We start from the raw sequence: 57,671 nt of genomic DNA on the forward strand, positions 1-57,671 counted from the left end.
ACAGCAGTATCAATCTCAGCTCCATCAAGTTCAAGAGGAATCACAGCAGTATCAATCTCAGCTCCATCAAGTTCAAGGGGAATTACAGCAGTATCAATCTCAGCTCCTTCAAGTTCAAGGGGAATTACAGCAGTATCAATCTCAGCTCCTTCAAGTTCAAGGGGAATTGCAGCGATCGCAGTTCCAGCAATATGCCGTTAGCGATACAGGTGTCCAACCGAGCCAGATGCCATACACACTTCTAGTGTGGGATGCCTGGTATGCTTACCAAAACGGGGATGTAACCAAGATGCAAAAGTGCTTGCAGGAGTCCTTGAAGTGTACGCCTTTGTCAAAGACAGAAACACTGATGAACTGGCTAGAGAGTTTTGTCAAATTCTCCTCAGAGAAAGATCATCAACTCGATACCTACGCACTCACCAACTCAGAAGAGTGGAAGCAATTGATGCGGTGGACAGTTGCAGTTAAGCCACTTCGTAAAACTAAAGCTCTCTCACACTCCTTATAATTTGACCAGATTAACTAAAATAAGCGTAGAAGTAAACCAGCTCATCATCCTTGCGAAAATGGGTCTCGATATTGATTAAGAGCACCCTCAAAATTAAGTAAAGAATTCGGGAAAAAAGGACACAAATTATGGCAATGTGTAATCTAGGAAATCTCTCCAAATTAGAAGAAATAAAAGCTAACATTGAGAGTTCAAAGTCTCGTTTAAATGAACTCAAGTCAAATTTAGTAAAACCTTTGAATAATATTCCTTTAGTTAGTATTTGTATCCCTACTTACAATGGAGAGGATTATATTTCTGAAGCTCTGTCGAGTGCATTATTGCAAACATACCCTAATATAGAACTAATTATTTCTGATGATAACTCAGATGACAAGACAGTTGAAATTACTCAAAAGCTGATACAGAGTGAATTTAGAAGGGAATGTCGCCTGCTCCATCACGAGAGATATGGAATAGCTAGCAATTGGAACTTTTGCATCTCTCAATCACGGGGCAAATATATAAAATTTTTGTTACAAGATGATTTGCTTGAACCGAACTGTATTGAAGAAATGGTAAACTTAGCAGAACAGGAAGAAGCAATTGGTTTAGTATTCTCACAACGCGGTATTTTGTTAGGAAGTGAAGATAATTTAAAGGATTTAAAGATTCTGCAAATTTATCAAGATGCACAAGATTTGCATAAAGATTGGTCTAATTTAAAATCAGTACAGACTGGTCAGGAGCTTTTAGCGGATATTGATATTTTAAAGGGATCAATAAAAAGACTGGGAGAACCAACTACTGTACTCCTTAGAAAAGAAGTTTTTAATCAATTAGGTTTCTTTGATCCAGCTTTTTCCCAAGCATTAGATATTGAAATGTGGCTGAGGATTATGACCACCTATAAGATCGGTTTTGTTGATAAAAAACTTTCCCACTGGAGAATTCATCCTCAGCAGCAAACTTACAAGAATGTGGCTATTGGTGAGAGCTTGTTTTTAGCAGATTTGTTGCATCTATGTTACAAAATATATGAGAATAATCGTTACCCTTACCAACTGAGAGAACAAGCTTTTCAAAAGTACAAGTCTCTCCATGAAAATTACCCAAACTTAACGAAGCATCATAAAATTGATAACTTGGCTCAACCAGTTAATCAAGCCTTTTTATCAAAAGAGCGTGAATTTTGGAATGTGAACTCTCTTTATGAGGCAATGTTCAGTAGAGTTTTCACAAGTTCAGAGATAGACCAAATGACGCTCCCAGAAAAGATAGCAGCTTGGGAGGATTCACAAAAGACGTCCGTTAAACAAATTCTAGAAGGCATTCCGAGCCAACCCGAGTGGAAGATTTTAGAAATTGGCTGTGGCGTTGGGCGCATAATCAAACCTTTGCGCGAGATGTTCGCTCAAGTGGACGGTGTGGATATTGCAGAAAATATGATTGAGTTTGCCAAAAAATATTTGGCTGACGGCAAGCAGAATGGACAGGTGTATGTCAATAATGGCTGCGATCTGCAAGCTCTGATCAGTGAAAATTATGATTTTGTTTATTCCACAATTGTGTTTCAACACATTCGTTCTATCTCTGTTGTTAAAAACTATTTTCGCGAAATATTTAGAGTGCTGAAGCCTGGTGGATATTTCAAAATCCAGGTACACGATTATCAAGACAATCCCGCTGCTGGCAAGTTTGATGAAGAAGCAGATGCGGAAACACAATACAATTTTTTCGGAAATGGTTATACGGAGCAACAACTCGCGAGATTGTTAACGGAGCAGGGTTTTGAGGTTATTTTCATAGAATCGCAAAATCATTGGATATGGGCTACAGTTCAGCGACCTGAACAAAAAATTATATCCCGAGAAGACGTGGTAAAATCACAGCCTGCTAAAGCTGCGTTAAAAGTATCGGCTATAGTTTCCACCTACAACTCAGAAATCTTTATTCACGGTTGTTTGCAAGACTTAGTAGAGCAAACTCTTTACAGAAAGGGTGAACTTGAAATCATAGTTATTGACTGCAATTCTGAACAAAACGAGGCGGATATCGTACAGGAATATCAGGCGAAATATCCAAATATCGTTTATCAACGCATATCAGAGCGCTTAACGCTCTATGCTGCCTGGAATCTCGGCATCCAGGTCGCTGGCGGACAATACATTACTAGCGCTAACAGTGACGATCGCCATCACCCCGAAGCTTTGGAAGTAATGGCGCACTACTTAGACGAACACCCAAAAATAGCTTTAGTTTATGCTGACCAGTTGATTACCCGCGTTGCAAATGATACTTGGGCTACAACCGAAGCAGCGGAGCGATGGAACTGGCCGCCGTTTTCCTACAGCGAACTCGAACGTCGCTGCGTCACAGGTTCGCAACCGATGTGGAGGAAGTCTCTGCACCAAAAATATGGCTATTTTCGCTCAGAATTTGTATGTGCTGGAGATTACGAGTTTTGGCTGCGGATTGGCAAAACTGAAAGTTTTACTCGGTTGCCAGAAGTTCTTGGATTATACTACGTAAATTTACGAGGTTTGGAACATGGATCTGGAGTAGCAAAACCAGAAACCGATCGTGTATGGGAGCAATACGGCATCCTTCAGCGCGGTGTCACACCTGCATCTAGCGTCCCTGTAGCAGTTTCTACGTCTGAATTAAATCAACTCAAGATTAAGCAGTTTTTACCATCTAAAGTTTCCGCCCCTCAAGAAAAAAAACCGTTAGTCTCTGTCATTATTCCTACCAAGGATAGACCAGAGATGCTTGAAATTGCTGTTAAAAGTGTTCTGGAGCAAACTTACCCGAATACAGAAATAATAGTTGTTAATGATGCCGGTGTAGATGTCGAAGAGCTATTAAATCGACTCAATTATAGAGGTAATATATCCTATGTTAAACAGGATTATCCCAGAGAACGTTCTGCTACTCGTAACGCAGGTCTTCGTATAGCTAAAGGCAAATACATAGGCTATTTAGATGATGACGATCTGTACTATCCAAACCACATCCAAACTTTAGTAGAATTTTTGGAAAATAGTGAATATAAGGTTGCCTACACCGATGCCACCAAAGCCGAGCAAGAAAAACAAGATGGAAAATATGTAACTATCAATCGAAGTGTCCCCTATTCTTATGATTTTGACGAAGACTTACTGATGGCTAGTAATTACATTCCTATCCTCTGCGTCATGCACGAAAGAGCTTGTTTGGAGCAAACAGGGGTATTCGATGAAACTTTAGATACTCACGAAGATTGGGATTTGTGGATTAGAATGTCTTTGAAATTTAAAATATCCCATATTAACAAAACTACTTGCGAATTTACTTGGCGTACTGATGGCAGTACAACTACCAGTAGAAGATGGGATGATTTTGAGCGGACTAGGGAAATTGTACGTAATAGATATAGTGGCCAGGTTCGAGTCAATTCAGTTGTGCAACGGATTGCCGAACAACCCTGTGTAAGTGTAATTATTCCTACAAAAGATCGCCCAGAAATGCTAGAAGTAGCAGTACAAAGCGTTCTCAATCAAACTCATGAAAACTTACAGATTATTGTGGTCAATGATGGAGGAGTTGACCTTCAAACAAGGCTCGACAAACTTAATACTAAAAGAAATATAACTTATCTCAACCACGATCGCAATCAAGAACGCTCGGCAGCCCGCAATACAGGCATTCGCTTTGCTCGCGGCAAGTACATCGCCTATTTAGACGATGACGATATGTACTATCCCAACCACGTCCAAACTTTAGTAGAATTTTTGGAAAACAGCGAGTATAAAGTCGCCTACACTGATGCTGTGATGGCAGAGCAGCAAAAGCAAAACGGGCAATACGTCACAATTAACCGCAGCGTTCCCTATTCTTTTGATTTCGATTACGACAAAATTTTAGTGGGTAATTTCATTCCCATGCTGTGCCTGATGCACGAAAAATCCTGTTTAGATGAAACCGGACTGTTTGACGTTAATTTGAACACTCACGAGGATTGGGATTTGCTGATTCGACTCTCCCGCAGCTTTAAAATTGCCCATATCAAGGAAACCACTTGCGAATTTACACGGAGAGATGATAGCACGACAACAACCAGCAAAAACCGGGCAGATTTTGTACGAACTAGGGAGATTATTTACAACAAATACAGTCAGTACGCTCAAAGCAATTTAGCTGTAATGGAGGCTCAGCATTTAGCCTTCAAGTCGGAAGCAAAAGAAGTAGCAACGCAATTAGAGAGAATTCAGGAAAAGTTAATACAATCGCAGTCGCAACTGCAAGTTTCTCAGGAAGAGAAACAGCAACTCGAATCCGAATCAGAAAGCTGGCAGCAGAGAGCACAGCAGGCACAGCTCAAACTCGAACTTTTACAGGAAGAGAAAAATTGGATCGAATTGCAATCTAAAACTTGGAGGCAGACAGCACAGCAGATGCAGGTAGAACTAGAGCATTTGCGATCGCAACTCAAAAAACCTCAGTTACATTTAGAACGAGTCCAATGAGTGCATGCGACAACTTATGCTCCTGTATTGTCAACTACAGGTTATCTATGCTCTGCTTGAGTCTGGTTTTAGAGAAGTCCAAATCATTTTTTATACCGCTCCAAATCCTGCTGAAATTGCAATAATCTAGCTCGGGAGCATTCTAAGTCTCTCTTAAATACAGGTTCTAGATCCGCTTTTATTTGTGAGCAAGTAGAATCTCTGGATTTACTCTGGAATTCTTCTTCTCTAGCCTTAAGAATAGTGTAAAGTTTAACATCTTGCTCGTTCCTACTAATAATTTTATCTAATAAACTATAGTTGATTGCCTCTTGATCTACAATTTTTTGGCTCTTATTGAGTATTCGATAGCTAGGTACAGCCTTGCCAAAGTGCTGACACACCTCTTCCATGATCCTGTCAAAATTTTCTATGGTACCAAAACAATCAAAGTGATTTCTTAAAATCTCTAAAGTGGTCTGGCATGAAGGCTGATTACTAATTATTTTGCATTGTATATTTGGGGTATATAAATCACTATCAATAAACTCTTCAAAACTCAAATTTTTGACTTTATTGTGTTGAATATGTTTGGGTGTTTGTAATATATACTGATATAAAGATATCATCTGAGCTACTGGGTTTCTCAAAACGGTAAATGTAAAGAATTGCCTGATGCTTTCGCCAAATTTATTTTTAGCGAGCATAAAATTTATATGACCTGCAATAACTTTGTAGGCTGATACCTGTTCAAAAGTGAGTTCCTGAAATTGTTTAACTTGTTCTTGATTACCAACAGACAAACAATTACTTTCTCCTTGAAAGATCTGGTTTGTGATTATATGGTACATAGTCGAACCCCCTGTTTTAGGAAGATGAATGAACAGAAGGCGATTTTTAGTGAGTAGTTGGCTGTTTGGTTCGGTTTGATACATAATGATTTATATTTTGCAGAACTTACAGAGATACTTCGTCAAACCCCTTGTTTAAGGGGGCTTGAGGAGTTACTATGCAGAAATTTTAGCTTTAAGATCGAGGGCGCGACGGTAACAAGCACTAGCTTCATCGATGCGCCCAAGTTTTGCTAAGGCATCCCCTAACTTATTGTGCGACTCAGAGAATTCTGGATCGAGTTCAATAGCTTTGCGGTAGGACAAGATCGCCTCCTCTACCGCACCCTTGCTCATCAAAGCATTCCCTAAACCGCAGTAACACAAAGAAGACTCAGGCCGAATCTCGATCGCCCTGCGGTAAGCATCGATCGCCTCATCCCAGCGCCCTTGTTTTGCCAGAGCTTCCCCTAAATAATGCTCCGCCTCCCAATAGTCGGAATTCTCAGCGAGAACGCGCCGATACTGAGCGATCGCCCCATCCCACTGCCCTTGTTCTGCCAAAGCCTTACCTAGCCGCAAATAAAGCTGCGAGTCATCGGAATTAATCTCCACAGCCTTTTGAGCCGCCTCCAAATTGCTTGGATTCAATTCGCTTGCCCTGCGATAAAACTTTACCGCCTCATCTAAATCCAGCTCAACATCTTTCTGAAGCGGTTGGATGGCAGCTCGCTTTTGCAAAGCCTCCCCTAAATGGCTGTTAACTACATCCGAATCAGGAGCAATTTCCAGGGCTCTGCGATAGGCAGAAATCGCCTCATCGTACCGCCCCAACTGATATAGAGCAAACCCTAAATGATCCTGAGCCTCCAGCAAATTTGGCTCAAACTCAACGGACTTGCGATAAGATCCCACAGCTTGCTCCCACTTTTGCAGTTTCGCCAAAGCATCGCCCAAATGCTGGTAAATCACTGCCGCATTCGGTACGATATCAAGCGCTTTCCGATAAGATGCGATCGCCTCCTCCCACCGCTGCACGATCGACAAAGTATGCCCCAAATAGTGGTGGACGATCGCCGAACCCGGTTCCAACTCAGCCGCTTTCGAGTAAGATGCGATCGCCTCCTCCCATTGACCCTGAGCCGCTAAAGCCGTGCCCAATTTATAGTACAGCCAATGAAAATCAGGCTTTAACTGAAGCGCCTTTCGGTAATAACCCACGGCTTCTGCTAATTCATTCTTACCTTGCAAAGCCTCTGCCAACTTCAGGTACAATTCCCCATCACCCGGATTTAGCTCGATCGCATGACGCAAGCACTCAATCCCTTCATCAACCCGTCCCTGTCTTGCCAAAGTCTCCCACAAATTTTGGTAAGGCAAAGCCGATTCCGAGTCAAGCTCGATCGCTTTTCGCAAACAACTTATAGATTCATCCAGTTGACCTTGCAAGCACAAAGCCTTCCCTAAACTATTGTGAAACTCGTAGAAATCCGGATATATTTCCACAGATTTGCGGTACGCAGCAACGGCTTCATCTAGATTGCCCTGCTGTTCCAAAACCTCTCCTAAATTGTGCCAAGACCAAGCCGAATTCGGGTTAAGTTCGCAGGCCCTGCGGTAACTTTTCTCCGCCCCATCCCGCTGCCCCACTTTCGCCAAAACTTCACCCAAATTGTGGTGATACCACGAAAAATCTGGGTTGAGTTCAGTACAGCGCTGGTAGGCGGCGGCGGCTTCCTCAAATTTACCCGATTGTTTCAGGAGATTGCCTCTATGAAAATAATTAGAAGCAGTCTCTTCATGCACTTGTAATGAGTTATTCATAATTTTGTACCGTAGATTTCAGTTTTTTTAGCTTGGTCGAGAAAGGGTTTATAAGTACCTTGTATCTGACATCTGGCACCAATGTCAATCTTCAGGATTCTCGCGCGGGGTGGGGGCGGGTTTTTTAGTCTTTGGGTATTCCTTGAAGCTATCGGTGAACCCGCCCCTACAGGTTTTTGACATTGGTGCCGTCAGGTGAATTGTATCGGTTTTCTGTCTGAGTCACAATCCTCTCGATCCCCCCTAGCCCCCCTTAGCAAGGGGGGGGACAAGAGCGTTCAACGTCCCTCTTCTTGAGTCTGAGTCACAATCCTCTCGATTCCCCCTAGCGACCCTTAACAAGGGGAAAGAGCCTTCAAAGTCCCCCTTTTTAAGGGGGATTTAGGGGGATCGAGACTTGGGTACAAACCAGAAATACAGAAGGCTTTAGACTTAAGTTGACACCCTAAACTCATGGGGATGTTCCTAATTCGTCGGCCGCCAATTCTCGTCCTCCAATCTGATACCGCTGTCTTGACAAGCTCTGGTTAAATGAGGGCTGTAGTAAGGGTCATTGTCAATATATTTTTGCCACCTGCTTTCCATCAGCTTCGATTCCTTCCTCAGCCGCTCTTTCTTTTCAGGCGAGTCCTCGTAACCTCGACTTTTAGATTCGTGGTGGTAGAGAACTACATGAGGCAGGTAAATATTTCGGTACCCTTTCTCTAGCATTTTCAAACACAAATCCACATCATTGTACGCCACTGTTAGTTCTTCGTCAAACCCCCCAATACTCTCAAATACTTCGCGGCGACACATTAAACAGGCAGCAGTTACCGCTGAAACATTGTTCAGACCTACCACATTCCCGAAATAGCCAGGAATCGATCGCGGCATATGGTAATAACTGTGACCTGCCACTCCGCCGCCGAGTCCCATCACCACTCCCGCGTGCTGGATTTTGTTGTCTGAATATATCAACAAATTGCCCACAGCCCCGATCGAGCTTCTCTGAGCTTGTTCAACCATCCCGTCAATCCAATCGGGAGTAATTACCTCTGTATCGTTATTCAAAAACAGCAAGTAATCTCCCTCCGCCTTGCTAGCAGCGTAGTTGTTAATCTTAGAGAAATTAAAGGGAATGTCGAGCCGGTAACTTTTAAACCTGGCTGATTCCTTAGCCGTCCATTTAGCCAGAATTTCCGCCGTGTGTTTCTCTTGACTGCCGTTATCGATGACGATAACTTCGTAGTTGGGGTAGACACTCTTAGTAAAGATAGACTCCAAGCAATTGTCCAAAACATCGCCTAAATCCCGCGTCGGAATAATGATGCTGACCCGCTTGTAATCCGCAATTTTGTAGCGTGCAATAAAGTGTCCCAAAAAGTAGGGAACGCCTTCAATTTTCCCCGGTTCGCCCCGGCGTTCGATCGCCTCTTGCAAAGCTTTTTGCCCTGCATCATAGGCATAGGGTTTAGCCTCTACCCCGCCAGCAGCCGAACCCGCGTGCATTCTCCAGTGGTAAAGAATTTTAGGGATGTGAAAGATTTTGTCAGTTTTTTCCGTAAACCTCAAAACCAAATCATAATCCTGAGCTCCCTCAAAACCTGGTCTAAAACCACCGATTTCATTAATTAGCGATCGCCTGTAAGTTCCCAAATGGCAAGTGTACATCCGAGATAAAAATGAATCCGGACTCCATTCTGGCTTGAAGAAAGGATTTATCAGTTCCTGATCCTGATAAATCTTGTCTTCATCTGAATAAATCATGTCCGCTTCCGGGTGGCGGTTCAGCAGCAGCACCACTTCATACAAAGCCTCTGGTGTCAGCGTATCGTCGTGGTCTAATAAAGATACAAATTCACCCGTCGCCAATTCCAAAGCAGAATTGGAACAGTGAGAAATATGACCGTTTTTGGTTCGGTAAGCTACTTTGATGCGGCTATCTTTGGCTGCATATTCTTGCAAAATTTGCTTGACATGAGGCGCGGTTGATGCGTCATCCGCAATGCACAATTCCCAATAAGGATATATCTGATTGAGAACTGATTCTATTGCCTCCTGCAAATAATTTTCTGGCGTATTGTAAGCCGGCATGACGATGCTAATCAGCGGCTTGTAGTTAAAGATTTCTAATGTTTCCGCCATTTTTCGCAAGTCAGCTTCTCTGGGGCTGTTCTTAGCGCGCCACTTCGTGTAAGCTGGGTCTTGACCGAGGAATAGCGAATCTCGTAAGTTTTGATAATCCAAACCAAAAAGTTTCGGATCGAGTTTGCTCGCCGTCTGATACTCTTCCAAAGCTTCCGAAAGCTTATCTTGTTTAGCTAGAGTTTTCGCTAGATTGTAGTGAGACCAGCCAAAGTTAGGATCGACTTCGAGCGCTTTTCGATAAGCAGCAACAGCTTCATCAAGCCGACCTTCTTGTTGAAATACATCCGCTAAGTTGTGGTGCGACCAAACAAAATTTGGATTCAGTTCTGCAGCTTTCTGATAGCTTTTAATAGACTCATCAACTTTACCGCTCCATTTCAGGACATCGCCTAAATTGTGGTGAGTTCCAAAGTAATTGGGATTAATTGCAATTGCTTTGCCGTAGGCGGCCACCGCCTCGGTCAATTTACCTTCTTCTTGCAGAGACGCCCCTAATTCGTGGTACTCCGCAGCTATCCCAGGGCTGTGTTCGATGATCGCATTTCCCGAGTGTCCGTGAACAGCGCTATCGCTCTTTTCCGACGACCCTAATTCGTGGTACTCCGCAGCTATCCCAGGGCTGTGTTCGATCGCATTTCCAGAGTGTCCGTCAACAGCGCGATCGCTCTTTTCCGCCGCTTTAGTTATTCCCTTTTTTTTTAACACCTCTTCTAACCGCCCAGAAATAGCCTTGTCATCCGGCCGAATCTGCAACGCCATCTGATAAAAGACGATCCCCCCATCCGGCCAATTCTTCCGCACCAAAGCATCAGCCAACTCAACATAAAGGTCAGCATCATTCGGCGCAATCTCCAGGGCCTTGTGATACAACTGCACGTCATCAGGATTCTCCTGAATCGCCCGCCGGTACAAACGCATCGCTTCCTTCAAATCCCACTGCGACCGCATCCTCACAGCATCAGCCAACTTTTGCGAAAGCCACGGCAAGTCCGCCTGAATTTCCGCAGCGCGGCGGTAAGCGGCGATCGACTCATCCCACCGTTCCAGCTTCTCAAAAGCCGTTGCCATGTTGTAATAAGTCCACGGAAAATCGGGATTTAACTCGGCCGCGCGTCGGTAAACATCGATCGCTTCCTCCCACCTTTCCATTTCTAGCAGCGCGTCGCCCAATTTGCTCTGCGACCAGAAGAAATTCGGATTAACTTCGTTAGCACGCCGGTAGGCAACAACCGCCTCATCCCAACGTTCCAAATTCACCAGCGCTTCTGCTAAATTGTTGTGCGCCCAAAAATGGTCAGGATTGAGTTCGATCGACCTTTGGTAAGCCGAAATTGCCTCATCCCACCTTCCTAGTTTAATTAGCGCGTCTGCTAAATAGTTGTGCGACCAACTGAAATCTGGATTTAATTCTGTTGCTTTCCTATAAGCATTTACCGCCTCCTCCCACCGTTCCAACTTCAGCAACACATCTGCTAAATTGTTGTGAGACCAGCTAAAATCTGGATTTAATTCGATCGCCTTGCGGTAGGCATTTACAGCTTCCTCCCAGCGTTCCAACTTAACCAGCGACTCAGCTAAATTGTTGTGCGACCAAGAAAGTTCGGGATTATTTCTAATAGCGTTGCTGTAAGCATCTACCGCCGCTTCCCACTGTTCTTGACCCTTAAGGATTTCCCCCAATTCATGATAAGCTGCGCCAGCATTTGGGTTCAACTCAACCGCGCGCCGGTAACAGTCAATTCCCTTATCTACCTTACCTTGCTCTATCAAAGTTTTGGCTAAATTCTCGTGTTCCTCAGCGGTTGCAGACTTCGGGTCGATCGCAAATGCTCGATACCAAGCCTCAGCCGCCTCCTCCGACTTGCCTAACTGCGTCAAAAGTTTTGCAAAATTGCGAAAAGCACCGGCAAAATCCGGTTTCAGGGCGATCGCCTTTTCGTAAGCAGAAACCGCTTGCTGCCACTGTTCTTGCTGCGCGCAAATGCTGCCGTAATTAGCATATGCTTCGGCAAAATTTGGGTTAATTTCTATTGCTTTGACATAGCAACTTTTAGCTTCATCAATTTTGCCACCAGCTTGCAGGGCGTTGCCCAGCATTTTGTAAAGCGGCGCTTCCGGCTTAATTTGCAGTGCCTTCTTGCAAGCTGCGATCGCCTGTTCCAATTTACCCTGAGCAAAATAGCCTTCTGCCAGTATTTTGTATGCTTCTGGATCTTCTATATTAATTGTAGAATTAACTGGCTGCTGCTGCACTGGCTGCTGCTGCACTGGCTGCTGCACTGGCTGCTTAACTGCCGTTGCTGCGGGCTGCTGCTTAACTGCACCGTTTGTCGCAGTTGCACCCGCCAAAGTTTGCTGTCCCTCGCTGCCATTTCTCGCATTAGCTGCGTTCAGTTCAATAGCTTTGCGATAATATACTGTCGCTTCTTCTAACTTGCCTTGTTTTTTGAGCGCTTCGCCCAAATTTTGGTAAGCCTGCGGCAAATTAGGATTTAATTTTATGGCGCGATCGTAACAAGCGATGGCTTCTGGGAATTTTTCCTGCCGAAAAAAAGCGTCGCCCATATTCAAGTGTTCCCCAGGCGCTACTTTTTCCGGTTCCAAACTAAATGCTTGATACCAGCACTGCTGGGCTTCTTCCGGTTTGCTAATTTGTCCAAATACTTTTGCTAAATTCCGGTATACTCCCGCGAAATTCGGCTTAATCGCGATCGCCTTTTGATAAAATCCGATGGCCTCCTGCCATTTTTGCTGCTGCGCGCCCAGGCTGCCCAAATTCGCGTATACTTCCGCAAAATTCGGTTCTATTTCAATCGCTTTAGCGTACCAGTGCCGTGCCTCCTCCATCCTGCCTTGAGCTTGCAGCGCGTTGCCCAAAGTCTTGTAAGCCGGTGCAAAATTGGGGTGAATCTTCAAAGCTTGCTCGCAGGATGCGATCGCTTCTTCTAATTTTCCTTGGGATAAGTATATTTCTCCCTGTTGGTTAAATTGAACCGCTGTTGATTCTGTATTCACTGTTAATGGCATATGGGCGGCGGCTCCAGAGGCAGGAATTAAATAGGGTAGTCAAAACGTTTCACAATTATACTCGGGTTTGACACTAACATTACCGGACTTGTTCCCCCAATTCTTAATTTTTTTGACTCTTGGTGCTGGCTAGAAACCGCGTTTCTCGGATATTTTTTTTGATTTGACTGCTAAATATGTAAGAATCAGCCTGGTTTCTGGCTGATTTGCGCGCCAGTGGCGACTTGTGTAGCTCCTGACGATCGCCTGTTTTGTAAAGTAAAGTAAACCATGCCGGTTCTTGCTTGTGCGAGGCTTTCTTGTGGACTGGGCAAGGGAGTCCGCCTAAAAAATATTACAAACGGCGCAAAATGTGCGAGCCCACCCAAACGAGAATAGCCTTTTTAGCAAAAAACGATCGCCCTTTTGGGAGAAAGCGATCGCCCTTTTTTTTTCAACAATTAGTTAACAACTATTAGCAATTACTAATCAAGCTGCTGCCTCTGCGTCTTCTTCTGCGTCTTCGGCTTCAGAACCTGCTTGAATTCCCAGCACCGTAACAACCACCTGATCTGGTTCGCCGAGAGCTACCACTCCCTCAGGCAAAACTAATTCGTGAATGTGCACCGCATCCCCTAGCTTTAAATTAGAAATATCTACTTCAATTGCTTCAGGAATGCTGTCAGGTTTGCACTTAACTGCCAGTTGCGTCAGCACGGTATCCAAGATGCCGCCTTCTAACTTGACGCCGACAGGTTCGCCGACAAAACGCAGGGACAATTCAACTTCCAGGCTGTCTTGAGTAGCCACGGAGAAAAAGCTCAGGTGGTAAGGATAGCCTTTCCAAGGATGAACTTGAACTTCCCGCAGCAAGGTTTTTCCGCTCCAAGAGAGGTCGGGAATGCTGAGGTCAATTAGGGTATTGTTGACTACGTGCTTTTTGAGCAGGTGTTCAACTGTTTTGGCTTTGATGGTAAGGGAAATAGATTCAGAGCCTTTGTGGCCGTAGAGGACGGCGGGAATCAATCCAGAGCGGCGGAGGGCGTTAGGTTTGCTACCTTCTGCCCGCTTTTGACATTCTACTGCGAGTTCCATTTTATGACTTTCTGTTGATTGTTTTTACATTTTATCAAATTTATGCTACAGCGATCGAAGTTAATTAAATTCGCTGAATATTTGATAATAATTGGGAATTGGGAATTGCGAATTTGGCTATTCTCCGAATCTCTGCCTCTTCAACTCTCCCAATCTCCCCATCAATATTTCCCAATCTAAAATCTCAAACCTAAAATGGTTTGGCGGGATGGCCGTCTGCTGAAAGCAAAGCGCGTTTCGGGCCGTGAATCGGGTCTTCTACAATAATAGTTTGGTCGCGGCTGGCACCGAGAGAAACAATTGCGATCGGCACTTCCATCAAGTCTGCCAAAAACTTTAGATAATCCAATGCTTGCGGCGGTAAATCTTCCAAATTCCGGCACTCTTCCGTAGACTGTTTCCAACCGGGAACGGTTTCGTAAATAGGTTTGCAGCGAGTAAATATCCGGGAACTTTTCGGGAAATCAACACAGCGTTCGCCGTCAATTTCGTAAGCAACGCAAACTTTAATTTCTTCTAATTCATCCAAAACATCTAGTTTGGTAATTGCCAGACAGTCAAGACCGTTGATGCGGACTGCGTAGCGGCCGATTACCGCATCGAACCAACCGCAGCGGCGTTTTCGGCCCGTTGTCGTGCCGAATTCTGCACCTCGCTCGCCCAAAATTGCGCCTATTCCATCTACCATTTCGGTAGGGAAGGGGCCTTCTCCGACGCGGGTTGTATAAGCTTTTGCTACGCCAATTACGCGATCAATCGCTGTTGGGCCGACTCCGGTTCCCACACAAGCACCGCCTGCGATGGGATTGCTCGAAGTAACGTAAGGATAAGTGCCGTGGTCTAAGTCTAATAAAGTGCCTTGCGCGCCTTCAAACAGAATATTTTTCCGCTTGTGAAGTCCCTCATAAATTTTCAGGGAACTATCAACTACGTGCGGTCGCAAACGTTCCGCATAAACTCGATATTCATCAATTACATCCTGGGGATTTAGAGGTGGCAAATTGTAGAGTTTTTCGAGAAGGACATTTTTACAATTAATCGTCCATTCCAGTTGTTCTTGCAACCCTTCCAAGTCCATTAAATCGAGCATCCGAATGCCAGTGCGTTCGGACTTGTCGGCGTAAGTAGGGCCAATGCCGCGTCCCGTCGTCCCGATTTTATAATTTCCCCGCTGCGTTTCCGATGCTACATCAATTAATCGATGATAGGGCATCGTGACGTGCGCCGTCTCCGAAATCATCAGGGAGGCCGTCGAAATATTCAGTGCCTCTAGCTGGTCTAACTCTGCAATTAAAACTTTGGGGTCAATGACCGTGCCGCAGCCGATGATACACTCTTTATCAGGGTAGAGAATCCCGGACGGAATTAAGTGCAGCTTGAAAGTCTGACCGTTAACTACCACGGTGTGACCCGCGTTGACGCCCCCTTGGTAGCGGACAACGATATCTGCGGATTTGCTGAGCAAATCGGTAATTTTGCCTTTTCCTTCATCGCCCCACTGGGCGCCGATCACAACTACGTTAGCCAAGGGTTTCTCGCGTTCAGTTCAGGTTGACACAATCTCCGATTATGTATGAATGCGTCCAAAATGTCAATCAATTTTAAATTTTAGATTTAGGATTTTAGATTTTAGAGGCTACGCCACGGATACATTGGTTCACAGGTCGATCGGCTAGGCAAATTAGTGAGAGCCGATCCACAGACGAGTCCGGGGGCAACAGACCCCATTGTTTTCGGTCAAATTAATTTTTGTTAAGATTGAGAAAATAGAGGCTTTGTTGCCATGACTTTACACGCTGAGTTGCACCGCCATCTGGGTGGTTCTGTTGTTCCTAGGGTGCTGTGGCGGTATTTCGATCGCCACAATGCTGAGATGGTTAATCGATTTCAAGAATACTCGGAGTTTGAGGAGTTTTACACTCGTCCGCGCAATACTCTCAATGAGTATTTGGAACTGCACACACTGGTAGAAAGCGTTCAAACTGTTGAGACTTTGCCTTATTTTATCTATCGGTTGATGCGGGGCGCTTACGTGTTTGAAAATCTGGCTTATTTGGAGTTGCGCTATACGCCTTATTTGCGGACTCCAGAACATTTAAATCAGTCAGAACGCATTGATTTGATGGCAGAAATTGTAAAGGTTGTGGGCAAGGCAAGTCAAATTAGCGATTGTCCGATTGTTACCAGCCAAATTTTGTGTATGCACTCGCGTTTACCCTATGAGGTGAATCGGGCGATCGTAGATTTGGCGGCGCAAATGGGAGAATATGTTTGCGCGATCGATATAGCTGGCGGCGATGATTGTATTGGCGAGCGTTTGGAGGAGTTTGTCGGATTGTACGAGTACGCGAGGTCGATCGGCATCAAAACTACCGGCCACCTCTACGAAACTACCTCTGGCTGTTATCCCGAACTTCTGCCTTATCTGATGCGTATCGGCCACGGGATTCAAATTCCGTTAAAATATCCCGAACTGCTGCCAGAAGTCGCGCGCAGGGGTCAATGCTTGGAAGTTTGCCCGACTACCTATCTCAAAACGGGGACGTTGCAGGATATGCGCGAATTGAAGGTTGTCTTCGATCGATGTTTTGAAGCTGGTGTCGATATTGCCATTTGTACTGACAACGCGGGATTGCACAACGTGCGGCTGCCTTTTGAGTACGAGAATTTGTTAACTTTGGATATCATTGATTTTCGGCAATTGCAAGCGTGTCAAGATGCCGCTTTCCGCCATGCTTTCGCCTGGCCCTACGGGGAGCGGCCTGTGAAAATGCTAACTGGTTTGTTGCAGCATGAGTCTGTGGAGGCGATCGTTAATTAAAGAATATCTATTTAATTAACCGCGAAGGCGCGAAGGAAGAGAAAGAAGAAGATAGGTAGATGTCTTCAGGTAAAGACTCTACTTGAAAATGAAAAAAAGCTCTTTCTTCTCTTCCTTCGCGCTCTTTGCGTCTTCGCGGTTCGTTTAAAAGAGATGTTTGTAAACTTATAATAAGTGTCGGGCGCTCTCCAATCGGTAGCAAGTTATAGTTTGGAGGGAGAATCATCAATATAAAAAGATAAAAAAACGATGACAAATATGGACGCTTACTGGATGCCCTTCACGGCCAACCGACAGTTTAAAGCCAATCCGCGAATGCTGGTATCGGCGAAAGATATGCACTTTACAAGCGATGATAACCGTTCAATTTTAGATGGTACTGCGGGGCTTTGGTGCGTGAATGCAGGGCACGCCCGCGAGACAATTGCCGAAGCAGTTAAACAGCAGGTTTTGCGTTTGGATTACTCTCCGGCTTTTCAGATGGGACATCCGGGTGCTTTTGAGTTGGCGGAACGTTTGGTGAAGATGATTCCGGGCAATTTCGATCGCGTTTTCTTTACTAATTCGGGTTCGGAATCTGTAGAAACTGCTTTAAAAATTGCGATTGCTTATCACCGGGTGAAAGGTGAAGGAACTCGCCAAAGATTAATCGGTAGGGAACGCGGCTATCACGGCGTTGGTTTTGGGGGAATTTCTGTCGGCGGTATCGGTACAAACCGCAAGTTTTTTGGCAGTTTGCTCACGGGAGTGGATCATTTGCCTCACACTCACAGTCTCGAACACAATGCTTTCAGCCGCAAACAACCGGAATGGGGAGCGCATTTGGCGGATGAATTGGAGCGGATTGTCGCTTTGCACGATGCGTCGAATATTGCAGCAGTAATTGTGGAACCAGTGGCTGGTTCTACAGGGGTTTTGATTCCCCCGAAAGGTTATTTGGAGCGACTGCGGGCGATTTGCGACAAATACGGAATTCTGCTGATTTTTGATGAGGTAATTACCGGATTCGGGCGACTAGGCTCTAGTTTTGCAACGGAATATTTTGGGGTGGTTCCCGATATTGTGACGGCGGCGAAAGGGATAACTAACGGTACGGTGCCGATGGGGGCGGTTTTTGTCAAAGAAGGCATTTATGATGCTTTTATGAATGCTCCTGAAAATGCGATCGAGCTTTTTCACGGTTATACTTATTCTGGTCATCCTCTGGCTTGTGCGGCTGCTTTGGCGACGCTGGATATTTATGAGGAAGAAAGGTTATTTGAACGGGCCGATAAGATGGCAGATTATTGGGAGAATGCGGTGCATTCTTTGAAGGGGGTGCGGCACATAATTGATGTTCGGAATCTGGGACTTGTCGCTGGGATTGAGTTAGAATCTCTTGCTGGGAAGCCGGGGAAACGGGCTTTTGATTGTTTCTTGCAGTGCTATGAAAAAGGGTTGCTAATTCGCACGACGGGTGATATTATTGCTTTGTCGCCACCGTTGATTATTGAGAAGGAACATATCGATCGCATTGTGGAAATTTTGACAGGGGTTTTGCAGGAGATGGAGTGAGATTAAAATGAGATTTTCCACCATTCTCGCTTAACAGGCAAGATGCCTGTTCCACATTAACAGGCAAGATGCCTGTTCCACAAACAGTAAATTTCTTGTGGGGTGGGCATCCTGCCCGCCCATAAAATATCTATGGATAATGGTGCAAGATATTAGACTAAATGAACCGCGAAGGCGCGAAGGACGCGAAGGAGGAGAAAGAAGAAGATGCAGTTCTTCCTTCGCGCTCTTTGCGTCTTCGCGGTTCGTTCAAATAATTAAAAAGCGCTATAATAATTAACAAGTAATGACGAATGACGAATAACTATGGTGCAATTAACGGCAAAAATCTCTGCTAATGAGTTAGCAAATTTGGCTGTAGATTTGATTCGTAAAACAGGTTGCGAGTACGGTGATGTGCGTTTTTGCACTTACCGAAGGCAGAATCTTTACGCGCGCGATCGATCTTTAAGTCAACTGTCAGATAATGTAAGTTCCGGTTTTGGCGTGCGAGTGCTTCTAGACGGCGCTTGGGGGTTTGCCGCCAGTCACAGCAAAACACCCGCAGAGGTTGCAAGAATAGTCGCTTTGGCTGTAGAAATCGCTAAAGGCAGCCGCTTGACTCAAAAGGAACCGGTGCGGTTAGTGCCTGTCGAAAAATATGTCGATACCTACATTACTCCCATCGCCATTGACCCTTTTTCGGTACCAGTTGCTGATAAAGCGGAACTGCTGCTAACTATCAACGAGAAGCTGCTAGCACACGGCGCACAAGGCATCAAAAAAGCTGATTCTTTTTTGCAGTCCAGCCGCGAAGACAAGGTTTTTGCTTCTACAGAAGGCTCGCTAATCGAACAAACAATCTACCGCAGCTATCCGGGCTTTGACTGTACGGCAATTGCGGGCGGCGATGCCCAAAGTCGCAGTTACGAACGCCCGCCACTTAATATCGGTTACGAACATATTAATCCCGATGATTTGTTGAGTCAAGTTGAAAGAGTTGCTGCCGAAGCTATTGAGAAAGTCCGCGCTCCTAAAATCCCTGCTGGTATTTGCAAATCCCTGATTCTTAAGCCGACAAATTTGTTTTTGACAATCCACGAATCAGTAGGACATCCAACTGAATTAGACCGGGTTTACGGCTACGAATCTAATTTTGCTGGCACGAGCTTTGCTACTACTGATAAGTTAAATAAACTGCAATACGCTGCACCTTGGGTGAATTTTAAGTGCGATCGCACTCAACCGGGCGGCCGCGGTACAATGGGTTACGATGATGAGGGCGTAAAATCACAAGATTGGTACGTTGTCAAGGATGGAATTTTAGTTGATTATCTCACTGACAGAGAGACGGCTTATCGCCTGGGACGCGGTAGCAGCAACGGTTCTGCTTACGCTGACAGTTGGTCGAGCGTGCCGATGGTGAGAATTCCCAATTTGGGATTGGAACCGGGCCCGGATGGCGGCAGCCATACTGCTACTTTGGCAGAGATGATTGCGGATACGGAAGACGGGATTTTAATCGACGGTATGGGTAGTTATTCGATCGACCAGCAGCGGCGCAATTTTCAATTCGGCGGCGATGCTTTTTGGAAGGTGGAAAAAGGTAAAGTTGTCGGTATGTTGAAGGATGTAACTTATCAGGCGATGACTACTGATTTCTGGAATCAAATAGATGCGATCGGGCCGGCTTCGGAGCTGGTTCAGTGCGGTACTCATATATGCGGCAAGGGCGAGCCGGTGCAGGTTGCTCAGATGACTCACGCTTGTGTGCCGGTGCGAGTGAGGGATATTCAAATTGGGTAATAGGGCATGGGGCATGGGGCATGGGGCATCGGTTCTTAGTTATTAGTTAATTGCTAACAATGCCCAATGCCCAATGTCCAATTTGCAATGCCCAATTCGCAATGCCCAATTCGCAATGCCCAATTCGCAATGCCTAATTACCAATCATGATTGTAACAACATCGCCCGCACTTTTAAGTGAAGACCAAGCCTTATCTGTAGTAGAAAAAGCAGTCAAACTATCCAAAGCAGAGGAAGTATTTGTCAGTCTCTCTACTGGCGAAGAATCTCTTTCCCGCTTCTCGGAAAATCAAATCAGCCAAAATATTAGCAAAACTGTATTTAGCCTGAGCATTACTAGCTATTTTGGCAACAAAAGCGCCTCTGCAGCTGTTACAGAATTTGATGAAGATGCGATCGCCTCTGCAGTCAAGCGATCGGAAGAATTGGCCAGAATTGCGCCGGCAGACCCCGAATGGATGCCGCTGCTGCCGCCTCAAACCTACGATTTGCGATCGCCCGCATTCGACGCAGCAACGGCAACTGTATCGCCTCTAGCACGGGCGGAAATGGTGCAGCAAGCGTGCGCGAGATCCTCCCAGGGGGGCGCTCATGGTTCGGGCACTTTGAGCACTGAGGCGTCGCTGTACGCGATCGCCTCGTCAACCGGACTCCGCGCCTGCAACCAGTCTACAAAGGCGGATTTCAGCTTTACTGCTCGCGTTGAAGACGGTTCTAGCTGGGCTCAGAGCACTGCTTGGAGTATCAACGAATTGCCGATCGCCGAATTAGCAGAACAAGTGCTCGATCGGGCGATCGCATCCCGCAACCCGCGCCCCATCACTCCGGGCGTTTATCCGGTAATCCTTGAGGGCGCTGCTTTTGCAGGCTTGCTACCGTGGGTGATTTGGGGGCTGGATGCGAGGGCGGCGGATGAGGGGCGATCGTTTATGTCGATCGCCGATGCAGAGGGAAAACCAGCGGGAAACCGCGCGGGGGAACAACTTTTTAGCCCGTTAGTGCAAGTGCAGCGCGATCCGGCTCATCCTTTGCTGCGATCGAATACTTTTTTCGGCGACGGATTGAGCAATAACTATTTGGAAATCATCAAAGATGGGGTGCCTCAAAGTTTGTCTTATTCCCGCTACTGGGCCGCACAAAAAGGCAAAGAGGCAAAAGGTGCTTATTACCCGATCGTGATGACAGGTTCCGACCAAAGTTTAGCAGATTTAGTTGCTCAAACCGAGCGAGGAATTTTCGTCAGTCGAGCTTGGTACGTGCGCTACGTTAATCCGAAAACATTGGAAGTAACGGGGATGACTCGCGACGGTACTTTTTGGATTGAGGATGGCAAAATTGCTTACCCGATTAAAAACCTGCGTTTCAATCAAGTTTTACCTGATATGTTGCGCGATGTGGATGCAGTTAGTGCGGTGAAGCGTTACGGCGGTAGTGTCGTGCCCGGAGTGCGCGTGAAAGCTTTTAATTTCACGAGTATTACTGACAGTTTGTGACTTGCAAGGGTGAGGTGCGCGGAAACCCACCCGGAGGAGGTGGGTTTTTGTGTCGGTAAGGTCGATCGGGTGCGGGTTCGGGCGATCGCCTGTTAACAAAGCTGTTGGGAAAATTAGTATTTTTTTTTACCGAGGCATCTAGCTTAAGGTAGAGTATTGTTTGTGAGAGTTAGGATTTAAACCAGCTACTATCTAATTTAGAGCGATCGAGAAAAAGCAATTACCAATTACCAATTATCAATGAATCAATATTTTGCTACAGTTGCGCGCGGTTTAGAAACTATTGCCGCCCAAGAATTAGAACGTTTAGGGGCCCAAGATGTCAAGCCAGATTTTACTGGGGTTTACTTTGCGGGCGATCGCGCTTTATTGTACCGCGTCAATCTTTGGTCGAGAACAATTTTTCGAGTGCTAATGCCGATCGCCGAATTCCGGTGTTACAACTCGGATATGCTCTACCGCGAAGTGCAAAAAATCCCTTGGGACGAATACTTAGATCCCGAAAATACTTTAGCAGTAAACTGCACCGGTGGCAACGAAAATTTGAACCACACTCACTTTACAGCTTTGCAGGTCAAAAATGCGATCGCCGACCAACAGCGCCTTCAATTTAACAAGCGTTCTAATGTCGATGTAGAGCATCCCGATTTGCTAATTAACATTCACATTCATCAAGATAGAGCTATTTTAAGTTTAGACAGTTCTGGCGGCAGTTTGCACCGCCGGGGATATCGACCGGCGATGGGGCTGGCTCCCCTCAAAGAAACCCTAGCTGCGGCTTTGTTGGAGATGGCAGAATGGACGCCAGATTTGCCCTTTTTAGACCCGATGTGCGGTTCGGGAACTTTGCCTTTGGAAGCGACTTTAAAGGCCTTGAATATTGCACCGGGATTGTTTCGAGAAAATTTTGGATTTATGACTTGGCGGGATTTTGACGAACCTTTGTGGGATAAATTGTGGGCCGAAGCTGAAAATAGCGAATTGCCGGAACTTAAAGAGGTGATTGCAGGGTGCGATCGCGATTCCGATATGTTAAGCCAAGCTCGCACGAACGCGCAGCAAGCTGGTATTTCTGGTAAGATTCAGTTTGCTCAAACCGAGTTATCTCAGTTGGAAGCACCAGCAGACAGAGGTGTTCTGATTTGCAATCCTCCTTACGGAGAGCGCCTGGGAGATGCTAGCGAATTGGGAGATTTGTACAAGATGTTGGGGGATATTTTCAAGAATCGTTTTAAAGGTTGGAATGCCTTTATTTTGACTGGAAATAAGGAGTTGGGTAAAAAGGTGGGACTCAGGACATCGCGACGAATTCCGGTTTTTAATGGCTCGATTCCGTGTACTTTGCTCAAATATGAACTGTATTAGGGGATGGGATATGGGAAAAACAGCGCTAATGACCAAGCTACTGCAAAATTAATTGGATAACCAAGAAAGACCTGCAGCTATGGTAGAATTGCTCCGGCTACAGTTAAGTTGAGCTTTTTGATACTGCTTGAGAATCATTTTTATTCACAGCTTCTAAGAATATGAAATCAAAATTTATAGTGTGGGGTGCGATAATTTTTAATATATTAAATTTAATAGTCGTACTCTGTCCTTATTCTTTAGCTGGTGTGGATATTGACTTATGGCTGGGATTATTTGGTATGGTTTTTGGGGTAATTTATGTATTTTATATAGCTTTCAACAGAACCAAGATTTTAGAAAATGTTCCGAATTTAGCGCCGAAAACTGTCAATATTTCTTTGATTATTTCGTGCTTGACATTAAGTTATTATATTTATATTAAATTACCGGGAACTTTGATTGTTTCCGTGATTGTTGGAGGAAGAGGAGACATCGTACAAGTTGTACCATCACCCAATCAATTAAAATCTATTTATTGCTACTACAACGGAGATTTAATGTTAAACGATCGCGATGATACCACAGGGTCATGCGGTCTCAGGTTAAGATACAAGTTAGTCCCTTTTATTGAAAAAAAAATTTACTCTTATGACGGGCAAGAGCTTTATTTTAGAGTAAACGAACATGAAAACGAACCTAATGTGCCACCTTTGCCTATGAAGAATACAGGTGACAAAACAAAGGCACTAATAGTAAAGGAAAAAAAGAATATCTGCCGAATTAAATGGCTCAACAATAATCAAATTCAAATACCGACTGGGGAAATTTTTTCACCTTGATCGGAGGTGTGTCACCGCTCATCCCTCCAGCGGCAAAAAAGAAACGTGAGCGGAAACAATCTTCCACCCTTCAGGAAACTTGCGCCACATCTGACTCTGCCGCCCCAGCCGCACCACTCCATCCATTACACGGCGAAATTCCAGCGTCACAGCCGCCGTGTCTGCATCGAAAGTCACGACTTTGAGGTTGAACATTTCTCGATCGACATTTACAGGCGATCGCCCTTTGCGAAAAGCCCTCACCTCATCGCTCCCGTACAGGTTCTCCGTCACCCCAAACCGCACGACTTCCGACGCATCCCAGAACAAATTATCGAGAGTTTCAATATCGTTCGTACAAAGAGCTTTTTCGTATTTTAAATATAGTTCAGTTAACTCAGCCACCACAGCAGAATCATTGATAACAGTCATAAATTGTAGATTTTAAAACTCTTAACTTTCACAATTTTTGTTTGCAATAAGGACTTTATTCCTTATTGCAAACCCCACTCATTAGTGGGAATTAATGCTCAATTTTGAGCGAAATAATCTTGTCACCTTGGCGGATAGCATTGACGACAGACATATCCTCAGTTTTGCCAAAAGTTGTGTGAACTCCATCTAGATGAGACTGGGGAGAATGGCAAATAAAGAATTGGCTGCCACCCGTATCGCGGCCTGCGTGAGCCATCGATAAAGTTCCTGCCAAATGTTTGTTGGAGTTAATTTCGCACTTGATTTTGTAGCCGGGGCCGCCCGTTCCATTGCCTTTTGGACAGCCACCTTGAATCATAAAGTTAGGAATGACTCGGTGAAAGGCCAATCCATCGTAAAAACCTTTTTCCGCCAAGTCAACAAAATTCTTCACTGTGTTAGGCGCATCCGCATCGAACAATTCCAAATTGATTGTGCCTTTGTCGGTTTCCATAATAGCGCGGGTCATGATTTTTCCTTGCTTCCTAAAATGAGTGTGTTGCCTGCGTTTTAATTGCGGACTTCGCTTTTATAACGACAGGTTTCCAACTGTCGTTATATTGTGGCTTTCAGAAGTGTAGCATATTCCGGCAACTCTCATAGGACTTATGTGCGCTTTCTGAGGAAACCCGGTTTATTGCGAGATTTCTGGTTAGCAAAGCCAATATTTTCCCAGACACCGGGTTTGTTACCCTCAGTCATATTTTAATTGTTGGTCACTTGCGGGTGATCGGGTTCTTCCTGAATATCGCTCATATTAAAAATGAAAGGAACCCGACTCGAACCTGAACCCATAACCAGCACTTTTGGCATCTGAGCCCCCCCGCTTCTCCAAGCTTCGATCGCCTCTTTTTGCAGCACTAAATCGCCGCCTTGAGCCTTCAAAGTTTCAGCCAAAAGTCTTTGAGCTTCCGCCCTACCTTGAGCGCGGTTAATATCAGCTTGAGCCTGTTGTTCTGCTTCCTGAGCCACATAAACAGCTCTTTGCGCCCGCTGTTCAGCAACCTGTTTCTCCTCAACCGCTTTCGCAAAATCTGTGGAGAATCGAATGTTAACCACGCTCGTATCGAGCACGATTACATCATACTTTGATAGCCTTTCCTTCAGCGCAGTATCAAAGTCTCGCTTCAGTTCACTTCTTTGAGTAATAGATTGTTCGGCGGTTCTCAGTGCAGCGGCTGTTTTAAATGCTTCTTGCGTCTGAGGAGCAATAATTTTTGAGACTATATTCTCCAAAGTTCCTTGAGTCCTTCTGATCTCCACTATTTTCTCAGGATCGAGGCGAAAATTGATCGCAAAACTAGCATTTAAATCCTGAAGGTCTTTAGTAGCACTTTGGGCGGGAACTTCAAATTTTTGCACTGTTACATCGTACACATCTACCTTGGATATTAGCGGGGGTCTGAGGTGAAACCCCTCTAACAATGCTCCATCTGTGGCTTTTCCTAAAACGCTGACCACCCCTGCTTCCCCTGGATTGATGACGACAAAAGAGTTTAAACCGATGAGTAGCGCGCCTACTAATAGAATCCCAGCGATTGCTGATGATATGCTCTGAAAACTTTGATTTTTCAACTTACACGCTCCTTTGTTCTCATTCCATTATAATGGTTAAATAGATTCGGTCGCCTTTAAATTCTAAAATCTAAAATTACAATCTAAAATGGATGGGGTTGCCTCTGAAATCTCAAATCTAAAATGGATGGGCTGATGCTCAAAATTGTTAAATATCCTAGAACTTATCACATCGAAGGTTCGCGTTTCCAACCAGGCGATGAAGACCTCGACAGCGTGCCATTTAGCGCCCTGATCGATCGCCCGACAGTGATTGAAGAAAAGGTAGACGGCGCTAATACAGGCATCAGCTTCGCACCAGATGGACAAATGCTGCTGCAAAGTCGCGGCCACTATCTCACCGGTGGACCGAGGGAAAAACATTTTAACTTATTCAAACAGTGGGCATTCAGTCTTAGCGGAACCCTGGGAGAAGTGCTGGGAAATCGCTACATTCTTTACGGCGAATGGCTTTATGCCAAACACACTGTTTTTTATGATTTTTTGCCGCACTATTTTATGGAATACGACGTGCTGGACTTAGAAACCAGTCAATTTCTGAGTACAGAATCTCGCCGCCAGTTGTTAAGCGGCCTGCCGTTGGTGTCCGTTCCCGTGCTGTTTTCGGGAGTGCTGAAATCTCCGAAGCAAATGATGCAGTTTATGGGGAAATCTAATTTTATTCAACCCGGACATTTGGATCGATTGCGTTTGTACTGCGGGGAATTGGGATTAGATGAAGAACGATGTTTGAAAGAGACTGACCAGAGCGAGATTATGGAAGGTTTGTATATTAAAATTGAGGAAGATGGAATTGTCAAGGCGCGTTACAAATACGTGCGCGCCAGCTTTTTGACGGCTATTAAGAATGCCGAAGGACATTGGCTAAATCGCCCAATCATACCCAATATTCTGCGTCCAGACACCGATTTATTTAAATTTAATTAACCAGCAGGTGAATTTATGAATACACTGTTATCGCCCTTGCCAACGTGGACTTTTCCCTTTTGTCCTCAACCGCCCGATTGGTTCCTGGATTGGGAGGGTATTCAAAATCATTTCGACTGGATTGACAGCCTTAAAGGATGTCAGCAAGACGCGATTTACCACGCCGAAGGAGATGTTTTTATTCACACCAAAATGGTCTGCGAAGCCTTAATCTCATCCCCAAATTGGCGGCAATTACCCGTGCAAGAACGCTCGATACTTTTTGCGGCCGCTTTGCTGCACGATGTCGCCAAACCAGCCTTTACAAAAATAGAAGCCGACGGCAGAATTAGCTCAAAAGGTCACGCCCGCCAAGGTGCGAGAATGGTCAGACAAATTTTATCTCAATTCGAGCCGCCAGTGCAGTTTGAGATTCGCGAAACAGTGGTGGCGATCGTCAAATTCGGCAGTTTACCCATCTGGCTGATCGACAAACCCAACCCGCAGCAGTCTGTAATTAAAGTTAGTCAAGTTGTCCGCTGCGATTTTCTCGCACTTTTAGCCGAAGCAGACGTGCGCGGCCGACAGTGTAGCGACAAACAAGAACTTCTCGAGAAAATAGAACTATTTCGGGAGTTTTGTCAAGAAAATAATTGTTGGGATTCTCCCCGACAATTCCCATCAGCACACAGCCGATTTATCTACTTCCGCAAAGAGAACGGAAATCCCGATTACGAAGCATTTGACGATACTCGATGCGAAGTAATCTTGATGTCTGGCTTGCCGGCAAGCGGTAAAGATTATTGGATTCGGGAAAATCTTCCAGATTTGCCGGTAATCTCGCTGGATGCACTGCGAAAAGAGATGAATGTCCCTCCAGACGAAACCCCGGGAAATGTGGTGACAGCCGCCAAAAAAAGAGCGCGCGAATACATGAATGAGGGGCGTTCTTTTGTGTGGAACGCCACGAATACAACTAAACAAATGCGGCAGCAATTAATTGATTTTTTTGCTGCTTATCAAGCGCGAGTTCGCATTGTTTATCTAGAAGTACCTCTAGAAGAAATATTGCAGCGGAATCGATCGCGCACAGTAACAGTACCGGAAGCAGTCATTCGCAAGTTAGCTGCGCGACTGGATATTCCCGATATCACAGAAGCGCATCAAGTTGAGTGGATAGTACCCGATCCGGCTACTTTAGGGGCTATTCCCCATAGTTAGCCGTATTACTTCAACGCGCTACCAATTCCTTTTTCCCTAAAATAGAATCGTCATAATGCGCCAACAAATCAGCAGGGTGATCGTAAATTTCCGCAGCATTTGCCAGCGAAGCATCATCGAAACCTCCGCACCGAAAAGCAATTACTGGCACCCCGCACTTGCCCGCAGCTTCGATATCGTAAGGAGTATCAGCTAACATCACAGTCTGACTTGCTTCCATCTGCAATTTGCTCAAAGCAGCTTCCACAATATCCGGTTCCGGTTTAGAAGCTTCTGCATCACTCGATGTCGCCGCTTGCGCTTGATCCAATAAATCGTCAACTTGTGCAGCTTTCAGCAAACCGGAAAGTTCTTCGGTGGTAGCTGAAGTAGCAATAATTAGCCGCAATCCTTCTTGCTGCATTTTTAACAGCAAATCCCGCGAACCGGGGGTTGGAGAAAGCTCAGGAGAAAAGCGGTTAATAATCAGTTCTTTACGCCGCTGTGCAATCTTTTTCCCGTCGCCTTCTTCGTCGGAAAGTTCTGATACCATTTTGGGTATAACTTTGTCGCCTCCCATGCCAATTAGCGGGCGAACTTTCTCAAACGGCACCTCGTAGCCGTAAGCGGCAAATGCCTCTACCCAAGCTTGAGCGTGGGCGTCATTGCTGAGCGTCAGAGTACCGTCAATATCGAGAATTACTGCTTGCAATTGCATAACTTATTTGTGGTTAGTTATTAGACTTCTTGTCAAAACCTGGTTTGTAGTAAGGACTGAATTCCTTAACTAACTAATTAGCCAATTAGCGAGTAAAGTTCTTACCACTAACCTTGGGTTAGTAGTAAGAACTTTAGTTTGTGTTAGGTTGGGAGTAAGCACTTTAGTCCTTAATTATTTAATTAGTCAATGGTGGACTGGCAAGCTTACTATTAAGTTTTTGATTGCCTATTTCATGCCCGTGCCGTGCAATTTGGGTTCGGGCGGCGGCGGTACTGGTTCTGGCCCTAACGGTTGGGGATTGGCTACATATTCAAACTCGCCTTTGCCGTCCATTGATTTGCCTTTCGCCCAGCGTCCCTCGCTACTTTCGGAACCTTCAGAATGATTCCAAAACTGATAAGCAAATTCTGATTTTTCCAACTCCTGCGGGAAGGAACTCGGAACGGGTGTTGTTTCCATTCCCGAACTTTCTAAATCTTCGATCGCCGCCAGCCACAAATTTTGGTGCATCGTGTCGCGGGCGATCATAAAACTCAGGGTGTCTTTCACGCCGGGATCGTTTGACATTTCATACATCCGCACAGCCTGCAATCTTCCTTGCGATTCGGCGTGCAAATTCGAGCGAAAATCTGCTAAAAGATTGCCGCTAGCAACGATATAACGGCCGTTCCAAGGATACCCTACGCTGTCGCTAGGAAGTGCGCCCAAACCCGCTACAATGGCGTGCTGCGGATTCATGCTGTCGGCGATCGCATCTCGCGGGCTGTTTCCACCCATCACAGCACCCACCACTGCATCCTTGAAACCTTCTTCTTGCATAGATACAGGAGCTTTATCTAACAAGTGAGCAATCATAGTTGCTAGCATCTCGATATGCCCGATTTCTTCTGTACCGACATCAAGCAGCATATCGCGATATTTAGCTGGACCTCGGCAGTTCCAACCTTGAAATAGGTACTGCATCATCACGGTCATTTCGCCAAATGTACCGCCAATTAGTTCTTGTATTTTCTTGGCGTAAACGGCATCTGGCTTTTCTGGTCTTTTGTAATACTGTAGTGGCTTCTTATGGTAAAACATGGAGAATTCCTACCAGAGGTTTTTGATCGACTTTCCTTATTTGTAACGCTGCCACTGAGGGAGGGAATCAGCTTTTAGTCATAAAGAAATTCAATCAAATCCGGTTATTTCTATCACTTTGGTTTAATGCGGTTTCTCGCGCCCGCGAACTAAAGACCATATTAAATTTGGTCGATCGTACATTCTATTTAAACAAACACAGCGCTGTGTCCTCCGGGTGTCAAAAAACACGTCAAAACCGCCCTCCTGCAGGGGGTTTAGCCCCTATCGGAGAGCGGTTTTTTGGGTTTAGCGGACACCTATGTGTGGTGTCCATCCCCCTAGCTTCGAGTCCCCCCCTTGTTAAGCGGGATTGGGAGAATCAGTTGAATCAATGAGTTTGATAATTTTCCTCAGTCCAACAGCGCGGTAGAGCTTCACCGGAAGGAAACACTAAATTACTCTTGGGAAAAGTTGCTGTCTCTTGCTCTTCTTGACCAGCTTGATTTTTTCCCGGCACTTCATTTTTTGTAGGGCTGAGTAAAGCCTCTACATCGAGGATTTCTATCAAGTCGCCTGATTCTTTTTCTTGTAAAAGCATGGTTTTTCCTTGAAGGGTAAATGCGAGTTAGGGTTTGAGGACAACTTTGATACAGTTGTCTTTTTTGTTGAGGAAAATCTCGTAGGCGTGGGGCGCTTCATCCAACTTCATTCGGTGCGTAATTACGAATGACGGGTCAATTTCGCCTTTTTGAACGCGATCGAGCAAAGGCCGCAAATAGCGGTGAACGTGCGTCTGTCCCATTTTCAGGGTCAAGCCTTTGTTGAAAGCTGCACCTAAGGGCACTTTGTCTACGAAGCCGCCGTAAACGCCGGGAATTGAGACTGTGCCACCTTTGCGGCAAGCTACGATCACTTGTCGCAGGGCGGTGGGTCGATCGGTCTCCAAGCGCACGGCTTGCTTGGCTTTGTCGTACAAAGCGTCGAGACCGGTGCCGTGGGCTTCCATCCCCACCGCGTCGATGCAGGAGTCGGGCCCGCGTCCCCCCGTCATTTCGGTGACGGCTTCCCCAGCGTCCATTTCTTCGTAGTTGATGATTTCAGCTTTGGCCGCGGCCGCCATTTGCAAGCGTTCCGGTACGCGGTCGATCGCAATTACTCGCTCGGCCCCCAGCATAAACGCGCTTCTGATCGCAAATTGTCCGACCGGCCCGCATCCCCAAACAGCTACAGTATCCCCCGGCTGAATGTTGCAGTTTTCGGCCGCCATGTAACCGGTAGGAAATATATCGGTGAGGAACAATACTTGTTCGTCCGAAAGTCCGTCGGGAATTTTTAAAGGGCCGACATCTGCAAACGGAACCCGCGCATATTCTGCTTGACCTCCTGCATAGCCGCCCGTTAAATGCGAGAAGCCAAACAGTCCTGCAGGCGAATGACCGTAGAGTTTTTCAGCCAATCCTGCATTGGGGTTGGAGTTGTCGCACAGCGACCACAAATCGCGGTTGCAAAAGAAGCAACTGCCGCAAGAAATAGTAAAAGGAATGACGATGCGATCGCCCTTTTTTAAGTTCTTGACTTCGCTGCCGAGTTCGACTACTTCCCCCATGAATTCGTGCCCCATGATGTCACCCGATTGCATTGTCGGGATGAAGCCATTGTAGAGGTGCAAATCCGAGCCGCAGATTGCTGTAGACGTTATTTTAACTATTGCATCGCGCGGATTGATAATTGTTGGGTCTGGTACATTATCAACGCGCACATCATTTGCTCCGTGCCAGCAAAGAGCTTTCATTATTTTTTTCCTCTAGTTAACTACTAGCTAGCAAATTTTTGATTCTAAATCTTACCTTTACTAAGCTGATAAATTACTCGCTTGGATGTTTTTAATTTTAAGCATATAAAATATATATTCTCTCTATCCGAGGTATAATTTATAAATCTATCTTCCGGCTGTTTTCAATACCAAAAATGTAAAGTTTATCCTCCAACTAAAGTGCGGGAGATTTCCCATTGTTCTGTTAACCACCAACATTTATAGCAACCACGCCCGACGGTTAGGACGCTCTTAATTGCTGAAATCCTTGCTTCTTCCTTCTTCCTTCTTCCTTCTGCCATAACAGCTAACAGCGAGATGGATGAGATTGTTTTTGTCGATCGCCGAGCGCTCCCCTCTCACAAGTGATAAAAATTTCGCCCTTAACCTCACTACAGCGGTTCTAATACCTCACATGAGATAAGTAGCGACCTAAAAATTCTCAACTAAAAGCGGGTTTATCGATTATTAAGTAGGGTGCGTGATTTTTGTATAGCTCAACACTCTTTCCCAATATTGAGAATCACGCACCCTGCTTAAGGAGGATTAATCGTCAAATATTGTATATTAGTTAGAGCTAAAAGCCGAGCTTGCGCTAAAGTTGTTAAAGATTAAAATTTATCGATCGCCTTTTATGCCTTACACTGCATCTACCCCAACAGACCCCAATCAAGCCAACATCCGCAATGCCGACCACCGCCTACTAGAATTCACCAAGCTAACTCCGATGATGCAGCGGTATGTGGAAGTGAAAGAACAGTATCCCCACGCACTTTTATTGTTTCGAGTCGGAGATTTCTTTGAGTGTTTTTTCCAAGATGCAGTTACGATTTCGCGGGAATTAGAACTTGTTTGTACGAGTAAAGAAAGCGGCAAAGAAATCGGCAGAGTGCCGATGACAGGAGTGCCGCACCACGCCCTCGATCGCTACACGTCAATGTTAGTAGAAAAAGGCTATGCTGTGGTAGTTTGCGATCAAGTTGAAGATGCCTCAATTGCCGCTAAAGAAGGCCGCCAAGTCAAACGCGAAATTACCCGCATTCTCACTCCCGGAACTTTGACTGATGACGGAATGCTCAAACCAAGACAAAATAATTTTTTAGCCGCAGTCGTCATTGCTGGGGAACATTGGGGATTGGCTTATACAGATATTTCTACGGGAGAATTCGTCACTACCCAAGCAGATAGTTTAGAACAATTAACCCTAGAATTACTGCGTTTGCAGCCTTCGGAAGTCTTGGTACCGACTAATGCGCCGGATTTGGTGACTATGTTGAGACCCGGAGAGAAATCAGAGCATTTACCCGAGTGTTTGCCGAATTCGTTTTGCTATTCTTTGCGATCGCAAATTCCGTTTAGTTTGTCCGAAGCAAAACAGAGAATCCTGCAAAAGTTCAAAGTGCGATCGCTCGAAGGCATGGGATGCGCGCACCTTTCCCTCGCAGTGCGCGCCGCCGGCGGTTTGTTGCAATATCTCGAAGAAACTCAAAAGGAAAAAGCAGTTTCTTTGCAAAGATTGCACACTTACACTCTCACCGATTTTCTCATCCTCGACTACCAAACCCGCCGCAATCTCGAAATTACTCAAACAGTGAGAGATGGGGTTTTTCACGGTTCGCTGCTGTGGGCTATCGACAAAACCAGCACCGCAATGGGAGGCCGCGCTTTGCGCCGCTGGGTGCTGCAACCTTTGCTCAGCATTAAAGGCATTGGCGCCCGACACGACACGATTCAAGAATTAGTAGAAAATAACGCCCTGCGCCAAGATTTGCAGCAGTTGCTGCGCCAAATTTACGACATCGAAAGACTGACAGGCCGCGCCGGTTCTGGAACAGCTAGCGCGCGGGATTTGGTCGCTTTAGCTGATTCTCTCGGAAAACTGCCGGCATTAGCCTCGATCGCAGCCCAAGGGATCTCGCCCTATTTGAAAGCGCTGCAAAATGTACCGCCAATTTTAGAAGAATTAGCAAATAAAATTCACGCTCATTTAGTTGATGAACCGCCGATTCATTTAAAAGAAGGAGGTTTGATTCGATCAGGAATCAATCCGATGCTAGATGAAATGCGCCAAACTGCATCATCCGACCAAGAATGGATTGCAAATTTAGAAGCAACAGAGAGAAAACGTACCGGAATTTCTAATTTAAAAGTAGGCTACAATAAAGCTTTCGGCTATTACATCAGCATTACCAAATCTAAAGTAGACCAAGTGCCGAAGGACTACACCCGCAAGCAAACTCTCACCAATGAAGAACGCTACAGCACTGAAGAATTAAAAGAAAGGGAAGTGCGAATTCTGACAGCGCGGGAAGATTTAAATCAATTGGAATACGATATTTTTGCTCAAGTGCGATCGGAGGTAGGAGAACACGCGGAAATTATTCGCAACGTTTCCCGCGCCGTGGCGGCGGCCGATGTTTTGTGCGGTTTGGCAGAAGTAGCAGTTTACCAGAATTACTGCCGCCCGAGTATGACAGAAAGTCGGGAAATTAAAATTATTGAAGGTTGTCATCCTGTGGTGGAAAAGTCTTTGCCGCCGGGATTTTTTGTACCTAATTCGGCTTTTTTGGGTCGGGAAGAATCGTTAAACCGCCCAGATTTAATTATTTTAACCGGGCCGAATGCTAGCGGGAAAAGCTGCTACTTGCGGCAGGTGGGTTTGATCCAGTTAATGGCGCAGATGGGTAGTTTTGTGCCGGCGAAAGCGGCGAGTTTGGGAATTTGCGATCGCATTTTTACCCGCGTCGGCGCAGTAGACGATTTGGCAACCGGTCAGTCTACGTTTATGGTGGAAATGAACGAAACTGCAAATATTCTCAATCACGCCACGCCGCAATCATTGGTTTTGTTAGATGAAATTGGCAGGGGAACGGCGACGTTTGACGGACTTTCTATTGCTTGGTCTGTGGCCGAATATTTAGCAACTGAGATTCGGGCGCGGACAATTTTTGCGACTCACTATCACGAGTTAAATGAGTTAGCTTCTATTTTAGATAATGTCGCAAATTATCAGGTGACAGTGAAAGAATTGCCGGATCAAATCGTATTTTTGCACCAAGTTCAGCCGGGAGGTGCTGACAAATCTTACGGAATTGAAGCGGGCAGATTAGCTGGTTTACCGCCGTCGGTGATAGACAGGGCGAGACAGGTGATGAAGCAGATTGAGAAACATAGCAAAATTGCGATCGGGCTGCGGAAAGGTGTTAAAAAAGATGGTAAAAAAGAGTGTGAGGGCGAACAGTTGGATATTTTTGATGATTGAAATTTCCGGTGGTAAAAAAAGTTTGTAGTAACTTCTATATTGCACCATTTTTAATAAGTCTTTCAGGGGCGGGCAAGATGCCCACCCCACAAGAAAATTTAATTTTTGTGGCACAGGCATCCTGCCTGTTCTTGAGCATGGTGCAAGATCTCAGTTACTACTTTTACTACAAACCAGGAACTCTCCAGCAACTCTAACGCCCATTTTGCAACTTTCTTACCTCTTTGTGCACGCTCATCCCAATTTCTAGCGCCTCATTTAGCAATCGCCCGTATTCAGTCGCCCGATCGCTCACATCCAGCGCCATCAAAGCAGCCAAATTACTTTCAATATTAGCAAATAGCTCGTAACGGCGGCCGATAAATTGCTGATTTTCCCTAAGAATCCTTTCTGTTTTCAAAGCACAGACTAAACTTTCTCTAGTAATTTTTAATGCTTCAATTGCATCTCCTCGCTTAATTAAATTGGCTTGTAAATTGCCAGCAGCCGTTAGGCGATCGATAATATCTAAAGCCTGAATTACCTCATGATACTTCTCAACTTCATCCAGCAGACCCGCCAGCGTTGCCAGAGGCTTGGCCTTAACCCATTTATAGACATTCCAAGCAAGAGTAATCGCCAGCGACAAACCCAAAGTTATTTGTAAAACCCGGACAAATATTTCAGCATCGCTAAATGAACCAACATTATGTTTATTAGCCAGTAAAGCAACAGGCAGCGAAAAAACTAATGTCACACAAAATATCAGCAACTCATTCAACAAAAGAGAAAACAGCTTTTTGCCGTCCCGGAGTGCCGCAGGTCGGTAAAAATCCGCTGCAAAACCGTCGCTCAAAGCTATTCCGCTCAAATCCTCCAACTCCTTCTCAGGAATTTTTAACTCATCCAAATCCGCTTGTATCACTCTTTAAAATCTCCTTAAATTGGGATTAATTACGATCCTCCCAGAGACATAATTGATTGCCACAGACTCATATAAAAATTGCTGTCTCGGTTTCGGAACAGTTGAAAAGCTTGTCCCGGTGCGCCAAAAAACGGTCTTAGCGTCCATCCCAATTGACTGCCAACAAACGCATAAAGTCCCAACCAGAAGCGCAAAATATTTAACCTGATGTCTTTGCCTTCCGCATCTTGTTCTGAAAGAAAGTGCATTCCTTGATAAATGAAACTTACTCCCAAAAATCCTGTGATTGCCATGATAGCAACATTCAGCACCAGATAAAAATTGTAATTGGTACTGCTTATGAGGAAAAACAAACTAACAGGTGCAAATCCAAACAGCAAAACGCTAATCATCGCCATCGCTGTCATCAACAATGTCAAATACTGCTCAAAAGTTCGTTTTGAACCAAACATGACATTAAAAAAGTAAAGTGTGGGAAAGCAGATAATCAGCGTCAGCAAGTAAAGTGCTGGCAACTTAATTGCTGAAACCAGACATTGCATCCACGTACTAGATGCACCTAATATCGCTCCGTAAATGCCAAAAAATAGGGTACTAGAAATCAACAAACCGAAAATTTTAGATTTGAGCTTGACACCTTGGCGAATTTCTTCGAGAAACTGTTGCCGTTCCCGCAGCAAATACATTACTACTGAAAAATATTTCACGGGCCCTCCTTGTGACTGATGCGACTCCGAATCAGTCATAACTCAAGCTGAGTTCGATTGGCAATCTTGCCAAATCAGGGCACTCTATGTTAACTAATTATTCTTGTAGAGACAGGACTTACACAGAACCTAATTATGTAGGGTGCTCTTGGGCCGCGCACCTTACCGCTATTGACTATCGGCTGGATATTTCTAGTCAAATTCTAGTCACATTGTCTCCAAATTCTATCCAAAAAGGTCATGTGATAGTCATTTTGTAGTCATGTGATAGTCATTTGATAGTCACTTTGAGCCCCGACTCAGCCGTATTCTGGGCAATAAAAAACCTCAAACCGTTGATTTCTCGTTGGTTTGAGGTTTTTTAGAGAAGTAAGCGGGCAGCGGGAATCGAACCCGCATAGTTAGCTTGGAAGGCTAAAGTTTTACCACTAAACTATGCCCGCGCACAGAAACTAAACATACCACAAGTCTCTGGGGATTGCAATAGGCCTGTGCAAAATTTTTGAATACCTCCCTCACAGTGGCTGAATAGGGACTTGCGGCCCGATCGCCCCCTAGCCCCAAAAATCCCCGTCTCCCATGCTGCGTAAGACTTTACGGGTGGAAATAATCGTAAATTTGCTGCGCCCGACGCGGGCCAATCCCAGAAACTTCTGCCAACTGTTCGGGAGTCGCTAAACGGAGGTAGTCGATCGACCGAAAATGTGCCAACAATTGTTTTTGTCGGTGGTGTCCCAATCCGGGAATTTCATCAAGGCGCGATCGCTTCATTCTCTCGCTTCTGCGATCCCGGTGAAAACTCACAGCAAATCGGTGGGCCTCATCCCGCACCCGGCGCAATAATTGTACGCCCGGTTGCTCAGAATTAGTTTGCAGCGGCAAAGATTCCCCCGGCAAAAATATCTCCTCTCGCTGCTTTGCCAAACTGACAACGCGCAACTCTTCTAGCAAATTCATTTCCCGCAAAACAGCCACAACTGCTGACAGTTGACCTTTGCCGCCATCTATCATAATTAAGTCGGGTTTGTCGGAAATAGTATGAGAAACCGAGGATAAATTGCTGATTTCTGCCGAGTCTTCTAAATCGCTAAATCCATCTTCCATCTTGCCTGTTTCTTCTTCCTTCAATCCTCGGAATCGGCGACCGATAACTTCTGCTAAACTAGCAAAATCATCAGAATGACCCGATTTAATTTCAGGATTTTTAATTTTGTAGTGGCGGTAGTGCTGGTTGGCGGGCAAACCGTCAATAAATACGACGCGGGAAGCTACGGCGTCAGAACCTTGAATGTGAGAAATATCGTAACCTTCAATGCGGCGAGGAACTTCTGGCAAATCGAGAATTTCTGCTAAATCTTCCATTGCTTGAGAATTGCGATCGCTCAATCTTTGCATTCTCGCCAATTCATACTCAGCGTTGCGTTCCACCATCTCAATCAACTCAGCCTTAGTTTGCCGCTGCGGCGTCAAAATCGTAACTTTGCGCCCCTTACGGTTGCTCAACCAATCGGCTAATATTTCCGCTTCTGGCAATTCGTACTGCACTGAAATTTCGCTGGGAATTTCTACGGATTCGACATTTTGATAGTGTTCTTCCAACACCCGCTGCAAAATCGCTCCGGCCTCTACCCCCCCTCGTTCCCCCCCTTGCCCAGGAGGGGAGGAAAGAGAAAGTTGAGATAACTCTTGATCCCCCTTGGCAAGGGGGGGTTGGGAGGGTATTTCCGCCATAAATCCCAATCTTCCGACCAATTGACCGGCCCGAATTTGGAACAATTGGACGCAAGCGTGCTGGGTGTCGGCCGCAAGTGCGATCGCATCTCTAGAAACCGTATCGTCGGGCAAAGATACTTTTTGACCCGCACTCAACGACTGCAAACCCTTAATTTGGTCGCGAATACGCGCCGCCGTTTCAAAGTTTAAATCTTCCGCCGCTTGTTCCATTTGCGGCGCTAACAAATCGAGTAATTCCTCAGTCCTTCCCTGGAAAATCATCGCTACTTTTTGGATGATTTTTCGATATTCTTCCGGCGAAGTTAACCCTTGACAAACACCAACGCAGCGGCCGATGTCGTAATTCAAACAGGGACGGTCTTTAAACAGCGGTTGAGGGCGCTGCCGCAGCGGGAAAATTCGCTTAATTAAATGTAGCGTACTCCGCAGCGCCCCTGTATCGACGTAAGGGCCGTAATAGCGGTCTTTTGCACTACCTGCGCGGCGCTTGCGGGTGATAAAAATGCGCGGGTATTCCTCCGACCAAGTTATGCACAAATAAGGATATTTTTTATCATCTTTGAGGAGGACATTAAAGTAAGGTTGGTGCTGTTTTACGAGGTTTGCTTCTAACGCTAAAGCTTCTGCTTCGGTGTCGGTGGCGATGAATTCAATTTCGCGCACTTGCTGCACCATCATCGCGATGCGGGGACTGAGATTTTGGCTTTCGCGGAAGTAGGAACGGACGCGGTTTCGGAGTTTTTTGGATTTGCCGATGTAAAGGATGCGATCGCTCTCATCGCGCATTAAATATACACCAGGAACCGCCGGGATTTCTTTGAGGCGACTTTCTAGGCGTTCCGAGTCTTTAACTAACGGCAGAGTTTTTGTGGATGGCATTGCAAGCTATCTCAGCAAAATTGAGACTGATTGTACACTCTTTTATTTTACCTTAATTATGTCTATTTTGACGGCTGCTACCGTCGCCAAACCCACCGATAAAACAGGAAAATCACTTACAATATCTGAGATAAAAACTTGCGGGTGCGTTCTTCCTTCGGGTTCTGAAAAAACTCTTCTGGTTGGGCTTCTTCGACTAAAACACCGCCATCCATCAATACAATGCGATCGGCAACTTCGCGCGCAAACCCGACTTCGTGAGTTACCACTACCATTGTAATTCCTGTTTGAGCCAAATTTCGCATTACATCTAACACTTCCCGCACCATCTCCGGGTCTAATGCTGATGTCGGTTCATCAAACAGCATGATTTTAGGCTGCATGGCTAGAGAACGTGCAATAGCGACCCGCTGCTGCTGTCCTCCAGACAACTGTCCGGGATATTTTTTTGCTTGTTCCAAAATTCCAACTCTTTCTAACAGTTGCATCGCCACTTCTTCAGCTTTTTTCTTGGGCCAGCGGCGCACCCATACTGGCGCTAGCATGACGTTTTGCAAGACTGATAAGTGGGGAAACAGGTTAAATTGCTGAAACACCATTCCTACTTCGCGGCGAATTGTCTCGATGTTGCGTAAGTCGTGGGAAAGTTCGATTCCGTCGATCATAATTTTACCTTGTTGGTATTCTTCTAAGGCGTTGAATGTGCGAATAAACGTCGATTTTCCCGAACCAGAGGGCCCCATCACGACAACGACTTCACCTCGGTTTACGGTCATGCTGACACCTCGCAGTACGTGAAATTGTCCGTACCATTTGTGGACGTTTTCTGCTACGATTACTTGTTCGGGGGCTGTTAGTTTAGTTTCCATAATATTTTTTTATTTTTTAACCGCAGATGAAGGCAGATGAACGCTGATGAAGGCAGATGAAATTTGAGGATTTTTTAGCGCTGGCCTACCCCTAATGTTCGCTCTATTTTGCGGCTGGCTAGGGACATTGAGTAGCAAAATATCCAATAAATGATGCCTACGAATATGTAAACTTCGGCGTACCTGCCAATATAGGAGGGATTTGCTAAAACTGCGCGGGATATTCCGATTAATTCTAACATTCCGAATAGAGATAGCAGGGATGTATCCATGAATAATCCGATGAATTGACCGCCGATCGCCGGAATGACTATTCGCAGTGCTTGAGGCAGTACAATGAGAATTGTGAGTAAGGGTGTATTGAGTCCGATCGACCTCGCTGCTTCTATTTGTCCCCTGGGCACGGCCTGCAAGCCACCGCGCACGTTTTCCGCCAAGTAAGCTGCACTAAATAACGTTAATCCAGCAATTGCTCTAATCACTCTATCCAATTTCGGATATTCGGGCGGCAAGAAGAGTTGCAGCATCACTTGACCTAAAAATAAAATGCCAATTAATGGTAAACCGCGAATAATTTCAATGTATAAGGTTGATAACAGTCTCACAACGGGCAAAGAACTTTGTCGGCCGAGTGCTAGCAATACTCCTAAAGGAAAGGAAAGCACAATACTAATAACTGCTAAAAACAGCGTCAATACTAAACCGCCCCAATCATTTGTTGACACTTCTGTCAAACCTAACCCCCCTTTAATTAGCCACAAAATTATGGGGAAGGAAAGAGCCCAAACTGCTGGCATCCAGCTAACCCCCCCCAACCCCCCCTTGCTAAGGGGGGGCGAGGGGGGGTTGGGGTGAATTTTCCTGCCGATGGCATAGCTGGCGGCGGCTGCGATAATAATTCCTAAGAGGTAGAGGCGAGAGGTTAGGTCGATCGGCGAAATGACCGCACCCACAACCGCAGCACCGAGTATAATTAGTAAAGGCGGATTCCAAAGACGTTCTTGCCGCTGAATGTTTCCCCAAGTTAATCCTCCCAACAAGGCAATTATGGCCGTTACTATCCACAATCGCCAGTAGGATTCGCTGGGAAATCTGCCGACAAAAAATAGCGGCAAGTTGGCTTCTAACACGTGCCATTGAGCTTTTGTTGTTGCCCAAACAATAATTCCTTTAATAGTTTGGAAGGCGATAATGAGGCAAACTACTGTCAGAATGCTGTTGTACCAGGTACTAAATAAATTTTTGCGCGCCCAATTCCAAGGGGTAGGCGATTCGGTGGCTGGGGGCGGTAATATGGGGACAGTTTCCATATAGCGGTTTTCAATCCTATGACGTAGAGTAACAACCAGTTATTTTATTAACCCGCGTAGGCGGGTTTTGTTTGTGTAGACGCGATTTCCAATTGCCAAGGCTAAAAAAAATCTTATTTTCGCCGATTTATCCAATCTTCTCCACCTGGTAACTGACTTAAATGCTGGGCTAACACTGCGGGTAAATCTTTGGCGGAATGGATATAAGTCAAGTTCAATAACCTCACAGCGGTTTGAATAATCAGGTTTCTATCCATCATCTCTGCAAGTTGAAATTGAGTATAAACACCATTCAATACTTCCTCCGCAGCCTCTGCAATCGCATCCTCAATCACCTCCTCCTCTATAAAACTCTCCCATTCATCAGAATTGATGTAATAAGATGTTTTATTATCTTTAATATTTGCCTTTTTAATTTCTCTGATTGCATTGCGAATCGAACTTGCCCAAGAACCAGTTAATCGCTGTTCAACTTGATTTTTAATCAAGTGAATCAGCAAAACATTTAAAAAAGATTGGATTTGTCGCAAAATTGCCTGTTTGCTCATTCCATCTAACTCATCGACAATTGCCAAAGCATCTGTATACCTTCCTTCCAATATGCTAGTTCTAAGATCGATTAATTCTTGTGTCATTTGATTCTCCTTAAATTTGATAGTGGTCAACCAAAGATAGTTATTGGTTATCGGGTATTAATTATTAATGACACTAGCTAAAATGCCTAAAATTTTATTAACATCTCGGAGGTAATACTCTGTTAAATCTATTTCAATTACTTGGTCTTTTAATTTTAGAAATCTCCAGTTAGTACCGCTAGTAACAGCGCCAAAAATCGCAGGAATATCGTTGCCTTCACGTTCATTAAATATTCTAGCGCCTAGCATTTCTGCTACGCACTGTCCCAATCCGCCATTGATATTTTCCTTTTTGGCTTCTACAATGATAATTACTGGTGCGGTAAGAATTAATAATTCTGGAGAACGACTAATCAGAAAATCGCAATTTCCATTTAATCCTTTTTCGGGATCGATTGTAAAGTCGATTCCTGAAAAAAAGCTAATTTCCGAATTTAACTGTTTTCTCAGTTCGATCAAAATTGGTGCAATAATCATTTCGGAGCGAGCTTTTTCAGTATTACTGCTAATAGCTAAGGGCACAGTATATTGAAGGGTTTCTACTAAAAAATTACTACTTTCTAACTCTGGGATAGCAGAAAACATATTAACTGCATCTAAAAGTTTAAGTTCAAAAGTTTTAGATACTTTTGCTAAACTAAAATCACTGTATGCCATTTTATTCTCCTTTAATCTTACATCAAAAAAATCAACTATTCAGCAGTTACCTTTCCTTGATTTGTACGGTTTTATTGTACCAATTCATGAACAGAGAAACTATCAAACTAATTGTTAGGTATGTTACCATGATAATTAACATTGCTTCGATCGCCCGACCGGTCTGATTCAACGTCGGAGACCCCACAACAAAATAAACGTCGGGATAAGCAACCGCAACCGCTAAACTCGAATTCTTAGCTAAATTCAGATACTGACTGGTTAAAGGCGGCACAATCACCCGCAAAGCTTGCGGCAAAATTACCATCCGCATCATTGTTCCAGACTTCAGCCCCAAAGACTTTCCCGCTTCCCACTGGCCTCTCGATACTGATTGAATTCCGGCCCGGACAATTTCTGCAATGTAACTGCCAGTATACAAGCTGAGTCCTGTCACCAGGGCGGCAAATTCTGGAGTTAATTTTAATCCTCCTTCGAGCTGCAATTCTGGTGTCAGGCGGGGGAAATCTAGACGATAAGGCAGATTTTTGGTGATAATAAAAGCTAAGATTGCACTCAGCCCGATCGCACCTAGAGCCCAAAACAACTGTCTTCCCGGCTTAGCTTCTTCCAACATCACCCGCGCCCGCCACATCCACAGCCCCGCCGCCGCCAAAACTCCGACTGTTAGCAAAATCAACCAAATCTCAAAACCCGGCAAAGCCACCGGCCAAGGTACAGCAATGCCGCGATTTGTCAAGTAAATCGGCCCCCTCATCTGCTGATTGTCTTCCAGTTTTGGCAGGGAAATGAAAACTGCAAAATACCAGAAAAATAATTGCAGCAATAACGGCGTATTTCGCAAAATTTCCACATACAAACCAGCCAAACTCCGCAGCAGCCAATTGTCGGAAAGGCGCGCAATTCCTACAGTCAAACCCGCAACTGTTGCGAAAATAATGCCGAGACCCATCACCCGCAGCGAGTTGATTAAACCCACAAAATAAGCTTGTCTGTAAGTGTTTTCTGGACTGTAAGGAATCACGCTTTCGCCGATGTCAAAAGATGCTTGGGAATTAAGAAAATCAAATCCAAACGCAATCCCCAGTTGCGAGTAATTGGCACTGAGATTGTCCCAAAGAATCGCGATAACAACTATTACTAAAATTAGGGCGATCGCCTGTCCGGCTATTTTCCAGAAGCGATCGTCCCGCAGCAGTTTTGAGATATCTTTAAATTTGGGCAATTTCTGCGATTTGCCCGGTTGAGGTTCTGGGTTCATAACTGTTTAATGTAGAGCGAACTATACCTAACTTTAGCCGGCATAAAATATCTTGTAGGGTACACCTAGAAAGCACCTTAAAAGTCAGGTAAGCGCGGAGTACCTTGCTGTCTAAAATATCTTGTTGGTTAACTGTTAACCGTCAACTGTCAACAGTTAACAGTCAACAGTTAACAGTCAACAGTTAACTAAAATTAGCGGAACGGTGGCGAGTAAAGCAAACCGCCATCTTTCCAGAGTCTGTTTTGACCCCGTTCTAACTTGAGTGTACTTTTGGGCCCGAGGTTGCGATCGTACATTTCTCCGTAATTCCCCACTTTCTTAACAACGCGGACTGCGTAGTCGTTCGGGAGTCCCAAACCTTTACCTAAATCTCCTTCTTTTCCTAGCAAACGTTTGACGTTCGGGTCTGTAGTGCTGGCCACAATTTGGTCTACATTTCCTGAATTAATTCCCAAATCTTCCGCTTCAATCGCCGCGAAAATAATCCATTTCACCGCGTCAGACCATTTAGGATCGCCGCTTTTTACCGCTGGGGCTAACGGTTCTTTTGACATCACGATCGGCAAAACAACATTATTCTCGGAATTCGGCAGAGTTGTCCGCTTCGAGACTAGCTGCGATCGATCGGCAGTAACACCTTGACAGCGACCTTCTTGATAAGTAGCAAAGGTAGCATTCACATCTTCAAACACCACAGGAGTGTATTTAACTCCTAATTTTCGCATTTGGTCGGACAAATTTTGTTCGGTGCTCGTACCTGTCTGCACGCAGATAGATTTGCCCGCAAAATCTTTTAAACTTTTGATGCCGCTGTCTTTTTTGACCATGATGCTTTGAGAGTCATAAAAGATCACCGGGGCAAATTCCAGTCCGGTAGTGCTGTCCCGACTCGCCGTGTAGGTGGTATTTCGGCTGAGAATGTCGATTTCTCCGGCCTGCAAAACTGTAAATCTATCTTTAGCGTTGAGTTTTCGGTACTCGACTTTTTCGGGATCGTCAAATATTGCCGCCGCGACAGCCCTGCACACATCCACATCCAGTCCCGAATATTTGCCTTTTTCGTCTACAAAGCTAAAACCCGGCAGTTCGCCGCTGATGCCACAAATCAGTTTGCCGCGGCTGACAATTGTATCTATCCGGCTGGAACCTTGTTGCGAGTTGCCGCCTGCAGTAGTTGTTGCTGTTGTTTGTCCGGTTTGTGCCGATCGATCCCTACAAGACGCCAACGGTGCCACAAATAACACACTTGCTAGTAGCAGAAATCCCCATTTACGCATAGATTTTAGTAGAACGCTTTCCTGACAATCCTACCTTGTAGCTGTCGAGAACTGTGGCGATCGGCGAACTACAAAAGCCTCCGGCTTCAAATTAGCCGTTCTGCATCCGGTGTTGCACTGCGGCAACTGCACCGACTACCCGCCTGTTTTTTTTTGAGCAAACTGGGAGCCCAGAGTTAGAAACCCGGTTTCCGGCTGGAGGCCTCGTCGTCAAACCCAAGATTTATCCTTGAAACCGGGTTTCTTTTCTGCTTTTTCTGGCCAGCGCAAGGGATCATCGCCTTTCCCTGGAATATTTATCCGATTTTGATTGAATGCGCTCACCGTAGCTCTGGTGCTAGCCGCTGCTCAGCTAAATCGCGGATTAGGGAAAGCCGAGACTGGATGTATTCGTCCAACACATCTGCTTCTTTGCCATTAAGCGCAGAGTTCGTTTTTAACTGCTTTAGCAGCCACTGTACCAAGGTCGCATCGTCTAAATTGACTAACAGAGTAGCTTGGGTGGTCTCAATTAATGACCAGAGTTGGCGTAACATGACTGGAGTCATAAAACCTCGTTGAGCGTAAATACGCACTTAATGGGCGGGCATAGCGAAAAGCTGGTCTTGGTGTCTCAAGCCGATCGACGAAAAGCACCTTCCGGGCGCTCGGCTTAATGATTATTTTATATTTGACCACAATAACTTAATACAGTAGTGTCATAAGTTACAACACACAAGATGTTATAAGAGTTCCCAATTCCTTCACATTGAGATAAATATCTTGATAAAAGATTAAAAATCTTTACACGCGCTCGCTCGCGGGGGCTGCCAAGAGCTGTCCGGGATCGGGCCCGATAGCCCGGTTCAAGAGAAAATTGATTGATTACTCAGTAGCCACAAACTTTTGAACCCCCGCCAGAATTATTTCTAATTCAGCAATGATTTTTGTAGCCCCCTCCAAATCATTAGATTCAGCCCGACTTTGAAGCTGATCTGCCATATCGGGCATTAACCGCACCGCCGCCGTAGCGCTGACACCTTTAATTTGATGAGCGTGGCGGGCGAGTGTCTCCATATCTCCCGAGGCGATCGCCTCCTTAGCAGCTTCTAAATAACTACCAGTATCCACCACAAAAACTTGCAGTATTTCCCGCTCAAACTCTAAATCAGCGCCCGAAATTTCGTGCAAACGTGCCATATCGACTACCGATTCGATATCTGGCTCAGAATTTTGAAGTTCCTCGCCCTTAAACTTGGGAGTTTCAATTTTTAGCTTGGCGGACCAATTTTCTAGTACCGATTTTAACTTTTCAATCGCAATAGGTTTGCTAATATAATCGTCCATGCCCGCCGCCAGACACTTTTCCCGATCGCCCTTCAAAGCATTCGCCGTCATCGCAATCACCACCGTCTTTTGATGCGGCTGCATCTTGCCAGCAGCAACATCTGTCGCTTCTAGGCGGCGCAATTGCAGCGTTGCTTCGTAACCGTCCAAAACCGGCATCTGACAGTCCATCAACACAATGTCATACTTTTTCAGAGCAACCATAGATACAGCCTCTGCACCGTTATTGGCCACATCCGCCGCGCATCCCAAAACTCTGAGTTGATTCAGACCAACTTTTTGATTGATTGGAGTATCTTCAACTAACAAAATCTTTAAACTTGCTAAGTCCCGGTTGTCAATAGCTGAGGCTCGATTGGACGTTGGATTTGCTCGCGGCTCATCAATCAGCGTACTCGGGGCGATCGCATTCGCCAAGCAATCAAATAGTCGGTGAGCTTTCACAGGTTTAGTTAAATAGCCACTAAAACCGCTATCTACCAAGCGTTTCGCCTCTCCAAGCTGAGTCATTGAAGTCAGCACCACCCACTTTGTCTGCTGCATTGCCGGCTCAGAAATCATCAAGCGTTCGAGACTTCCCGCCACCATTTCCGGCAACTGAATATCAACCAAAACGATATCGTAAGGGGAATTAAGGCTGACAGCTTTGTACAGAGATGCGATCGTCATCCAACCGTTCTCAACCTCCTCAACCTCCATTCCCCACACAACAGCCATTCTCACTAACACTTTTCGCACTGTCGGCTTGTCGCTAGCAATTAACATTTTTCGCCCCGCCAGCACCGTTTCCAAATTCACTTCGCACGCTGTCCCGACACCAGTTAAATTTTCCTTAACTGTCGGCACAGTAAACCAAAAAGTCGAGCCTTGACCAGGGGTACTTTCCACACCGATTTGCCCACCCATTAACTCCACCAACTCCTTAGAAATAGCCAGCCCCAAACCTGTTCCACCATATTTTCTTGTTGTAGAGGCATCTACTTGAGTAAAAGATTGAAACAGCTTTTTTTGGTCTTCCGGAGCAATCCCAATTCCTGTATCTGTGACTTTAAACAGCAGGAGCATCGAGTCCTTGTTTTCTATTTTTAACGGTTCGATATTCTCTAAAATTTTCTGATTCTCGCTGGCTGCAAATAACCCAGGATCGCTAGCATCAGCCACCTCAATTACCACTTCTCCTGCTTCTGTAAACTTAATAGCATTGTTGATCAAATTAGTGAGTATTTGCCGCAACCGCGCTGCATCACCTTTAATTTGCAGCGGCACGTCGCTGTCAATCAGTGCCACCACTTCTATACCTTTTTCTTGTGCGGGAGTTGCCAACAAATCCAGCACTTCATTCATACAGATACTGAGGTTAAATTCTAGTATTTCTAAGCGCATTTCTCCGGCTTCCAGTTTGGAGAGATCCAGAATATCGTTAATGATGGAGAGTAAATTTTGACCGCTGAGTTTCAGCGTCTGCACAAAGTCAATCTGTTCGGGAGTAAGATTCGTTTTCAGCAGCAAATCAGTCATCCCCATCACTCCATTCATGGGAGTACGGATTTCGTGACTCATATTTGCTAAAAATAACGACTTCATTCGAGACGCTTCTAGGGCAGCTTCTCGGGCTTGCTGCGCTTGTTCAAAAAGAGTAGATTGCTGAATGGCGATCGCCAACTGTACGCTCAACCTTCCTAGTAAATCCACCTCAGAATCAGTCCAAACGCGCGGACCTCTGCACTGATGGGCAATCAGCAATCCCCACAACCGATTTTGACTCGTTTCCAAACTCCTTCCATGGGAGCAAATTCTGGGAATTTTCGGCAAATATTCTGTTGCCAACTCCTGACTTTCATCGCCTATAAAAATTGGTACAACTAAATTAGCCCTGACCTGCAAACTAGCAAGTAAATCTCGGTGTTTTTCACTCAAACTGGCAGTATAAATATCTGCCATTGCTTGAATTTGTCCAGCACTATATAGAGATACATAACTTTCCCCAAAGGATGTCATTGGAACTTCTCTGCCCAGCAGTGGCATCCAATCATCCCCTACAGATTCCACAACAACAACCGCTGTTTCGTCGGACTCAAAACGATAAATTACTGTGCGGTCAGTTGCTAACAACTGCCGCACTTCTTGTACAGCAGTGCTCAGAGTTTGAGTGAGGTTGAGAGACTGCCGGACTCGCTGGGCGATCGCCGAAACAAGCCGTTCTTGTTCTGCTTGTTCCTGCAGCATTCTCTCAGCTTGCTTGCGTTCGGTGACATCGCGAATTACCGCAGCAAAGCACAGCGGTTCGGTGCTTTGAGGGTGCTTGACCAGAAAAGCATTTATCAAAACATCTATGCGTCTTCCGCTGCGCCAGTGCTGCATTTGACCTTCTCCTTGCCACTGGCCCTGGTTGCTAATTGTTGGCAAAATCTCTTGACTGAATTTCTGTTTAAAATTTGGGCCGATATACTCCCATATCTCGGTATTAAGCACTTCCGAAAGATTCTCTACCCCCACCATTTTCCGTCCGGCTTCGTTGACAAAGAGCGTTTGGCCTTTTAGAGTAGCCATACCGATAAAATCGCTGCTGTTTTCAATCAGCGACACAAATTTTTGCCGTTCTTCTTCTCCTTTTTTGCGTTCGGTAATGTCGCGCTTGACGCAGACATGACAAATTACATCGTCGGCGTTGTTAATCACAGAGTATGCCGCAACGTCGATCGCCAGCGTCTGGCCTTTTTTAGTGCAGTTAGTAATTTCGCCCCGAAAACTTCCAGTTTCCGCTAAACTTTGGGCAATTGCCGAAAAGCGCTCCCCCGCAACCAGCGGCGACGCTTCTGCTTCTAATTCCGCGTCTGTGTATTCTAGAAGCGTTTGGTGAGCACGATTTTGTTCGAGGAAAAACCCGTCAGCATCGATAATCACGATCGCATCATTGGAGTTTAAAAATATTTCTCGGTAAAGCTTTAGTTTTTCCTCAGCTCGCTTGCGTTCGGTGATGTCTCTTTTGACACTTACGTAACAAACTACATCCCCAGCATCATTGAGAACCGCAAAAGCCGAAACCTCCACCTCAACTGTTCCTTCTTGCATAGCCTTAATACAGGTCATTTCGCCTCGGTAACTCCCTGTTTCTGCCAAGCTTTGCAGCACAGACATAAATGCCTGTTCTCCCATGTGAGTGGCAGGCGTTTTTCCCCACAATTTTGACGCACTGTAACCCAGCAAAGCCGTGTGAGCTTGATTTGTTTCTAAGTAATAGCCTTCGGGGTCTAAGATCGCGATCGCATCGTTGGATTTCAAAAAGATTTGTTGATAAAGTTGCAGCTTCCGTTCAGCTTGTTTCCGGGCGCTAATATCCGTGAACAACCCGTAGTAAACTATCTCTCCCGATGCTTGTAATTCTGGCTGAGAAGCTCCTTGAACCCATTTAAGTTTTCCTGACGGAGTGACAATTTTTCCTTCCCAGCGCCAAGGCTGCAAATTTTCAGCAGAAAGCGTCAGCGAGTTAAGGAAATCATCTCGATCTTCGGGATGAATCATGTTAACAATTACATTAATATCCTGCTGAGCCTCCTCTGGTGCGATTTCATACAATTCTCGGCAGCCGGCGCTTACAAATGAGAAAGCCATTGAGCCGTCTGGATGTAAGTCAATTTGATATACCGTACCCGGTACGCTAGCAGTAATTTTTTGCAGTTTGGCTTGGCTTTGATTCCTGGCTTCATCTGTGGCCTGCAATTGACCTATCTCTCTAGAAAAGCCCAAAACCCCAAATATATTACCCTCTGCATCGCATAGCGGCACTTTTTGCGTGTCAAAGACGTGCTGTTTTCCGCCTTCAAAGACGATCGCCTGGTAGGGATTGCGAACCCTCTCCCCAGCCAGCACAGCTCGATCTTCTTCGCGGATGCCCCTAATTTGGCTGTTGCGATCGCCAAATACTAATTCCGCTGAAAACCCTAATTCAATATCATCTTTGCCGATAATTCCCTCAACATTTTTTCCCAAATATTCAGCAAAACTTTGATTTACAAAAATGTATCTAAAGTTTCTATCTTTCGCAAAAACTCTGTCCGGGCCCTCCTCCATTACAGCCCGCAACAATAGTTCTTGACTTTCAGAATCCAGAGCCAAATTATTTTGAAATCTATCCTTGGCACTGGTCGTTTGACGTGCTAAACTTACTAACTGTTTTGCACAAATTTGAGCTACGGTGTGGAGCAAACAAAGGTGTTCCAAATTAAAAGCAGTTGCCTGCTCTGCACCAATGAAAAATACTCCCAACAATTCTTCACTGTCATCCAGGTTGGCTGGTGCCATCAAGACTGACTGAAACTGAGCAATTGGTGGCGGAGTGATGTTGTGCGCCCAGTCCCGATTGCCAGCAAGCCATTCAGCGCCAGCAGCTTGCAAGCGCCCTTCCATTTCGGCTTTTGTGCTAGCACTTAACGGCTGTAAGTGTTCCAGATATATTTGATCGTCCGGTAGCGTCAAAATTGCGATCGCCTGTGTGGGAATGAGGCGATCGAGATGTGCCAGACACGCAGACCAAATTTCCTCAACACTGAGAGCCGCTTGAACTTTTGCAGTAAGTTCGTTGAGAACTTGCAGTTCCAAGGTACGCTGGCGGACTTTTGCTTTGAGGCTGGCGGCTAGGATTTGCATAGTGCTCACCAAACTGGTTTGCTTATATTATAATTATTGATTTTTAAACTTTTTCAAACAATCATCTTAAAATACATCCGCCGAAAAAACAACTTTTTTATATTGAAATTACCTTCAACCGATAAAAAAAAGCGTGCGATCGGGAGCAAAGCGGCACCGCAAAGCACCTGCTTGGCTCCCGCAGCGAGATTAGACGGCGAAATTATCCCATTAAAATCACGTTATCGATGACGTGGATGACGCCATTGTCTGCTTCGATATCCGCAGCGACAACTGTAGCATTTTTCACCTCAAAACCGTCAGAACAATCAATTTTAATCGGCGAACCTTCTAAAGAAGTAACAAAACCGAGTTTTGCCAAATCAGCCTTCATAAACTTCCCCGATACGACGTGAAACATCAAAATCCTGGTCAGTTGGGGAACGTTCTGCACTAGGGTGGTGATAGTTCCCGGCGGCAATTTCGCAAAAGCATCGTCAGTGGGTGCAAAGACAGTGAAAGGGCCCGGACTTTTGAGCGCATCTACTAAATTAGCTACTTGCACCGCCGTTACCAGGGTTTGAAACGAACCCGCACCTACGGCAATATCAACAATATCAGGCATTGTGTTTTACCTCATTTGCAAAAAATGTTCTCTTAAGTATCGTAAACTGAGGCTGCCAACAATACCTACTGTCTTTTTTGAAAAATTGGTAATTATTTTGTAGTGAGGACTTCAATCCTCAGATTTTTGCTGAGGACTTCAGTCCTCACTACAAACCTAATAATATAGGACTTACGCATGGGGGCCCAGAAACCGGGTTTTTTACGAAAATACTTCGTTAAAACCCGCAGATTAGGTAAAAAACCCAGTTTCGAGGAGTCGGAGTGCGTCCAGGACTGTAATAGTTATTTTACACGACATAATATTACTAACCGCTTGGCAATTTAACCGCGTGGTGCTTTTAAATTGCTACAATACTGCGGGCGATTGTGATACCAAAACCTCTGTTTCTAAATCGGCTACTTCAGCATTTAGGTTTTCTCCCTTGTGAATGCTAAAACTGCCGTACAAAATTGAAATTTCAAAAATGTCTGTAGTAATCACCGCAGGCTTGCGGTGTTCCGGCTCGCCCAATGAAATTCCGAATAATTCAGCTTCCAGTTCGCCAACTGCCTCTTCATCGTGTACAGTCCAACTGATATCGCGGCAGTCTTTGAAGGCCAGGATATAAGGCAATCTTTCTTCTGGATTGTAGACGCATTCAATTAATACTTCGTTTCCCCAGGAAGATACTTTGACATTTGTGATTAAAGATGTAAAACCACCCAATCCAAGCAAGTTATAGTCATCCTTCCAATCACTCATTTAATTTTTCTCCCGTATTGTGAGTACCTGGAATTAAATTACCAAATTCGTCTCTCGTCCGCAATAATTTACCATCTCTATCGAGACGCAAACCTTTGTTGATATTTCTTCCATCTGCTCCATATTTCGGTGCAGCCGTTCTAATCACTTCACCGTTAGGACGGATCATTACTGTTGACTTATCAAAAAATTTATATGCAACATAACCCTCTCTAGTAGTTCTGATTTCTGCACCCAATCCGCGCAAAAAATCATCGACTTCTTGGCGAGTCATCCCCGTTAAGTCTCCAAACTCAGATGCAATTCCATTTCCTCCAACTCCCTGACTCGGCACGCAAGTCTCCTCACCAACCATTCATCTTCGAGTTTAGCACAGTTGCAGAATCGGAAAAAGGAAGTTCCGCAACGGATTCGCTTTCTGAGGATGTAACGGATGGATGGAAGAAGGAAGAAGGAAGAAGGAAAAAGGAATAATCATTCCTCAAACTCGCAATTCCCAATGCTTTTCGGCACAATTTTCAATTCCCAATGACGAATTCTCAATTCCCCAAACAAATAGGGGGTGCCTTGCGCCCCCCTACTAATTAACTAAAACTAACTAAACTAGGAAACAATTATTAGCCACCGATTTGCACTTTCACCACGCGGTTCTTTTCTGCTTCCGCTTTGGGCAAATTCAGGTGCAAAACTCCATTTTTGTACTCAGCTTCTACGCTGTCATTTTGAACCCGTGCGGGTAGGGGAATCACCCGGCGGAACGAACCGTAACGGAACTCAGAGCGAGTCATGCCTTTATCTTCACTCTTAGTTTCCTGACGGCGTTCGCCACTAATAGCAACAGCTTCTGCGGTTACTTGTACGTCCAAATCCTTAGCTTCCATGCCCGGAACTTCTAATTTAAGGTGGATGGCTTCGGGAGTTTCATCGAGTTCGGCGGGGGGGAGAAAAGCAACACCGTTAGATGCGCGATCGGTTGCCGGAGTCAAGCTATCAAACAACCGATTCATTTCTCGTTGCAAGGAGTCCATTTCCCGCAAAGGTTCCCAACGAATAAGTGCCATAACTAATACCTCGACTATCTGAAGTTTTTAGGGTTGAGAAACACTTGACTCAACCTGTATTTAATATATTCCAGCTCCAGAAATAGGGGGATTCGGTTTTCCGCAAAAAGGCCGATCGCATTACCGAACATTTGCGAGCCATAATGTTGAGTGAGTCGGTTTGAGAGTGGAGATTTGAGATTGACTCCACAGATGAATCGGGAAGTTTGACCAAGAGTCTAAAATTTCAAGTATCCGTTTTTTGGCGAAGTCAGCCGATTTGAGGTTGGAGAGTTGAGATTTGAGATTGACTCCACACATGACTCGGGAAATTTTAACTTTCGTCTAAAATTTTTTGCTCTCCACCACTCCTGTCTGCTAGCAACTATCTGTTTGTGGGCGAAGTCATTGCAGGTGGCGCTATTCGATCGCATCGGAACCCAACAATTTGAGATTTTAGATTTAATTTAGAATTCCCAACCTAAAATCTCACATTCCACATATAACGAAACAAAATTAACTCCACCGCGAATGCTGATAAGAAGCGTAGGTATCAAACAAAGCACCCACTAAACCAAAAGTTAGACCAATCACGAAAAAGCCCTGGAGGGGACAGCCGCTGCCGAAAGTAGCTAAGAACTGCAAAATCAGGTCTTCTCCAGAACGACCAACTCCTTGGAGAGCAGGCACGAAGCCGATCAGCAAAAAGCTAGCCAATCCCGCGCCGATTAACAAGACGGGGGCGACAAAGCTCAACAGGCTCGTCAGCAGTACAGAGCGAAGAAAATTGGGAAAAATGCTCATAAGAGTCAGTAAATTCAGCTAAACTGCCGAAAGGTGCAAGCAAACAAAACTTGTCCTTTTCTACGATAGGCAGCGATCGCCGTCAGTGGCCAGTTCTGTCAGAAATCTTAAATGTTATAGAAAAAACTTGTTTAAGATTTGTAGATAGATTTCATTTTTTGCAGTTGTTCTACACTCGAAATCCCCTTGAGCACCACTACATCTTCGAGCCTCAGTTTGTGGAGTCAGCGGTTGCTGGCAGCAGCTTTATTGGGCGGCCAAGTCATGCTGCACTTGCTGAAGGGCAAAATTCACCGCCGCAACACCATCGACCAAATGGCAGCAGTCGGCCCGGAATCTCTGCTGATTGCTTTGCTGACTGCGGGTTTTGTCGGCATGGTATTTACTATTCAGGTAGCCAGGGAGTTTATTAACCTCGGGGCCGCCAATGTCGTCGGTGGCGTTTTGGCTTTGTCTTTGACTCGTGAACTCGGCCCGGTCTTAACAGCCGTCATCGTGACGGGACGGGTAGGTTCGGCTTTTGCAGCGGAAATCGGCACGATGCAGGTAACAGAACAGATAGATGCCCTGCTGATGCTCAGAACAGACCCGATCGACTATTTAGTCATTCCCCGCGTCCTTGCTTGCTGCTTGATGCTGCCAATTTTAACCATCATGTGTCTCGTCACCGGCGTCCTCGGCGGACTGCTGATTGCTACAACGATGTACGGCATCTCTCAAAGCGTGTTTTTAGAATCAGTCCGCAATTTCCTGAGTCTGTGGGATATTTGCAGCGCGGCAATTAAGGCTTTTGTATTCGGTGGCTTGATTGCTGTAATCGGCACTAGCTGGGGTTTGACTACCACCGGCGGGGCAAAAGGCGTCGGTCAATCGACTACTACGGCGGTGGTGACGGCTTTACTGGCTATTTTTATTGTGAACTTTTTCATGACTTGGCTGATGTTTCAGGGGACGGGCTCTAGCGTACTCAAAGGCTTGTAAGCTAGGAAACAGTTGACACTCCCGGGCGTAAACGCGCGGGGATTCTTTAATCTACGATTCAACTTGCTGAAGCAGGATTTCTCCAACAACAGTAGAGGTCAATTCTCCTAAAGCGTTGCTTGGCTCAAGACCAAAGGTTCCGACGTGTCCCGCCGTACCCAATCCTCGACGAAGGATATTTCTAGCTGCGTTGAAATCTCTATCCATTACACACCCACATTTACAAACGTGTGTTCTCGTGGATAGCGTTTTTTTGACAATTTCACCGCACTTAGAGCATTCTTGGGTGGTGTACTGTGGGTTCACCGCAACCGTAATCTTTCCAAATACTTTACCGAAGTATTCAAGCCAAAGACGAAATTGATACCAAGATGCGTCATTAATAGACTTAGCTAAACAGTGATTCTTCACCATGTTTTTGATTCTCAAGTCTTCGTAAGCCACTACATCGTTTGATGAGATTACGCACCGTGCTAATTTCACTGCATGGTCTTTACGCTGCCTACTTATTTTGAGATGGCGTTTGCCTAGAATCTGCCTAGCTTTGCCCCTATTCTTTGAACCTCTTACTTTCCTGGAGACACTACGTACTGAACGCTTAAGAACTTTTTCACCTTTTCTGAGGAACTTCGGATTTTCAACCGTAACTCCGTTTGAATCAGTGTAATATTCCTTCAGACCCATGTCTAATCCGAGCGTAGTACCAGAGGGTTCTGTGTTTTCTTTTCGATCAACATCAACACAGAATTGAACGTACACGCCATCCGCACGTTTTACCAATCTCACCCGTTTGATTTGACTGATTTGGTAGAAGTGCAAGTCGCGTGTGCCTTTTAGTTTTAACCTTCCAATCCCTTTTTTATCGAGAAAATTGATTGATTTTCTATCGTCCGCAAGCTTCCATCCACTCGTTTTGTACTCAACTGAGCGGCAGTTTTTCTGAAACTGTGGATAACCTTTTTTACCAGGAATCCCTTTCTTGCAATTATCATAAAATCGGGAGATAGCAGACCATGCTCGTTCAGCGCTCGATTGTCGAGCCATTGAGTTGAGTTCGTCAGCAAAGGGAAAGTCGCGAGCCAGTACAGCACAGTATTTATTTAAGTCGTATCGACCCACTTTTTTGTTATCCATCCAATAGCGCAAACAACTATTGCGGACAAATTTAGCGGTACGAATTGCTTCATCCACTGCATTGAACTGATTCTGTTTCCCGTAGGCTTTAAACTCAAAAACTAGCATTGCTTTACCTCCGGTTTTTATGTTATATCGTTTGACATAAGACGGCTCCCCAAAGTAAAGAAAGTTTACAATGTAACTCGTATTTCTGATGAAGCAAGGATTTGACTGGGAGACTAAAGTCTCCCGCGATCGCCCGTCCCTGGACTGAAGTCACAGGGTTTTCAGCTTATTTCCTATAAAATATGAATAATTGGCAACATTAGTTTACTACCCTTGATTTAAACCCGTGAATACAACTGCCTCTTCGACTGCGCCGACAAGTACGATCGAGCTGGCTCCGAGTTATGCGATTCCCCTAGTCCTGGTACTGGCCGCCCTACCGCTGCTGTTCGTGCAGAAGTGGGCGAGTTTGCCGCTTTCGCTGTTCGGCTTGTTTCTGATGTACCAAGCCGCCACCATCCGGCTACAATTTACCCCGACAGATTTGGACATTTATCGATCGTCCAACTTAATCCGCCGCTTTCCTTACCGAGAATGGCAAAATTGGCGGATATTTTGGCCCGCTGTGCCGATTTTGTTCTATTTCAAAGAAATTAACAGCATTCACTTCCTGCCGGTTCTGTTCGATCGTAAAATGCTACAGACCTGCTTAGAACAGCGCTGTCCCCGTCAAGACTAAAAAAGTTGTTAATTTTTAATTTTTAACTTTTCCGTGCCCACGCCGAACAAAATTTCCCATGAATTCAGACGAATCTCCAACCCAAGAACCGCAACCACAACCAGCCGCCCCAAGCGGTGACGGCGAAGTCGATTTACCCGTGAATGAGACGGAATACCAACTTCTATCTCAAACACGAGATTTGTGGATCGACGAAAATGAACTGCCAGCCCAACTCCCGCCAGATACAGACCCGCCGCTGGGCGAGGAAGATGCCGAAATCGCCCAATTCGTGGACGAAGCAGGCGCAATCGCCCAAATTCCGCCCAACACCGACGATGGCGAATCAGAAAGTCCGATCGCTCAAATCGAGCCTCCAACAGACTCCCAGCCAACAGCAACCCCAGAAACGGTAACGCACATCCCAGAAAATCTTACCGAACAGTTGGCAGAGAGAGTCAAAGAATTGCAGCAGCAAGAACAAAATTTGACTGAAAAAATTGCCGCATTGGAAGCCGACAAAGCCAATGCTATAGAAGCGTTGGGCCAGGCTCAAGCCTCGATCGGGCGTTTGGTACAAGACGGCTTGATTCAACTAGATCACCGCAAACAAGCGCTACAAATCGAAGTAGAAAAACTCGAACGCCGGCGCGATCGAATTCAAAAGGAAATGCGAACCACTTTTGCCGGCGTTTCCCAAGATTTAGCAATTCGAGTCCAGGGTTTCAAAGACTATCTAGTAGGCAGTTTGCAGGATTT

44 protein-coding genes, 1 tRNA gene and 1 pseudogene (1 of these 46 only partly in view) are annotated in these 57,671 nt (G+C 45.3%); 15 read left to right on the forward strand and 31 right to left on the reverse strand.

Features of this window, described 5'->3' with window-relative positions; all coding sequences use genetic code 11:
• A pseudogene (locus QUA71_RS07755) lies at positions 1-508 on the forward strand (chromosome partitioning protein ParA); the annotation flags it as partial.
• Between the two features lie 128 nt (positions 509-636).
• Positions 637-4,995, forward strand: a complete 4,359-nt coding sequence (locus tag QUA71_RS07760; RefSeq protein WP_333283796.1) for a glycosyltransferase — start codon at positions 637-639, stop codon at positions 4,993-4,995.
• A gap of 83 nt (positions 4,996-5,078) precedes the next feature.
• Here QUA71_RS07760 and QUA71_RS07765 read toward each other — a convergent pair whose 3' ends face one another.
• The 6 genes from QUA71_RS07765 to QUA71_RS07790 all read right to left on the reverse strand — a co-directional run bounded on the left by QUA71_RS07765 (position 5,079) and on the right by QUA71_RS07790 (position 15,387).
• A complete protein-coding gene (locus tag QUA71_RS07765; protein ID WP_333283798.1) occupies positions 5,079-5,909 on the reverse strand; it encodes a sulfotransferase family 2 domain-containing protein in 831 nt (276 codons plus the stop codon).
• Positions 5,910-5,981: 72 nt separating this feature from the next.
• On the reverse strand, positions 5,982-7,628 hold the full coding sequence (locus QUA71_RS07770) for a tetratricopeptide repeat protein (protein ID WP_333283800.1): 1,647 nt from the start codon (positions 7,626-7,628) through the stop codon (positions 5,982-5,984).
• A gap of 465 nt (positions 7,629-8,093) precedes the next feature.
• Positions 8,094-12,785, reverse strand: a complete 4,692-nt coding sequence (locus QUA71_RS07775; protein WP_333283801.1) for a tetratricopeptide repeat protein — start codon at positions 12,783-12,785, stop codon at positions 8,094-8,096.
• Positions 12,786-12,970: 185 nt separating this feature from the next.
• Positions 12,971-13,099, reverse strand: coding sequence for a hypothetical protein (locus tag QUA71_RS07780; protein ID WP_333283803.1), 129 nt, complete (start codon positions 13,097-13,099; stop codon positions 12,971-12,973).
• A gap of 154 nt (positions 13,100-13,253) precedes the next feature.
• Positions 13,254-13,859, reverse strand: a complete 606-nt coding sequence (locus QUA71_RS07785) for a 50S ribosomal protein L25/general stress protein Ctc (protein ID WP_190656458.1) — start codon at positions 13,857-13,859, stop codon at positions 13,254-13,256.
• A gap of 190 nt (positions 13,860-14,049) precedes the next feature.
• Complete coding sequence (locus tag QUA71_RS07790; RefSeq protein WP_333219730.1) at positions 14,050-15,387, reverse strand: adenylosuccinate synthase; 1,338 nt, start codon at positions 15,385-15,387, stop codon at positions 14,050-14,052.
• 255 nt (positions 15,388-15,642) lie between these two features.
• Here QUA71_RS07790 and QUA71_RS07795 point away from each other — a divergent pair, with 255 nt between their 5' ends.
• The 6 genes from QUA71_RS07795 (at position 15,643) to QUA71_RS07820 (ending at position 23,698) form a co-directional block, all read left to right on the forward strand.
• The gene (locus tag QUA71_RS07795) at positions 15,643-16,680 is read left to right on the forward strand and encodes an adenosine deaminase (protein ID WP_333283805.1); all 1,038 of its coding nucleotides are present in this window, start codon (positions 15,643-15,645) and stop codon (positions 16,678-16,680) included.
• 249 nt (positions 16,681-16,929) lie between these two features.
• Positions 16,930-18,234 (forward strand): aspartate aminotransferase family protein, encoded by a 1,305-nt coding sequence (locus tag QUA71_RS07800; protein WP_333283807.1) that lies wholly within the window; start codon positions 16,930-16,932, stop codon positions 18,232-18,234.
• A gap of 306 nt (positions 18,235-18,540) precedes the next feature.
• Complete coding sequence (locus tag QUA71_RS07805; RefSeq protein WP_333283809.1) at positions 18,541-20,019, forward strand: TldD/PmbA family protein; 1,479 nt, start codon at positions 18,541-18,543, stop codon at positions 20,017-20,019.
• Positions 20,020-20,165: 146 nt separating this feature from the next.
• On the forward strand, positions 20,166-21,512 hold the full coding sequence (locus QUA71_RS07810) for a TldD/PmbA family protein (RefSeq protein WP_333283811.1): 1,347 nt from the start codon (positions 20,166-20,168) through the stop codon (positions 21,510-21,512).
• A 240-nt stretch (positions 21,513-21,752) separates the two neighbouring features.
• A complete protein-coding gene (locus tag QUA71_RS07815; RefSeq protein ID WP_333283813.1) occupies positions 21,753-22,877 on the forward strand; it encodes a THUMP domain-containing protein in 1,125 nt (374 codons plus the stop codon).
• A 161-nt stretch (positions 22,878-23,038) separates the two neighbouring features.
• A complete protein-coding gene (locus QUA71_RS07820) occupies positions 23,039-23,698 on the forward strand; it encodes a hypothetical protein (protein WP_333283814.1) in 660 nt (219 codons plus the stop codon).
• 18 nt (positions 23,699-23,716) lie between these two features.
• Here QUA71_RS07820 and hpxZ read toward each other — a convergent pair whose 3' ends face one another.
• From hpxZ to QUA71_RS07835, 3 genes are all read right to left on the reverse strand, one after another.
• Positions 23,717-24,109 carry an oxalurate catabolism protein HpxZ gene (gene hpxZ / locus QUA71_RS07825; RefSeq protein WP_333283816.1) on the reverse strand — a complete coding sequence of 131 codons (393 nt, stop codon included), beginning with the start codon at positions 24,107-24,109 and terminating at the stop codon, positions 23,717-23,719.
• A 91-nt stretch (positions 24,110-24,200) separates the two neighbouring features.
• Positions 24,201-24,620, reverse strand: a complete 420-nt coding sequence (locus QUA71_RS07830) for a peptidylprolyl isomerase (protein WP_333024554.1) — start codon at positions 24,618-24,620, stop codon at positions 24,201-24,203.
• Positions 24,621-24,856: 236 nt separating this feature from the next.
• Complete coding sequence (locus tag QUA71_RS07835) at positions 24,857-25,726, reverse strand: prohibitin family protein (protein ID WP_333283818.1); 870 nt, start codon at positions 25,724-25,726, stop codon at positions 24,857-24,859.
• 135 nt (positions 25,727-25,861) lie between these two features.
• On the opposite strand from QUA71_RS07835, the gene QUA71_RS07840 reads away from it, so the two are divergent.
• The gene (locus QUA71_RS07840) at positions 25,862-26,653 is read left to right on the forward strand and encodes an RNA ligase family protein (RefSeq protein WP_333283820.1); all 792 of its coding nucleotides are present in this window, start codon (positions 25,862-25,864) and stop codon (positions 26,651-26,653) included.
• A gap of 15 nt (positions 26,654-26,668) precedes the next feature.
• Positions 26,669-27,853 (forward strand): AAA family ATPase, encoded by a 1,185-nt coding sequence (locus tag QUA71_RS07845; RefSeq protein WP_333283822.1) that lies wholly within the window; start codon positions 26,669-26,671, stop codon positions 27,851-27,853.
• Positions 27,854-27,863: 10 nt separating this feature from the next.
• Here QUA71_RS07845 and QUA71_RS07850 read toward each other — a convergent pair whose 3' ends face one another.
• From QUA71_RS07850 to QUA71_RS07865, 4 genes are all read right to left on the reverse strand, one after another.
• Positions 27,864-28,550, reverse strand: a complete 687-nt coding sequence (locus tag QUA71_RS07850; RefSeq protein WP_333283824.1) for an HAD family hydrolase — start codon at positions 28,548-28,550, stop codon at positions 27,864-27,866.
• A 228-nt stretch (positions 28,551-28,778) separates the two neighbouring features.
• Entirely contained in the window at positions 28,779-29,633 is an 855-nt protein-coding gene (locus tag QUA71_RS07855) for a manganese catalase family protein (RefSeq protein ID WP_333283827.1), read from the reverse strand.
• Between the two features lie 370 nt (positions 29,634-30,003).
• Positions 30,004-30,213: an acetyltransferase gene (locus tag QUA71_RS07860; protein ID WP_333219038.1), complete on the reverse strand. Its 210-nt coding sequence runs from the start codon at positions 30,211-30,213 to the stop codon at positions 30,004-30,006.
• A gap of 27 nt (positions 30,214-30,240) precedes the next feature.
• Positions 30,241-31,407, reverse strand: a complete 1,167-nt coding sequence (locus tag QUA71_RS07865) for a zinc-dependent alcohol dehydrogenase (RefSeq protein WP_333283829.1) — start codon at positions 31,405-31,407, stop codon at positions 30,241-30,243.
• A gap of 655 nt (positions 31,408-32,062) precedes the next feature.
• On the opposite strand from QUA71_RS07865, the gene mutS reads away from it, so the two are divergent.
• Complete coding sequence (gene mutS / locus QUA71_RS07870) at positions 32,063-34,690, forward strand: DNA mismatch repair protein MutS (RefSeq protein WP_333283831.1); 2,628 nt, start codon at positions 32,063-32,065, stop codon at positions 34,688-34,690.
• 193 nt (positions 34,691-34,883) lie between these two features.
• On the opposite strand, the gene QUA71_RS07875 is transcribed toward mutS, so the two are convergent.
• The 15 genes from QUA71_RS07875 to QUA71_RS07945 form a co-directional block, all read right to left on the reverse strand.
• On the reverse strand, positions 34,884-35,594 hold the full coding sequence (locus QUA71_RS07875) for a hypothetical protein (protein ID WP_333283833.1): 711 nt from the start codon (positions 35,592-35,594) through the stop codon (positions 34,884-34,886).
• Between the two features lie 29 nt (positions 35,595-35,623).
• Positions 35,624-36,340, reverse strand: a complete 717-nt coding sequence (locus QUA71_RS07880) for an actin-binding WH2 domain-containing protein (protein ID WP_190656501.1) — start codon at positions 36,338-36,340, stop codon at positions 35,624-35,626.
• Between the two features lie 333 nt (positions 36,341-36,673).
• Positions 36,674-36,744: transfer RNA gene (locus tag QUA71_RS07885), tRNA-Gly, on the reverse strand.
• Positions 36,745-36,895: 151 nt separating this feature from the next.
• A complete protein-coding gene (gene uvrC, locus QUA71_RS07890) occupies positions 36,896-38,914 on the reverse strand; it encodes an excinuclease ABC subunit UvrC (protein WP_333283835.1) in 2,019 nt (672 codons plus the stop codon).
• A 116-nt stretch (positions 38,915-39,030) separates the two neighbouring features.
• The gene (locus QUA71_RS07895) at positions 39,031-39,783 is read right to left on the reverse strand and encodes an amino acid ABC transporter ATP-binding protein (protein WP_333283837.1); all 753 of its coding nucleotides are present in this window, start codon (positions 39,781-39,783) and stop codon (positions 39,031-39,033) included.
• Positions 39,784-39,857: 74 nt separating this feature from the next.
• On the reverse strand, positions 39,858-41,093 hold the full coding sequence (locus QUA71_RS07900) for an amino acid ABC transporter permease (protein ID WP_333283838.1): 1,236 nt from the start codon (positions 41,091-41,093) through the stop codon (positions 39,858-39,860).
• Positions 41,094-41,206: 113 nt separating this feature from the next.
• Positions 41,207-41,728: a DUF29 family protein gene (locus QUA71_RS07905; RefSeq protein WP_333283841.1), complete on the reverse strand. Its 522-nt coding sequence runs from the start codon at positions 41,726-41,728 to the stop codon at positions 41,207-41,209.
• A gap of 57 nt (positions 41,729-41,785) precedes the next feature.
• Positions 41,786-42,385 carry a hypothetical protein gene (locus QUA71_RS07910; RefSeq protein ID WP_333283843.1) on the reverse strand — a complete coding sequence of 200 codons (600 nt, stop codon included), beginning with the start codon at positions 42,383-42,385 and terminating at the stop codon, positions 41,786-41,788.
• Positions 42,386-42,431: 46 nt separating this feature from the next.
• Positions 42,432-43,646: an ABC transporter permease subunit gene (locus tag QUA71_RS07915; protein ID WP_333219020.1), complete on the reverse strand. Its 1,215-nt coding sequence runs from the start codon at positions 43,644-43,646 to the stop codon at positions 42,432-42,434.
• Between the two features lie 194 nt (positions 43,647-43,840).
• The gene (locus tag QUA71_RS07920) at positions 43,841-44,926 is read right to left on the reverse strand and encodes an amino acid ABC transporter substrate-binding protein (protein WP_333283845.1); all 1,086 of its coding nucleotides are present in this window, start codon (positions 44,924-44,926) and stop codon (positions 43,841-43,843) included.
• A gap of 320 nt (positions 44,927-45,246) precedes the next feature.
• A complete protein-coding gene (locus QUA71_RS07925; RefSeq protein ID WP_333219016.1) occupies positions 45,247-45,474 on the reverse strand; it encodes a hypothetical protein in 228 nt (75 codons plus the stop codon).
• Between the two features lie 316 nt (positions 45,475-45,790).
• Positions 45,791-50,899 (reverse strand): PAS domain S-box protein, encoded by a 5,109-nt coding sequence (locus tag QUA71_RS07930; RefSeq protein WP_333283847.1) that lies wholly within the window; start codon positions 50,897-50,899, stop codon positions 45,791-45,793.
• 202 nt (positions 50,900-51,101) lie between these two features.
• A complete protein-coding gene (locus tag QUA71_RS07935) occupies positions 51,102-51,503 on the reverse strand; it encodes a fasciclin domain-containing protein (protein ID WP_006634220.1) in 402 nt (133 codons plus the stop codon).
• Positions 51,504-51,851: 348 nt separating this feature from the next.
• Positions 51,852-52,247: a hypothetical protein gene (locus QUA71_RS07940; RefSeq protein WP_333283849.1), complete on the reverse strand. Its 396-nt coding sequence runs from the start codon at positions 52,245-52,247 to the stop codon at positions 51,852-51,854.
• Complete coding sequence (locus QUA71_RS07945; RefSeq protein WP_333283851.1) at positions 52,240-52,521, reverse strand: hypothetical protein; 282 nt, start codon at positions 52,519-52,521, stop codon at positions 52,240-52,242. The genes QUA71_RS07940 and QUA71_RS07945 overlap by 8 nt, the downstream gene beginning before the upstream one ends.
• Before the next feature lie 23 nt (positions 52,522-52,544).
• Between QUA71_RS07945 and QUA71_RS07950 the strand changes: the two genes are divergently transcribed.
• Positions 52,545-52,721: a hypothetical protein gene (locus QUA71_RS07950; protein ID WP_333219010.1), complete on the forward strand. Its 177-nt coding sequence runs from the start codon at positions 52,545-52,547 to the stop codon at positions 52,719-52,721.
• A gap of 143 nt (positions 52,722-52,864) precedes the next feature.
• On the opposite strand, the gene QUA71_RS07955 is transcribed toward QUA71_RS07950, so the two are convergent.
• Both QUA71_RS07955 and QUA71_RS07960 read right to left on the reverse strand, forming a co-directional pair.
• Positions 52,865-53,308 carry an Hsp20/alpha crystallin family protein gene (locus QUA71_RS07955; RefSeq protein WP_190656530.1) on the reverse strand — a complete coding sequence of 148 codons (444 nt, stop codon included), beginning with the start codon at positions 53,306-53,308 and terminating at the stop codon, positions 52,865-52,867.
• Positions 53,309-53,803: 495 nt separating this feature from the next.
• A complete protein-coding gene (locus QUA71_RS07960) occupies positions 53,804-54,091 on the reverse strand; it encodes a hypothetical protein (protein ID WP_006634216.1) in 288 nt (95 codons plus the stop codon).
• A gap of 186 nt (positions 54,092-54,277) precedes the next feature.
• Here QUA71_RS07960 and QUA71_RS07965 point away from each other — a divergent pair, with 186 nt between their 5' ends.
• Positions 54,278-55,072 (forward strand): MlaE family lipid ABC transporter permease subunit, encoded by a 795-nt coding sequence (locus QUA71_RS07965; RefSeq protein ID WP_190656543.1) that lies wholly within the window; start codon positions 54,278-54,280, stop codon positions 55,070-55,072.
• 51 nt (positions 55,073-55,123) lie between these two features.
• Here QUA71_RS07965 and QUA71_RS07970 read toward each other — a convergent pair whose 3' ends face one another.
• Positions 55,124-56,314 (reverse strand): transposase, encoded by a 1,191-nt coding sequence (locus tag QUA71_RS07970; RefSeq protein ID WP_333283854.1) that lies wholly within the window; start codon positions 56,312-56,314, stop codon positions 55,124-55,126.
• A gap of 226 nt (positions 56,315-56,540) precedes the next feature.
• Here QUA71_RS07970 and QUA71_RS07975 point away from each other — a divergent pair, with 226 nt between their 5' ends.
• Positions 56,541-56,933 carry a DUF3119 family protein gene (locus tag QUA71_RS07975; protein WP_333219003.1) on the forward strand — a complete coding sequence of 131 codons (393 nt, stop codon included), beginning with the start codon at positions 56,541-56,543 and terminating at the stop codon, positions 56,931-56,933.
• Positions 56,934-56,991: 58 nt separating this feature from the next.
• On the forward strand, positions 56,992-57,671 hold the 5' portion of the coding sequence (locus tag QUA71_RS07980) for a DUF3086 domain-containing protein (protein WP_333283856.1). Its footprint extends 652 nt past the window's final position; the window shows 680 of its 1,332 coding nt (coding positions 1-680); its start codon is at positions 56,992-56,994; its stop codon lies beyond the right edge, outside the window.

This window comes from Microcoleus sp. MON1_C5 (assembly GCF_036701875.1).
In the GTDB taxonomy this organism is placed as follows: Bacteria; Cyanobacteriota; Cyanobacteriia; order Cyanobacteriales; family Microcoleaceae; genus Microcoleus.

What these genes read in the sequence shown, in the direction of transcription:
- QUA71_RS07760 (WP_333283796.1), top strand. Translation starts at nt 637, where the DNA reads ATGGCAATGTGTAATCTAGGAAATCTCTCCAAATTAGAAGAAATAAAA.
- QUA71_RS07765 (WP_333283798.1), bottom strand. Translation starts at nt 5,909, where the DNA reads ATGTATCAAACCGAACCAAACAGCCAACTACTCACTAAAAATCGCCTT.
- QUA71_RS07770 (WP_333283800.1), bottom strand. Translation starts at nt 7,628, where the DNA reads ATGAATAACTCATTACAAGTGCATGAAGAGACTGCTTCTAATTATTTT.
- QUA71_RS07775 (WP_333283801.1), bottom strand. Translation starts at nt 12,785, where the DNA reads ATGCCATTAACAGTGAATACAGAATCAACAGCGGTTCAATTTAACCAA.
- QUA71_RS07785 (WP_190656458.1), bottom strand. Translation starts at nt 13,859, where the DNA reads ATGGAACTCGCAGTAGAATGTCAAAAGCGGGCAGAAGGTAGCAAACCT.
- QUA71_RS07795 (WP_333283805.1), top strand. Translation starts at nt 15,643, where the DNA reads ATGACTTTACACGCTGAGTTGCACCGCCATCTGGGTGGTTCTGTTGTT.
- QUA71_RS07800 (WP_333283807.1), top strand. Translation starts at nt 16,930, where the DNA reads ATGACAAATATGGACGCTTACTGGATGCCCTTCACGGCCAACCGACAG.
- QUA71_RS07805 (WP_333283809.1), top strand. Translation starts at nt 18,541, where the DNA reads ATGGTGCAATTAACGGCAAAAATCTCTGCTAATGAGTTAGCAAATTTG.
- QUA71_RS07810 (WP_333283811.1), top strand. Translation starts at nt 20,166, where the DNA reads ATGATTGTAACAACATCGCCCGCACTTTTAAGTGAAGACCAAGCCTTA.
- QUA71_RS07815 (WP_333283813.1), top strand. Translation starts at nt 21,753, where the DNA reads ATGAATCAATATTTTGCTACAGTTGCGCGCGGTTTAGAAACTATTGCC.
- QUA71_RS07820 (WP_333283814.1), top strand. Translation starts at nt 23,039, where the DNA reads ATGAAATCAAAATTTATAGTGTGGGGTGCGATAATTTTTAATATATTA.
- hpxZ (WP_333283816.1), bottom strand. Translation starts at nt 24,109, where the DNA reads ATGACTGTTATCAATGATTCTGCTGTGGTGGCTGAGTTAACTGAACTA.
- QUA71_RS07830 (WP_333024554.1), bottom strand. Translation starts at nt 24,620, where the DNA reads ATGACCCGCGCTATTATGGAAACCGACAAAGGCACAATCAATTTGGAA.
- QUA71_RS07840 (WP_333283820.1), top strand. Translation starts at nt 25,862, where the DNA reads ATGCTCAAAATTGTTAAATATCCTAGAACTTATCACATCGAAGGTTCG.
- QUA71_RS07845 (WP_333283822.1), top strand. Translation starts at nt 26,669, where the DNA reads ATGAATACACTGTTATCGCCCTTGCCAACGTGGACTTTTCCCTTTTGT.
- QUA71_RS07850 (WP_333283824.1), bottom strand. Translation starts at nt 28,550, where the DNA reads ATGCAATTGCAAGCAGTAATTCTCGATATTGACGGTACTCTGACGCTC.
- QUA71_RS07855 (WP_333283827.1), bottom strand. Translation starts at nt 29,633, where the DNA reads ATGTTTTACCATAAGAAGCCACTACAGTATTACAAAAGACCAGAAAAG.
- QUA71_RS07860 (WP_333219038.1), bottom strand. Translation starts at nt 30,213, where the DNA reads ATGCTTTTACAAGAAAAAGAATCAGGCGACTTGATAGAAATCCTCGAT.
- QUA71_RS07865 (WP_333283829.1), bottom strand. Translation starts at nt 31,407, where the DNA reads ATGAAAGCTCTTTGCTGGCACGGAGCAAATGATGTGCGCGTTGATAAT.
- mutS (WP_333283831.1), top strand. Translation starts at nt 32,063, where the DNA reads ATGCCTTACACTGCATCTACCCCAACAGACCCCAATCAAGCCAACATC.
- QUA71_RS07880 (WP_190656501.1), bottom strand. Translation starts at nt 36,340, where the DNA reads ATGACTGATTCGGAGTCGCATCAGTCACAAGGAGGGCCCGTGAAATAT.
- uvrC (WP_333283835.1), bottom strand. Translation starts at nt 38,914, where the DNA reads ATGCCATCCACAAAAACTCTGCCGTTAGTTAAAGACTCGGAACGCCTA.
- QUA71_RS07895 (WP_333283837.1), bottom strand. Translation starts at nt 39,783, where the DNA reads ATGGAAACTAAACTAACAGCCCCCGAACAAGTAATCGTAGCAGAAAAC.
- QUA71_RS07900 (WP_333283838.1), bottom strand. Translation starts at nt 41,093, where the DNA reads ATGGAAACTGTCCCCATATTACCGCCCCCAGCCACCGAATCGCCTACC.
- QUA71_RS07905 (WP_333283841.1), bottom strand. Translation starts at nt 41,728, where the DNA reads ATGACACAAGAATTAATCGATCTTAGAACTAGCATATTGGAAGGAAGG.
- QUA71_RS07910 (WP_333283843.1), bottom strand. Translation starts at nt 42,385, where the DNA reads ATGGCATACAGTGATTTTAGTTTAGCAAAAGTATCTAAAACTTTTGAA.
- QUA71_RS07915 (WP_333219020.1), bottom strand. Translation starts at nt 43,646, where the DNA reads ATGAACCCAGAACCTCAACCGGGCAAATCGCAGAAATTGCCCAAATTT.
- QUA71_RS07920 (WP_333283845.1), bottom strand. Translation starts at nt 44,926, where the DNA reads ATGCGTAAATGGGGATTTCTGCTACTAGCAAGTGTGTTATTTGTGGCA.
- QUA71_RS07925 (WP_333219016.1), bottom strand. Translation starts at nt 45,474, where the DNA reads ATGACTCCAGTCATGTTACGCCAACTCTGGTCATTAATTGAGACCACC.
- QUA71_RS07930 (WP_333283847.1), bottom strand. Translation starts at nt 50,899, where the DNA reads ATGCAAATCCTAGCCGCCAGCCTCAAAGCAAAAGTCCGCCAGCGTACC.
- QUA71_RS07935 (WP_006634220.1), bottom strand. Translation starts at nt 51,503, where the DNA reads ATGCCTGATATTGTTGATATTGCCGTAGGTGCGGGTTCGTTTCAAACC.
- QUA71_RS07940 (WP_333283849.1), bottom strand. Translation starts at nt 52,247, where the DNA reads ATGAGTGATTGGAAGGATGACTATAACTTGCTTGGATTGGGTGGTTTT.
- QUA71_RS07945 (WP_333283851.1), bottom strand. Translation starts at nt 52,521, where the DNA reads ATGACTCGCCAAGAAGTCGATGATTTTTTGCGCGGATTGGGTGCAGAA.
- QUA71_RS07950 (WP_333219010.1), top strand. Translation starts at nt 52,545, where the DNA reads ATGCAATTCCATTTCCTCCAACTCCCTGACTCGGCACGCAAGTCTCCT.
- QUA71_RS07955 (WP_190656530.1), bottom strand. Translation starts at nt 53,308, where the DNA reads ATGGCACTTATTCGTTGGGAACCTTTGCGGGAAATGGACTCCTTGCAA.
- QUA71_RS07960 (WP_006634216.1), bottom strand. Translation starts at nt 54,091, where the DNA reads ATGAGCATTTTTCCCAATTTTCTTCGCTCTGTACTGCTGACGAGCCTG.
- QUA71_RS07970 (WP_333283854.1), bottom strand. Translation starts at nt 56,314, where the DNA reads ATGCTAGTTTTTGAGTTTAAAGCCTACGGGAAACAGAATCAGTTCAAT.